Below are 57,671 nucleotides of genomic sequence, written 5' to 3'. Positions count from 1 at the left end.
AAAGGGCTCACAAGGACCTCTCGATAGCACGCCTTGACTATTGCTTCCTTCTTGCTAGATTCCTGATTATTCCCTAGTCTGCCCTAGGCATGGCCGACAGCGCGCCGCGGCACCCCGGCCTTTCGCGCCGCCTCCGCGCGACCGACTGCAGGAAGGATCCAGGTGATGACCGAGCCGAACCTGTTCGGTAGCTGCGGCATCGACCCTCACGCGAACGCCGGGATCATCTACTACGCGCAGACCGACCAGCCGCTGCGGTGGGTACGCCTGGATGACGTCGTCTGGTTCCACTTCGGCGACCTGTGCAAAGGGGCCGGGTATTCCAACCCGTCAGCGGCCATCAAGCTGGTCGAGGCCGAGGACAAAAGGAAGATCGACATCTGGAGCGTTTCCGCAGGGCCTGCCACCCTGAGCTTTCTCAGGGCGGGCGCGGCCGGCGGAAACGCGGAGACCTGGTTCGTCACCGAGAACGGGTTCCTCACCCTCGACCTCACCGCTCCTCGACGCGACGGTCCACCCATGTTCCGCCGTTGGGTCATCAACGCCGTCTTCCCCCGGTTCCGCTGCGCCCGTACGCGATGAAACCGCGGTAGGCGGAGGCGACCACGAGGCCGAACTCAGGGTCGGCCCATGTCTCCGGGGTGCTGGATCCGGCTCAGGCGAAGTCGAACAAGGGCGGGAAGGCGAGGACGACCGTCCAGGCCCAGACGGCGTACACGATCATGTAGCGGGTCTGCCAGCGTTCCAGCCGGGCGAAGGGCATGCGGCCACGTACGAAGCCGAGGAACAGCCAGGCCGACCACGCCAGGTTGGTGAGCAGGATGACGTTCTCGCCCAAGGCCGCGGACTTGTTGGGGCTGAAGCCCCATCCAGTGATCCGACCGGTGATCGCCAGCAGCACCATGACGTCGATGATCAAAGCGCTGACGACGAGCGCGAGCTGCAGGCGGTCGAAGAGACCGGGCCGGGCCGTGAGGTCACGGGCGGACATGGCGTACAACAGCAGGCCCAGCACGACGACGAGCAGCAGGTCGAAGAGGATGAGCGCATCGCGCTCGACATCGATGCCGCTGGTGGTCCAGGCGACGGCGACCAGGAAGGCCAGCAGGGTGGCCGTGAAGAGCGGGGTGAAGACGCGGGTCAGCACCGGCGCCATGTTCTCGATGACGCTCTGCTTGCCCTCCACCAGCCATGCCGACACGATGACCGCGGCCACGGCGCCACAGGGCAGCAGCCACGATCCGATGAATCCCTCGGCGTCGAGGCCGATGGCGTTGAAGATGCCGGCCGTGAAGGCCGTGAGCACGCCACCGCCCATTCCAAGGAGGCTGAAGTAGATCAGCCACTCCCCGGTGAACCGGATGAAGTCCATCCGCCGCCGGTCTGAACGCCAGTCACCGCCCATGTAGGCGACGCCGACGACCAGCCACAGCGCGAGCGGCAGGTGGATCGCCGTGAGCGCCAGGGACTGCGAGTCATCGCCCAGCGGATACGCGTTCGCGATGACCGCGCCGAGAATGAACGGCAACGCGAGCGCCCCGATGACGCGAAGACCGACCCGGCGTTGCCAGACGAAGTAGGCGGTCAGCGCCGGCAGCGCGAAAAGGCTGAAGTTTCGCACATAGAAGCCGCCATCGTCGTCGTCTGTCAGGTCAAGCCCGAACAGGCTCGGCACCTTGATCGCGAGCGCCGCGACGGCCGCACAGAGCACCATGACAGGCAGCTCACGACGGGAACGGGCGGCGGTGGACGCGTCCGGCTCCCCGGGCAGCACGAGCTGCTTCCACAGCCGTTCGGAATGCTCGCGAGCGAACTCCCGTGACAGCTCATCGAGGCTGCCCATGCGTTTGACGGCGATGAGGAAGGCTTCGTCGGCTCGCAGGCCGGCGTCGGTCAGCTCGGTGATCCGGCTGCGAAGATGGTCTTCCAGCTCCTCGGCGTCGGTGCCGTGCAGCTCCGGGCGGCGGTCCATGTAGGCCCGCCACTCGGCGATCTGGCCCTCCAGATCGTTGTCGCGGGCGACGGTCATCGTCCCGCCTCCCATGCCGGTGCCGTGATCGGCTTGATGGACTGTGTCGTGTTCCAGACGCCCCGCAGGGCGTCGACGACCGCGGCCCACTGGCGGCGCTGCTCCGCGAGCTCGGCCCGGCCCTGGTCGGTGATGCGGTAGTACTTGCGGCGGCGTCCTCCGGGCGGGGTCTCCCAGGCCGACTCGACGTGGCCAAGCCGCTCCAGGCGGTGCAGCAGCGGGTAGAGCAGGCCGTCGGTCCACTCCAGCTGCCCGCCCGACAGCTCGTTGACCTGCTTGAGGATCGCGTAGCCGTAGCTCTCGCCTTCCACGAGGATCCCCAGCACGAGCGGGGTCGCCGAGGCCGCGACAAGGTCTTTGGTGATGTGCATCCGACCGCCTAACCCTAGAACTGCAATGCATAGTAGTTCTAGGTATAAGAACGCGCAATCCCAGCCGCCACGCGCGGACAGAGCGGCCCTCGCAGACCTCACCGCACACGGTCGCAGCGCCGCCTAAGAAGCCATCTCATTTGGTGAGTCGGCGAGGAAGATTTTGGCCGGGTCAGGCCCCGTTCGTCCCGGATCGCACGCTTCACGCAATGACCGCAGAAGGGGACGGATCTCAGATATCGTGCACGGCCATGGGGGAGCTGATCTTGATCAGGCATGGCCAGACCGAATGGAGCCTGTCGGGGCGGCACGCCGGCCGCACGGACGTTCCGCTCACTGAGGCGGGTGAGACCACGGCCAAAGCGCTCGGCCCAACGCCGTCTGGTCGCTGTGCTCAGCAGCCCTCTGAGCCGCGCCATGCGGACGGCCGAGCCGGCGGGCCTGACCGGTGTCAAGCCTGATCCCGACCTGATGGAATGGCGGCATCGCCCCTTGCTGGCGGGAGCTTGGTTGTTCTTGGGTCTCGTGGCGCGCGAACAATTGCATGATCACGGATGGAGTGGGGGTTACCGGGCATCCGGCCCGGTCCGGCGGCATGCGCAGCGGCAAAACGGGGTGTAGAGCGCCGTTCGGTGTCGGCGAACGCACCACCGGGAGCCGACCCTGTGGTTCGTTCGCCGACACTGAACATCATTCGATCCGGTTGGGCCGGGCCTGCATCCGGCCGTCGGCTGGAGTGGGTTACAGGTGGAAGTGGACTGCCGGCGAGGTGGTCGAGAGAGGCGCCCGTACCAGATGAGGGCTGCGGCGCTGCCGGCGAACGCGGCGAAGTGGTCGGCCTTGTACTCGTAGCGGCGGTGGAGTCATCAGAATCCGTTGAGCCAGCCCATGGTCTTCTCGATCGCCCGCGCATGTTCACCGGTCCACCGCGCACCTGGACCAGTCCAGCTCGTCGCGGCTGCCGAGCTCGTCCAGCAGTACCCGGTGGAGCTTGGCCCACACCCTGGCCGACTCGCTGTGTGGTCGCGTCCGTCGACCTATGCGCGCCCGCGATGCCGTCCGCTACGGACGGCAAGAGGAGCGCAAGCGAGGTCGTCCAGCGCATCATCGGAATCAGAGACAGCAAAGCCCCAGACGCCGGTCACCTCACTGTATCGCCCGAGCACTTCGCCGGCCTCGTGGCGAGCGTGAAGTGCAGCGAACACGACTTGACCCGAGCCGCCTACGTCCTGCCGTAGGCCGAGGGCCTGTCCTATCTTCACAGGCGGCGAACGCATCGACAGGAAGTCCCCAGACGTACCCAGAGTCACGGTTTGCCTGCGAGTTTGGGCGGGACACGTTGTTTAGGCCCATCAAATCAACCCTATCAATTCCTTACGAATGAAGCAGGTACCATTGTCGGCATCTCGGAACCCCGCGTGCGAGGCCGGCAACGACGCTCGGCGTTTCCCTAATTTCACACCGTAGGCGGCCGTTAAGGACTAGACCCACCTACGAAGAATTTTCCACAGGCTCCCTCAGGTAGTAGACGGGCTGATCGGCGAACTGCACCTCATTGGCCATGAGCGCATTGATCACATCACCGCCCCAAACGAGAAGTGGCGGGCGCCGATACCTCTCCTCTCGATACTGATATTCAGTCGCCCATGCTATTCCATACGTGACGATCGCTTGCCCGTTTTGACTAGTAAAGAATTCACGCCCATCGTGCGAGAGAGCCCATTCATTACCCGCCCTAGGCCATCTTTTGAAAAGCGTTCTTATCTTAATCGGCTCCGGCAGAGTCGGCGCATATGAAAGAAACCAAAAGTCAGGTCGACTGCTGGGAATCCATTGAGCGTCGCGAGCCAACGGCGCCACCACCGCAATCAGGTCCTGGTTTGCAAGGAGATACCCATCATCCGAATAGACCAACTGAGGACCGGGAGCCAAGTCATCGATATCCCCCTCAGACAGCAGGCACAGGTAGGCGGCATTTTCCGTTGAGACATTCTCGCCAATCCGTGGAGATGCGTACGCTACACGGAATTCATAGCCCCGATCGGCAAGAACGTCCACCGCTGACTCGAGAATGTCGCCCGAGAACTGCCATATATTGGAATTATGCTCGACCGCCACTCCTCCATAACCCAGCAATATCACCTGGGTCGCGCGGTCAACATCCTGGAATATTGAGATAGTACACATCGTCACCACTTCACAACTCGTTAGCGTTACGGAAGATGCTGGAATCGGCCACGGCCCCTATCGAGCACCTGAAGCACCAGGTTCGGCATCCTCAACACCTCCTGCATGCACCTTATCCCCCAATCCATTTTCTCCTCATAACCGGCCCCCTGAAGATACACATGGACCGGCTTACCGTCACTACTCGGAAGAGCGCGAGAAGTTCTCCGCGGATCGCTATGAGGCTGACTTTTATTCATCCAATCCTTGAATCGATTATTATCCACAGCCGCAACCAAGGCGAGATTATGTACACTATTTGGCCCAGCCTGACGTTGTTCAACGACATGATGCCATTGAGGCTTTAGTTCTTTTCCGGTTTTGGCCACGCTAGACGGTTCGTCAGGATTACTAAACTGTCCATCGAAGCGATAATTCAGCGTCTGCCTAGCTTCCGGATACTTAACCCATTTAGCGTCGTGCCGAATTCTTTCAAATTCTGGTCCGAGCACATAGAATCTATGGAGCCCATTCCTTTTTCGCCAGCGCGACTTTGCCTCGCCGATGGGAATATCGAATATCCCTTTTCCATCCTTATTGTGGCCATAGAACGTAAAGCTACGCTGCTGCCCATTCCTTCGCCGAACGCGAGTAATCCGCCCTACATAAGACTCGCCCTGCTGTTTACTGGCATAGCCAGCCCATCCTACTTCAACTTCATCCTTATGCCTCGGTATCCCAGGCGGGATACTGTAAGCATTGGGCTCAGAATTAGGTTCCGAGTATTCACCGCTCAGTACAGGTAGCGACGGGTTCAACGTCGCAGCGATTGTGAACGGATCAGCACCGACGGGGCGGAGGCTGGAGAGACGATAGTAGCGCTGTAGCGCCGTGAGCAGATCAGAGAGAAGCGAACGCCGAATTCCGCGGCTCATACTCTTATAGAGCCTTGGGCGGATACGGGCAACTATCTTTCGGAGGCGGTCGTCCTTGGATTCCCTCGAGTCCTCATCCTTTTTTCGCTGATCCCTCTTATCTTGCTTCTCCTCAGTCAGATCCCTAGCCTTAGGTTTTCCGTCTCTGCCCGTGCTGCCTTTCGGCTTCCTCGTGTCCCTGTCTCCGTCCTTGGGTTTCCTGGGGTCGTCGGCTTTGCCCTTCGGCTTTCCGGAGGAATCCTTGTCGCCGTCCTTGTCCTTGGGCGTCCTCGCGTCTTGATCTTTGGGCGTGTCCAGACGCCGGGGATCCCTACCGTCGTCCTTCGGGCTCGTGGGCTCCTTGTCGTCTCTGGGCCGGTTCGGGGTGGCGTCCTGCGGTCTGCGGTTTGGCTCCGGCTTCGGCGGGGGCTCCGGTTTCGGCTTGGGCTTCGGCGTCGGGTGGGCGGCCGGCCTGTCGTCGCCCTTGGGTTTCGGCCTGCGGTCCATGTCGGCGCCCGTGGGCTCCCTGCCATCAGCAGGTCTCCTGGGCCGCCCTGGACCTGCGTCTCTGGCCGGGCCGCGCGCGCCGTCCCGCTCCGGGCCGCGCGTACTGGGCCTGGTCGGGCCGGGCTGCGTGCCAGGTCTCGGCCTGGTGGCCGTCGGGCGGGCGCCGGGGGCGCCTGGCATCCTCGGAGCGCGCTCGGAGTCCTGCTCCGGGCGTCTTCCGTCGCCACGCGTGGGGGCCCTGCCGTCCGCCGTGCCCGGTCTGGCCGGGGCTTTGGGGCCGCCCTTGTCCTTGCCGAGGTTGGCGGCGATGCCTTTGAGTCGCTTTCCCACCTTCGAGACGTACTTGCCGATGCCGCTCAGCAGCGCCTCGTAGGCCAGTTCGAGGAGCGCCACGATGCCTGCCGCGACCGCCTTCGCGAAGAGGATGCCGGCGCCGCCGCGGCGGACGGCCTTCAGCCAGTCGAGGACCGCGCCCAGCGCGCGCAGGATCTCGCCTAGCGCGCCGATGGCCGTACGGATGGCGTCGATGACGGCCATCACCCAGCCCGGGCCCGGGATCAGCTTGGCGACGACCTTGGTGATGACGATTTCGCCGATGATCAATGGGAGTTGGGGGAGGATGGCGTCCCACGCCATCTTGACGATCTCTTCGAGCTTGATACCACCCTTGATCAGCTTGTCCAGGATGGCCTTCGGGACGCCGATGATCTCCTGGATCTTGTCCTGGAACCACTGCTTGACGGCCGCCTTCACCTCCCGGAAGAGGTGGTTCTTCGCGCCGTCCACGGCCGAGTTCTTGGCGCCGCTCAGCCAGCCGCCCGGGTCGGTGAGGAAGTCGACCGCGATGAGCATGAAATCGCCGTACGCGCTGAGCAGCTTGACGGCGAAGTCCAGCACCGCCTTCACAGCGTCCACGACCGCCTTCACCACGGCCTTGAGCGCCTGCATGAGGACGTTCAAGATGTCGTTCAGCAGCTTGCCGATGGCGTTGAGCAGGTCGGTGATGAGCTGCTTCAGTTCGGCCGCGAGCCGGTTGACGAAGGCGATCGCGGCCTCGATCAGTGAAGTGATCAGCCTTCGGATGCGCTTGGCCAGGTCGATGATGGCCCGCACCAGCGCCTTGGCGAACTCGATCAGATCGTTGATGAGGTTCTTGATCGTGTCGACGATGAAGGCGCGGGCCTCGTTGATCCAGCGCTCGACCGTCTCCTTGAAGTTCCTGATGAAGCCGATGACCGCGTCGCGCGCCGCCCTGATGACGCGGACGATCGCGTTCTTGATCTCGATGACCTTCTGTTTGATCCAGTCGAAGGCCTTGCTGACCCAGTTGCCCGACTCGTTGACGCTGTCGTCGCGCTTCTTCTCGGCGTCTCTTTCGGCCTCGGCGTTCTTGTCCCGGATCTTCTTGTCGCCGGTCTCCTTCTCCTCGGCGACGTCGTCGTCGGTCTCCTTCTCTTTGTCCTTGACGTCCCTTCGGACCTGCTCGCGCCTCTCGGTCTTCTTGGTGCCGAGAGTCTCCAGTTCCCGGTCCTGCTCCTCGCGCCAGTCGGAACGCTGGGTCGTGACCTCGTCCAGGGCCTTCTCTCGCTCGTTCGCCTGGCTCTCGGTGTTGGTCGCGATCTCGGTGTCGACCTGTTCCTTGTGCTTCTGCTGTGAGTCGCGAAAGTCCCGGTCCTTGGTCTGCCGCCCCTCGGACATGCCCTTCTGGCCGTTGCTGAACGCGGCCTGGAACTCCTTACCGCGCTCGTGCTCCGCCACTTCGGAGGCGGCCTCGGGAGGTACGGCGCCGGTGGCCGCGCCGCCCTCGGAGACACCGCCGCTCCCGCCCTCCGAGCCGGGCACGTTCGCCGTCATCTGCTCACCGGGAACGTCGGGGTAGACCTGGTTCTCCCCCATCGAGCGGCCGGCGTCGTCACGGCCCGTCTCGATGGTCTCCTGGCCTTTGGCGTCGACCGCAGAGCCCTGATCACCCGCCGTCTGCTCGGCGGCGCCCTCCATCTGCACGCCCGGCGCGTTGCCCGCCTGGGCCTGCTTGAGCGCTTCGTCCTTGGTCGGCAGCCCGGCGAACTTGGCGGCCAGCTCCTGCGGGTCGACCTCGAAACCGAGCTTGTTCGCGACCCAGCCGAGGCCGAAACCCAGGGCCATCTTGAAGGTGTCCCAGCCGCCCGGCTCCTCCGCCTGCTCGGCCTCGATCTCGCCCTCGGGTTCCTTGGCGCCCGTGACCTCAGCCGTCTCCTGGTCGGGGGCGTCGGATCTAGCTGCCGGGTCCTGCGAGTACTCCGCCGACGCATCGGCCTTCGGCTTGCCCGCGAGGGTCTGCGGCGCCCCCGCCGGGCGCTGCATCGAGGGCGGCGCCGAAGCGAGGGCCGTGTGCTCCTCACCGACGGCCCGGTCGACCGAGCCGCTCACACCGGTCATGGCCGCGAGGGCCATGTGCGGCTTGAGCGTCGAAGCGGTCGTCAGGCCCGCTTCCGGAGACGCCTCCGACAGGTCCGGGACCGGCCCTGAATCCTTCTTGCTCTTGGCCGGTGCGGGCGCCCCGCCGCCACCTCCTCCGCCGCCACCTCCTCCGCCGCCGGACGATCCCTGGGTGGGGAGAGCCTCGGGCGCCGCAGCCTCGGCCGCCGGTGCGGCAGTCGGCGCGGGCGCGGGCGCGGCTGCAGGGAGCGCCGCGGGTTGTGGGGCGGCGGGCATGGGATTCTCCGCCGGGGCCGTACGGGAACTCTGCTCTCTCGTCGCAGGACTCAGGTCGCCCCCGGCGGGAGCGCGCTTCTCCTCCTTGGCGGCGGCTTCCTTGACGTCGCTGCCGCCTTCGGATTTGCCCGGTGCCTCCAGCACCGCCACCTGCGCGGCGACGGGGCCGGCCTTCGGGTCGGCTCCGCTCTTCGGATCGCTCGACATCGCCGGGGCGGCCGGCGCTCCAGTGGCCTGCTCGAGAGTGAGACCGCTCGGCTGCCCGTCCGCCGGCCCGCTTTCGCCGACCTCGGCCGCCGGTTCCAAGGCCGCCGATTCCGTATCGGAGAGCGCCTCGGCGCCGCCCTCCTCGGGCTCAGGCTCGGGCTCGATCTCCGCCGCCGCCTCCTGGGCGTCCTCGGCGTCCCGTTCGGCCTGTACCTTGTCGGCCTTGGTCGCCGGGGGCGCGGGGAAGGACGGCATCGCCGGCTCGGAGGACGAGGACAGGTCCAGCTGGTCGGCAGTGGGCACGGCGGACACATCGAGGTCCTGCGCGGGCAGGAAGTCCTCCGGCTGGAGCTTGATGTCCCAGGCGCTCTTCTCCTCGCTCCCGGCCTCGACCTCCGACTCGCTCCCGGAGCCGAACGGATCCTCCTCGGCCTTCTCCTCCGGGCCGTCGACATCCTGATTGCGTACGCCCTCGATCGTGCTGACCGGACTGGACGGTTGGGGATCCCGGCCGCCCACCATCGGCGAACCCGTGGGCGTTCTCACCCCGGCCTTGGTCTCCGGCTTCTGTTTCCCGGCCACGCGCGAATTGACCGCGCCCGGACGGTTCTTGGCCGCCGACTCCTCCTCGCTGGCGACCGGCACGCTCTGCTCGGCCTGTTCCTCCTTGGCCTCTTCGGAGTCCTTTTTCTCCTTCTCGCCCTCCTGCTGCCCGTCCTCGTCCTTCTTCTCTCCCAAGGACCGCGATACCGGAGTCGGAAGCGTCTGCCGTGGGGGTGCGGTGGCCGGTGCCGCCTCCTGTCCGCTCGACGAGAAACTCCCGCCGCTCCCCGCGCTGGAGCCCAGCAGCCGCTCCTGCCCGTCGTCCTGGGATGCTCCCCAGTCCTGCGGGGCATTCTCGTTCTCCTGGGCGCCGTCGCCGGGGGCACCGCCGGTGTCGGGCCGGTCCTGCTCCGGCCCGGGCGCCGTCTCGGGCCGTTGCTCCTGCTCCTGTTCCTGCCGCTCTTCGACCGCCTGCCGCTCGCGTTCGAGCCGCAGCTCCTCGATCGGATCCATCACCTCGGCCGGGGCGTCGAGCGCGTTCTGCCCCAGGCTGCTCTCGTCATCGAGTTCCTCGACGAGATCGAGCACCCGCTCGTACTCCGGGCTGAGGAGCCTGGTCTCCAGGCGTTCGAGGACGGCGTCTCCCAAGTCCTCCGGCAGCCGCGCCAGTTGGATGCGGGTGCGTCGCGACCGGTCCTCAGGGTCGCCGCGCAGCGAGCGCAGCACCGAGTTCGCCAGCCGGTCGGCCAGCGTGGCGGGATCCAGTTGCTCGGCGCGCATCCGCTCGGCGTCGACGGTGGCGTAGCGCAGCCAGCCGGGCGTGGCCCAGCCGCCCTGGACCGCGCCCGCCTGGTCGCCGGTGGCCCTCTCACCCGTGGTCGACGCCTGGGCCGCCGACTCGGCCTCCTGCTCGATGGCCTGCTGCGGCAGGGACACCGCGCCCGCGTCCCGGCCCACGCGCAGGGCACCGAGACCGTACGGGTTCTGTACGGTGTGCAGCAGTTCGTGGGCGAGCAGCCGGCGCCCGTTCACGCTGCCGGGCTCGTACGCGCCCTCGCTGAAAAAGATCTCCTGGCCGAACGCGACCGCGTCCGCGCCGAGTATCTCGGTGAGCGCCGCGGCATCGCGGTCGGCGTGCACCCGTACGCGGCCGAGGTCGTAGCCGAGCCGCCGTTCCATCTCGCGCCGCACACCGGGATCCAGTGGCTGCCCGGCGCTGCTGACGATGTTCTTCGGTTCGGGCGCGCGTGCCCTGTCGGCCCGTTCCTTGCGCCGACGGCGCCGTCCGTCGGTCTGCGCCTGCCGATCCTGCCTGGCGGGGGTCGAGGTGCGCATCATGCCCGTCCGCGGTTCACTGACGCGGTGCCCGAGGCGGGTACCGGTGTCATGGCCATCACCGGGCCGGTGATTCTTGGATGTGAAGGCCCGGATTCGCGGATGTGACGGGCATGGCACCTCCATTCCTCGTGACATCAGGCGCACAGGAACGAAAAAAACGAAAAGGCGCATGCGTCAGTGAGGAAGTCGGCAGCGCCTCGTCTTCAACCCCGTTATCCGCAGATTCGGATATCCAGCTCCTCATGCAACTGGTGTCCGCAGTACCCGCAAGAATCATTTGCCGACTTGTCGGAGTCAACAGGAGTCAGCCAGTTATGTCGGGCTATGACCACATGAGGTCATGCGTGTCGACACACCCCGGGATCGGTCGATCGCATGCCGTCGTACACCGAATCGGTGGCAGGAGGACGACCCGGGCCTGATGACACGATCGGCCGCAGTGCTGGAAAATCCAGACACGTGCGGTGGGGCCGGTCGCGCCTCACGTGCGTCATAGTACGCAGCGGCCCTGTCCCCTCAGGAGGGTGAGCGATGGCTGAGGAGAGCGTCGAGATCGTCATCGGACCGGACGGCACTGTGGAGATGCGGGTCCAGGGTGTGGCCGGCACACGCTGCCTGGACGACACCGATCCCCTCGTACGGTCGCTCGGCGGAGCGGTCGAGCATCATGAGCTCACCGAGGAGGCCTACCAGGAGGTCGAGACCGAGGAGCAGGACCGCCTGTGGCAGGGCTGAGCGGCCTGGACATTCCCTGGCGTCTGCACGCCGTGATCGCTCGCAGCACCGCCAACGGGCCCGGCACCCGCCGCGTCATCTGGAGTCAGGGCTGCTCCCTGGGCTGCCCCGGCTGTTTCAACCCCGAGACTCACGCGCCGTTGGGCGATGGAGGCGATGGCGATGGCGGCAAGGGATTCGTCCGCCCGGTCGGTGAGGTGGCGGCGGACGTGCTGGCCGATGCCGCGCACCTGGAAGGGGTGACGCTGACCGGCGGCGAGCCACTGGAGCAGCCGGCCGCGGTCGCGGCCTTCTGCACCGAGGTGAAGGCGCACAGCGGCCTGGGGGTGATCGTGCTGACCGGCTTCACCCGCCGGGAGATCGAGGCGGACCCGGCCCGGGCGGCGGCCGTCGCCGACGCCGACCTGGTGATCGCGGGACGCTACAACGAGCGGCTGCACCTGGGCCGGGGGCTGCGCGGCTCGTCGAACAAGGAGCACTGGACGCGCACCGACCGCTACGGAGCGGGCGAGCTGCCGGACGTACCCGAACTGGAGATCATGATCGCTGACGACGCGACGATGACGTTCACCGGCATGGTGGCACCGGGAGGGGAATTCTGAGTGGGCACGATCAGCATTCATGACGAGATCCGGCAGTATCTGCGCGCCCGGGTGGCGCTGATCGTGCTCGTCACGGTCGAGGAGCAGCGGGCGCTCGAGGTACTGAACCGGGTGCGCCGCGACCGCGACCCCTCGTCCGACCTGGTCACCTGGGACATCGCCGATGGCATGGAGTCCGTGGCGGGGCGGCAGTTGCCCAAGGCGACGACGCCTCCTGAGGCCCTTGCCAAGATCCAGGAGCTGGCGCTGAAGGATCCGTCGCGCCGCGACCTGTACGTGCTCAAGGACTTCCACTCGTTCTGGGAGCGCGACCCGGCGGTCCGCCGCCGGGTCCGCAACCTCGCCCACAAGCTCGTGTTCACCGGCTCCTCGCTGATCGTCACCACGCCGGTGCGCACCATCCCGGTGGAGCTGGGCGATGACGCGGTGGTGGTGGAGATGCCGCTGCCCGACGGTGAGTCGCTGCGCCGCGAACTCGACCACCTCATCGACAGCACCAAGGGCGTGAAGTCCGCCCTCACCCCGGCGGGGCGCAGCAGGCTGGCCCAGGCGGCGCTCGGGCTCACGGCGGCGCAGGCCCGCCGGGCCTTCGCCAAGGCCATCGTGCGCGACGACGTGCTGGACGACCGTGACATCGACACGGTCGTGGCGGAGAAGAAGGCCGTCATCCGGGAGAGCGAGGCACTGGAGTTCTACGGCGCCGAGGAGACCCCCGATGACCTGGGCGGTCTCGACGTGCTCAAGGAGTGGCTGCGGCTGCGTGAGCGCGCCTTCAGTGACGAGGCCCGGCAGTTCCGCCTCCCCGCCCCCAAGGGGATCGCGCTCATCGGCATCCCCGGCACCGGTAAGAGCCTCACCGCGAAGATGATCGGAGGGCTTTGGCGGCTGCCGCTGCTGCGACTGGACGTCGGGGCGCTGTTCGGCCCGCTGGTGGGCGAGTCCGAAGAGCGGGTGCGCAGGGCGCTGCGGCTGGCCGAGACCATATCGCCGTGCGTGCTGTGGATCGACGAGGTGGAGAAGGCGCTGGCGGCGGGCGGTCATGACGGCGGCACCTCACAGCGGGTGTTCGGCACCGTGCTGACCTGGATGCAGGAGAAGACCGCGCCGGTGTTCGTCGTGGCCACGGCCAACGACGTCAGCGCGCTGCCGCCCGAGACGCTGCGCCGCGGCCGGTTCGACGAGGTGTTCTTCCTCGATCTGCCCACCGAGGAGGAACGGCGCGAGATCATCACGGTCCATCTGCGCAAGCGCGGGCGGATGCCGGAGGCCTTCGACGTGCACCGGCTGGCCGAGGACTGTGACGGGTTCGTCGGCGCCGAGCTGGAGCAGGTCATCATCGACGCGATGTACGAGGCGTTCGCCGAGGACCGCGACATCACCACCGCCGACATCGCACGCGCGACGGCCCGGACCGTACCGCTGAGCAGGTCGCAGCGTGAGGTCATCGAGGATCTGCGCGCCTGGCTGCGCGAGGGCCGCGCCCAGTCGGCGTCCTTCGCCGAGGCCGCCCAGGCCGCCGAACACCAGGTGCCGGTACTGGAGGTGTAGCGGCGTGGTACCGCTGACGGAGGACTTCGCGGCCCGGCTGGTGCGGTGGGCCACCCGCCGGCGTGCCGACGGCTCTCGAGGGCCGCGTGCGCGGTGGGCGTGGCGGTTGCTGGTACGGGGCTGCGCCGAGGGCGACGCCGCCGTTCAGGATGCCGTACGGGAGGGGGCCGCCGAGCTGCCGGAGGCCGATGCCCTGGAGCTGCTGACAGTGGCGCCGGAGGAGCCCGCCGACCGGGTCGTCTATCTGGCGTTGATCGGGCAGGGCGCTCAGCGGCGGGCGCTGGATCCAGGCGGTTCGCTACTGGCACTCGCCTATCGGGCGGCGACCGGGGAGCGGCGAGGGCGACTGCGTGCGGCGCTGGCGGCCGAGGGCGATGCCGACGTGATCCGGGTCGTGGTCGCAGGCGAGCAGCGCGATCGGGTCGCCGAGCTGTCAGGTGCCGAGCTCGACTACCTGAGCCGGCAACTGGCCGAGCACCAGCGCTGGGACGAGCTGCGCCGGCTGGTCCTGGATCTGCCCCTGGCCGGCGCGATCCCGACCGCCCGGCTGATTCCGGCCGACCGGCGCACCGGTGCGACCGGCGACCTGCTCACCGCGCTCGCCGCATACTCGCCCGAACGGCTGCGTGCGACCCTCGCGAGGCTGCCACGGCAGACCATGATCACGCAGAACTGGGGACGTGCGCCGGTGTCCCTCACCCCGGCTCAGGCCGTCTTCTCCCCGGATGGGGCCGAACTCGCCATCGATATCACCGATACGCGCTCACCCATGCTGCACATGCTGACGATCCCGATGGCGACCGGAGAGAGCTCCCTGAGCGCCAGTGAGCGGCGCGAACGCTTCGGAGTGAGCCGTTGCGTCGTGCACATGGGCGACGAGATCTTCTGGCTGAAGGACAGGGGGCATGGAACTCCGGGCGATTCCCTCAGCCGTGTCCACCCCGTACAGAAGGTCATTCCCCCCGAAGGCCCGAAGCTCATCTCGTGCATGGCACGGGCGAGTACGGGAGTCGTCGCGGTCACCGCGTCCGGGCTCGTCTTCGTCGACCGGGGGTCCGTCCGCCGACGGCACCTGCCTGTCCCTCGCCTCGCCGAGGTGGTCGAGGCGTCCGTCGATCCGAGAAGGCACTTCGGGTGCCGGATCGTCACGCTGCCGGACGCCCGACTGATCGCGGTCAGTACCGGTGACCGGGTACTCGTGCTGGACGAGCAGGGGACCGTGCTGGTCGAGGAGCGTCTCGGACATGCCGCGCCGCCGAGGATGACCTTCCTCACCCCGGATTCGCTGGCGGTCGGGGCAGATGACCGATGCTGGGAGATCTGGACGCTCTCGGCATCCGGCGGCCTGCGCCGCGGCGCCGAGAAGGGCAGCGGCCGGGCCGGATTCGAGGCGTCGCTACGGGGGTTTCCCCTCGATGCCGAATTCGCCACGTGGCTCGGCAGGGATGACCGCCACCTCTACTTCGGCGGTGACCTCCCGGATTCGCCGCAGCTGGACAAGGGCAGGAGCCGGTGGGTGATCACGGTGTCCACGTACGCGGACATGATCGTCACCGTGGACGGGTGGCACGACCGCGACACAGGCTGGTTCCAGGTGCGCAGCCCCTACCTTCCCTCCGTACGCGAGATCCTGAAGCCGCCGCTGCTGCAAGCGACCCCCCGGCAGTGGCAGCGCGTGCGGGAGCTGCACGCCCGGATCGGTGACCCCGAGGTCCGCGAGGTTCTCGCGCTCTCCGAGGCATGTCTCGCACACCGCTTCGAAGCCGAGATCGAACTGGGCTCCGGTCCGGTGCTCGCAGGTGGCCCTACCGACATCGCACTCGGTGCGGACCGGGCGGAGTGAGGCCCCATGCGCCTGCGGACCGCCGCACTGCTGTTGCGACTGCCTCTCGGCCGAGGGTCACAGCGGCGTCGCCAGGCCCTGGAGACCGTGTTGCGCGCGGCCGACTCCGGCGAGCCCGTGGCCATGCACGCGGTCGCTCGCGAGCTTCGGTCCAAGGGCCACGAGGCGGTCTGGAATGTCTGGCTGAAGGCGTCGGTGTCCGGACCGTCTCCCCGGCGGTGGACCTCCCCCGTTCTGCCGGAGCTGCTCCAGGGTTCCGCGACGGTTCCCGACAAGGTGGTGAACGCCGCCTGGCGTGACTGGCTGGCCGAGCACGATGCCGCGCTGTGGTCGTTGCTGGAGCGTTGGGCCCGTCCCGCGACGGCCTCCGATCCCCGCAGGCGCTCGCTCAGCCTGCTCGCGCTAGGTGACGGCGCGACCGTGGACGCACCGGTGCTGATCGAGGCCGCCACCGACTTCGACCACCCGATCGGTGAGCGAGCACGTGCCCGGCTGCTGGCAAGCGGCGACCCCGACGCCAACGACCTGTACTGTGCGGCCGCGCTCGACTCCCCCGACGCGACCGCGTTCTGCGCCGCCCATCACCTGGCCCCCGCCGACGAGGTGCGGCGCGCCGTCTTCTTCGTACGCACCGGCCGGCGCGAGCAGTACCACGCGCTTGATCCCGACGGCGGCCTGCTCGCCCTCGGCTACCGGAGCGCGTCGGCCGAAGAACGCTCGGCGTTGCGGGCCGCGATGACCGCACTCGGCGGCATCGACACGCTGCGGGTACTGGCCGGACAGGGCACCCGGCCGGGCGACCTCACCGCGCTCACCTACCAGGAACACACCTACCTGGTACGGCGGCTCACCGACCAGCGCGACTGGAGCCGCCTGTGGTCGCTCACCGCCTTGATGCCGCTCCCCGACGCCGTGGAAACGGTACGCACGTTCGGCGACTGGCGGCCGGCCGGTGAGGACGACCCCAGGATGTTCGAGGCTCTGCGAGCCGCGGATCCGTCGCTCGTGCGCAATCGCGTGAACTCCCTTTCCAACATGTCGGGGAGCCCGGCGAACCCGCGCCTGCGGCCCACCAGTATCAGGCTCCGTGATCTCCACGAGCGCGTGCCATCCGTCCATGACCTTGATTTCGCTCCGGACGGCACGCAACTCGCGTTCGTTCAAAGAGGTCTGAACGGTTGTGCCGGGATCATCGACATCGAGCGCAGGACACTGACGCGACTGTATTCCGACTTCGCACACCCGCTGGAGCGGGTCGCACATCTGGGGTCGGACACCATGGTCGTGGTGGAGGCCGCTGGGAGAAGAGGTTCTCCTCGCCAGAAGATCCACTTCATCGGCCCCGACGGTGTGCGGGTACATGATTTCGGGGACGCCGACCTCCCAGGAAAAACCGGCATCCTTTGCCTGGACCGTGTCGCCGGTGATCGCGCCTTCAGCGTGACCGCGTGGGCTTACGACTGGGACGGGAATGCAGAGATCACAGTGTGGGCCGGGGGCCCTGATGGACATCTCGCGCGTGCCCGCGTACTTCCCGGTCTGTACGGCGGATACTCAACGGTCACCACGGTAGGTCCCGACGGCGGACTGATCGCCGTACTGGGTCATGAACAGCACGGGTACGCCGAGGTGGTCGACCTGGCCGGCTCCGCCGTCAACACCCTCGACCCGGGATCGGGCATTCCGCACCGCATGCCGTCGCATGCCGCGATGTCCCCTTCCACCCTCGTCCGCTGCACTTCCGACGGCGACCTGCAGGTGTGGCATGAACCGCGCACCTCCAAGGAACCACCGAGAACCGCCCGCGTCTGGTCACGCGAAACAGCCCCGCTCGACCTTGCCTGGTCGCCCGCCCTGGCCCGGTTCCTGGCGGTCGGCCGGTCGCATCTGGAACTCCTCGACGTGTCGTGGGTCCCGGACGGTGTCATGCCGGGCGACCTCGTATCGGAGCGGATCCCACTCGCATCACCCCTCGGTGAGTCGCGCTTCGCCCGGCTGTCACCGAGGGGGCACGTACTGGCCGTCTGCGGCCTGGGTGGCACGATCGACCTCTACGATCTCACCGGCCTGATCGTTTCCCTGCCATCGGTCGTCACCGGCCCCGTCGGCCTGATGGGTCACAAGGCCCTGTCCGATGTGGTCGCGATGCTGGAGCATTCAATGCTCGATGACCAGTCCCGGCAGGTGCTGACCCTGCTGCGGCTCTGTCTGGAGCACCGGTTCGGCCACGACGTCGCGATCGGCGACGCGGCCGGGCCGACGGCCGTGGCGGACGGCTACGAGATCGAGTTGGGCGGGTGAGGGCGGTGACGAAGACGCTCACCACCGATGACGCCGTCCGGCTGGCGCGGCGGGCCGCGAGGAGACGCGCGGACGGCTCCCGGGGGCCGCGGGCGCGGCGGGCATGGCGGCGGCTGGTGCGGGCTTGCGCCGACGGTGATGCGGCCGCGCAGGACGCGGTACGGGACATGACCTCGGGCCTGCCCAAGACCGATGTGCACGAGACCGATGTGCTCGACCTGCTGGCCGCGGGTCCGGACGAGCCCGCCGGCCAGGCCGCGTACCTCACCCTGATCGGGCAGAGCGCCCAGCGCCGGGCACTGGATCCGGACGGTGCACTGCTCGCCCTGGCCTACCGGGCCGCCACCCACGAGGTGCGCGAGCGGCTGCGCACGGTCATGGCCGCCGAGGGGGACGGAGATGCGGTGCGGATCGCGGTCATCGGCGACAGCCGGGACCGCGTCGCCGAGCTGTCGCCCGCGGAGCTGGACTATCTCGGACACCGGTTCGCCGAGCACCGACGCTGGGACGAACTGCGCCGCCTCGCCCTCGACCTGCCGGTGGCCGAGGCGGTCGCGATGGCCCGGCTGCTGCCGGAACGGGAGCTCACCACGGACTCTGCCGCGGCGCTCGCGGCACTGGCCGGGCGGTCCCCCGGAGACCTGCGGGCCACGGTCGGCCGGCTGCCGCGGGACACGCTGATCGAGTACGCGACGGGCGACGACTGCTCCGACATCGACGCGTCGTTCTCGCCGGACTCCTCCGAACTGGCCGTGACGTACATGGCCGACCGGAGGATGAACGTCGAAGAGGAGCGGGTCGAGACGCTCCGGATCGGTACGGGCGAGAGCTCTCGCCGCTTCGGCAAGAACGTACTGGGGATCAGCGATGACCACTTCACGGTGCTGCACCTCGGCGAGGAGATCCTCGTCCGGCGCGACAAGGGCAAACGGGGCCAGATCTACCGCGTGATGGCCGACGGCCAGGTCATCCGTTATCCCCCGTCCAGGATCTCGTGCGTGAGGAGATCGAGCCGGGGCGCGGTGCTGGCCCAGCCCGACGTGCTGGTCTTCGCCGATCGGGGCGTGAAGAGACTTCGGTTCCAGCGGGTCCCCCGGCTCCAGGAGAAGAACGCGGGCCGGGGGCCGGGGCTCAATCATCTCCACTTCGCCCTGACGACATTGCCGGCCGCGGGGCTCATCGCTTTGTACGACCACGGTGAGCTGCTGCTGCTGACCGAGGAGGGAGAAGTCCTCCACGAGATCGATCTGATCGACGCGGGCGAGTACGCGGGGCGATGCGACCCCGCGCTCTCCTTCCTGTCCGCGGACTCTCTGGTGCTGCACCGCTACGCGAACTCGTTCCTCGCCTCAGGCGCCGAGCCGTCCGGGCAGCGCACCGAGATCTGGGAGCTCCCGGTGAAGGGCGCACCGCGACGCACCGCCCAGCACGAGGGGGCGATCCGGGAGAGATGGCCGCTCGAGGAGTGGCGCGGGCGGTGCCTCGACGACGCGTTCGCCGCGCGGATCCTCATCTCCGACGCGGCGGCCGGGCGGTTCGGGGGAATCGACGAGGACATCCTCCCCTGGCGGTATGCCCCATCCGTGCCGGGCTCGCGGCTCGGGCTGCTCCGCGGCCCCATCGCGGTGGCGCCGTGGGGAGACATGTTCGTCACCATGAACAGGATGTCCCCCGAACGGGACCTCAGGCTGCACAGTCCCCGGCTGCCCTACGCCCGCGCGGCACTGGAACGGCCGCTGGTGCGCGGCACCCCGCGGGACCTGCGCGACGTACGGGAACTGCGTGCGGGGATCGGCGATCCCGCGGTGCGGGACGCGCTGGACCTGCTGGCCACCTGTCTGTCCGAGCGCTTCGGTGGCGACATCGAGCTGGGCACCGACCCGGTGGCGGCCGGCCCGCACGACATCGCCCTCGGCGAGGATCGGACGGGGTGACGGCGATGCGTCCGTGGACCGCCGCGCTGCTGCTGCGGCTACCTCTCGCGCAGGGGTCCCGACTGCGCCGCCAGGCCCTGGAGACCGTACTGCGCGCGGCGAACGCCGATGTGCCGGCGGCCACGCCCACTGTCGCACGTGCCCTCGGCCGGCTCGGTCCCGAGGCGGTGTGGCGGGCATGGCTGGATCCGTCGGTGTCCGGCGGGCCTCCGGGGCGATGGACCTCGCCGGATCTGTTGGAGCTGCTGGAACGCACGGCGCCGGTTCCCGACCTGGCCGTGGACGCCGCCTGGCGCGACTGGCTGGCCGAGCACGATGCCTCGCTGTGGTCACTGTTGGAGCGCTGGGGCCGGGCCGCTTCGGACTCCGATCCCGAGGCGCGAGTGCTCAGCCGACTGGCGCTCGGGAACGACCGCGTGCCCGTGGAGCCGCACCTGCTCGCCGGTGCCGCCGCCCGTTTCGACCACCCACTCGGTGAGCGGGCACGTGCGAGGCTGTCGGCATGCCGCGACGCCGAGGCCGTCGACCGGTTCTGCGCGGCGGCGGTGGACTCCCCCGACGCGATCGCGTTCTGCGCCGCGCACCATCTCGCCCCCTCCGACGAGGTGCGGCGCGCTGTGTTCTTCGTACGAACCGGGCAGCTCGAGCAGCACGGGGCACTGGATCCCGATGGGGAGCTGCTCGCCCTCGGCTACCGGAGCGTGTCCGCCGATGAGCGCTCACTCCTGCGAGAGGCGATGACCGCACTCGGTGGGATCGACACATTGCGGGTGCTGGCGGGACAGCGCCCCGAACACGACGATTTCACCTCCCTCACCGAGCCGGAACGCGCCTACCTGGTACGGCGGTTGACGGATCGGCGCGACTGGGACCGTCTGTGGCCTCTGACCGTGCTGATGCCGCTGGCCGAGGCCGTCGACGCGGTCCGCGCGTTCGGCGACTGGCGGCCCTCCGACGACCGCCTGGTGTTCGAGGCGCTGCGAGCCGCGGACCCGCGTGCCGTACGCGCCTGTGTGACTGCTCTCTGCGCCGCGCCCGCGTCCTGGCGTACCCCGCACACCCGCATCAGGCTCGGGGAACTGGACGCGCGAGCGCCCAGTGCCTTCGACCTCGACTTCTCGCCCGATGGCATGCAGATCGCCTTCTCCGGGCCGAGCGTCCACGGTTTCGCCGGAATCATCGAGCTCGGCGACACGACGCTCACGCGGCTGTATTCCGGGGGGCGGATGGGGATGGTGCTCGGAATCACGCATCTGGGGTCGGAGAGCGTCCTCGTGAAGAACGAGAAATTCGGCAGCTCCTTCGTGCGGTGGGGTATCCACTACGCCGACCCCACCGGAGTGCGGGCACTGGACCTCGAGACGGCCACGATCCGTGGGCTGCACCGCATCGCCGGTGACCGGGCCTTCGCGGTCGTGTCCGCCCGAGACCACGGGAACGAGGGGTTCACGGTGCTCCTCGGTGCGGGCGACGGCCCCCTGCTCGACACCGGTCTGCTGGGCGACCTGCGGCGGGAATTCCTCCGGACCACGGTGGATCCCGCCGGCCGGGTGATCGGCCTCTGCGGCAAGGACACCACCGTGGTCGCCGATCTCACCCGCTCCGTGGTGAACGTGCTCGACAACGGCCCGCGCCCGGCCGTGGGCAGCCTGCATGCCGCCCTGTCGCCGTCCGTTCTCCTCCGCGGCGACTCGGCGGGCAACGCCCACGTGTGGCACGAACCGCTCACCACCACGAGGCCACCGCTATCGCGGCTGGTCTGGTCACGGCCGAGTTTCCCGGTCCATCTCACCTGGTCGGCCGCGCTGAACCGGTTCCTGGCGATCAGCATGGACGCGGACGACGGATCGGAGTTGTGGCTCCTCGACGTGCCGGCCACCCGCGACATCCCCCTGCCCGACGACCTCGTGTCCGAGCGCATCGCCCTCGCGCACAGCGACTACCGGAGGGCACAGGTGTCGCCGAAGGGCGACGTGCTCGCCATCGGGGGCCCGGACCACACGATCGACCTTTACGCCCTGACGGCCCTCACCCTGCGCCCGGTCATCGCCGGGTCCATTGGCCTGATGGGCCGCAAGGAACTCGCAAACGTGGTCGCGGTTCTGGAGAATCCGGCCCTCGATGCCGGGTGGCGGCCGACGCTGGAGCTGCTGCGTGCCTGCCTGGAGCACCGGTTCCGCCATGACATCGGCATTGGGCCACCGGCGGACGCGATGGTGACGGCGGATGACGACATCGAGCTGGGCGGGTGAGGAGTAGTGGCGAAGACGCTCACAGCGGATTCCGCCGCCCGGTTGACGCGGCGCGCGACGCTCCGGCGTGCCGACGGTTCCCGGGGGCCGGGGGCGCGGTGGGCGTGGCGGCGCCTGGTGCGGGCCTGCGCCGACGGCGACCCGGCCGCGCAGGACGAGGTACGGGCCAAGGCCGCTGAGCTGCCCGAGACCGATGTGCTCGACCTGCTGGCGATGGCACCGGACGAGCCCGCCGACCGCGCCGCGTACCTGGCCCTGATCGGGCAGGACGCCCAACGGCAGGCCTTGGATCCGGACGGAACATTGTTGGCCCTGGCCTACCGCGCCGTGGCGCAGGACGTGCGCGAGCGATTGCGCACGACCCTGGCCACCACGGCCGACACCGACGTCATCCGGGTCGTCGTCACCGGCGACCAACGCGACCGCATCGCCGAAATGACCCATGACGAACTCGACTACCTCGCACGCCACCTCGCAGACCATCACCGCTGGGACGAACTGCGGCATCTCACCCTGGACCTGCCGGTGGCCGAGGCGGCCGCGACGGCCCGGCTGCTGCCAGAGCGGGAGCGCCTCGGAGACTCCGCGGCGCCCCTCGCCGCTTTCGCCGAACGGTCCCCCGCAGAACTGCGGTCCACGGTCGACCGGCTGCCGCACGACCGCCTGACCATGAGCTGGCCGCAGAGTGCCTGGATCAGAGGGTCCTTCTCCCCCGACTCCTCCGAACTCGCCGTGATCTGTGCCATCTGGGCGAAGAGGAGATCGTGCGATGTGGCGACGGCCCGGATCGGCACCGGCACCTGGACGCACCACTACAGCGGGGAGTACAGCCCACTGGGGCTCAATGATTCGATCCTGCACCTCGGCACCGAGGTCATCATCAGGCTGTACAGGGCCATCGGCCGTTATGACGTCATCCGGATCCGGCCTGACCACCAGACCCTCTGCTCTCAGTCCGATCTCTCTTATATGCGGAGGGCCGGCCGTGGTGCGGTGCTGCTCTACCCCGACGGGCTGGCCTACGCGGACCCGGGGGCGACCGGTCTGCGGTACGAACCGTTCGCCCGGTTCGGACACGAGCACGCGTGCGAGGCGGTGCGCACGGGCGATTCCGCGCTGACGACCCTTCCGGGCTCCGGGCTGGTCGCGTTCGTCTGCCCTAACGCACTCCATGTGGTGAACGAGAACCAGAAGGGGACCATCCGGACCGCCACGTGGGGAGAGCGGTATGCCAGTGACGACCGGCACGGACCCGCGCTCTCCTTTCGCTCCCCCGATTCACTGGCACTGACCTATTTGGCGCACTCTCAGGGCTGGACGAGCTACACCGAAATGTGGACGTTCCCGCCACAGTGCGGGCCGTACCGCGCAGCCGAGCATGAGGGCGCGATCACGGACAGGTGGCCGCTCGGTGGATGGATGAGCCCGCACACCGACCACTCCTTCGCCGCGGTGCTCATCTCCGATCTGTCAGGCAAGCTCGACAAGGACCTCCCGTGGCTACGAGGCGCCGCCGCGCCGGACCTCCCCGGCGGGCCCGCGCACAGGAGGTTCCTGGCGCTCTCTCCGTGGGGAGACATGCTCGCCACCAGTACGAGCACGGCCATGGGCACCGTCTGCGAAGTGCACAGCCCTCACCTGCCCTCTGCGCGAGGGCTGCTGGAACGGCCCTTGCTCCACAGCGGCCCACAGGATCTGCGACGCGTACTGGAACTGCGCCCCAAGATCGGCGATCCCGCGGCCCGGGACGCACTCGACCTGCTCGCGACCTGTCTGGCCGAGCGCTTCGGCGGAGAAATCGCGCTGGCCGGCGGCACCGGCCCCATCCCGGCGGGCGGCACCACGGACATCGCCCTGGGCGAGGATCGGACGGAGTGAGGCCGATGCGTCCGCGTACCGCCGCACTGGTGCTGCGACTGCCCCTCGGAGACAGATCACGGCTGCGTCGCCGGGCCCTGGCGTCCGTGCTCCGCGCGGCCGGCTCAGGTGTGCCCGCGGCCATGGACGCCGTCGCCCGCGCACTGCGGTCGCAGGGCCGTGAGGCGGTCTGGCGAGCGTGGTTGAACCTGCCCGAACCGTCCGCGCGGCGGTGGGCCTCGCCCGTTCTCACGCAATTGCTGGAGGGGTCGCCGTCGATCCCCGACGAGGTGGTGAACGCGGCCTGGCGCGACTGGTTCGATGAGCACGATGCCACGCTGTGGTCGCTACTCGAGCGTTGGAGGCGTCCCTGCTCCGATGCCCAGAGGCGTTCGCTCAGCCTGCTGACGCTGGGCGATGACGCACCCGTGGACACGCCCGTGCTGATCGAGGCCGCGGTGCGCTTCGACCACCCGATCGGTGAACGGGCACGTGCCCGGCTGCCGGCGCCGGGCGAGGCCGCCGCCGTCGACCTGTTCTGCGCGGCGGCGGTGGACTCCCCCGACGCGATCGCGTTCTGCGCCGCACACCACCTTGCGCCCTCCGACGAGGTGCGGCGCGCCGTGTTCTTCGTACGCACCGGGCAGCACGAGCAGTACCGGGCACTGGACCCGGACGGCGAACTCCTCGCGCTCGGCTACCGGAGCGCGTCCGCGCAGGAGCGTGCGTCACTGCGCGCCGCCATGACCACGCTCGGCGACATCGACGCGCTACGGGTGCTGGCCGGGCGGTCCGCCCATCGAGGCGACATCTCCTCGCTCACCGAGCAGGAACGCTCCTACCTGGTGCGACGGCTCGCAGGCGACGGCGAGTGGGAGCGTCTGTGGCGGCTCACCGTGCTGCTGCCGCTGACCGAGGCCGTCGACGCGGTCCGCGCGTTCGGCGACCGGCCCTCCGACGCCGGCGATCGCCACGTGTTCGAAGCGCTGCGAGCCGCCGATCCGCGCACCGTGCGCACCTGCGTGGAAGCCCTGTCCGCCCCGACTCTTCCGCACGCCCGGTTCAGGCTCGGCGACCTCGACGGGCGGCTCGGCCCGCCGGTCGCGGTCGATGACCTCGATTTCGCACCGGACGGTACGGAACTGGCCTTCGTCGGACAGTTCCACACGCCGGCGACGGGCCCGTCGGAGGCCGGCGAATCCCCGGCCCGGACCATCTTCTGCGCCGGAATCGTGGACCTCGAAAGCCGGGCGATGACGCGGCTCTACTCCGACTTCGCCCATCCGCTCGAATTGGTGGCTCATCTGGGTTCCGGCACGCTCGTTCTCGCGGAGGTCGAGCTGCACGCCAGGGACCCCGACCGCATGGCGACGCTCCTGGAGGTCCACTACGCCGATCGAGGCGATGTGCGGGCGCTCGGCTTCGGAGCCGGCGAGATCGTGGCATTGGAGCGCGTCGCGGGCGACCGGGCCTTCATCGTGGCGACACTGGATAATCGGACCGGCCAAGGGACGACGGGCATGGTGTTCATGGGGGACGCTCATCGGTCCCTGGTGCCAACGGAGATCACCGAAGGTCCGGAGGACTTCTTTCCAGAGGCCGTCGCCGTGGGGCCGGGCGGGCGGACGGTCGCCGTCATCGACGTGGCAGAGGACTACGTCGTGGTCGCCGACCTCGCCGGCTCCGTCGTGAATCCGCTCGACAGTGGCCCGGGTGAGGTGTGGCCGCTGTTCGCCGCCCTGTCGCCGTCCGCACTCCTGCGTTGCGACGACGAGGGCGAGTTGCGGGTGTGGCACGCGCCGTTCACGTCCGCGCGACCGCCGGTGACGCTCGCGAGCCGGTCGAGCGACGCACCTCCGATCGGTCTGGCCTGGTCGTCCACGCTGAACCGCTTCCTCGTGGTCTACCCGTCGCACGCCGAACTCCTCGATGTGTCACCGGTTCGCGACCACGCCATGCCGGACGGCCCACAGGGCGACCTCGTGTCCGAGCGGATCCCGCTCGCCGCACCCGATGGGTCGCGCTCCAGTGCGCCGCACCCGCTGGCCGACGAGTCGCGATTCGTACGGCTGTCACCGGCGGGCGACGTCCTGGCGGTGGTGGGTGTCAACGACGACACCATCGACCTCTACGCGCTCACGGCGCACACCCTGCGCCCGGTCATCGGCCGGCCCATGGGCCTGATGGATCCCGCGGTGCTGGCCGACGTTGTCGCGGCGCTGCGGAACCCGGTGCTCGACAAGAAGACCCGGGCGACGCTGGCCCTGCTGCGGGCCTGTCTGGAGCACCGGTTCCGCCATGACGTCGGGATCGGTGACGCGGCCGGAGCGGTTGCCGTGGCGGATGACGACATCGAGCTGGGCGGGTGAGGTTCGGTGACGGGAAGGATCTCCGCGGGTGGGGCCGCCCGGCTGGCGCGATGGTCGGCGACAAGGCGCGTCGGCGGCGGCCGGGGACTTCGGGCGCGGTTGGCGTGGCGGCGGCTGGTACGGGCCTGCGCCGGCGGCGACCCGGCCGCGCAGGACACGGTACGGGCGGTGGCCTCGAGCCTGCCCGAGACCGATGTGCTCGACCTGCTGGCGGCGGCGCCGGAGCAGCCCGCCGACCGCGCCGCGTATCTCACCCTGATCGGGCAGGCCGAACAGCGGCGGGCCCTCGACCCCGACGGGTCGCTGCTGGCCCTGGCCTACCGCGCCGCCGCTCCGGACCTGCGCGAGCGACTGCGTACGACCCTGGCCACCACCGCCGACACCGACGTCATCCGGGTCGTCGTCACCGGCGACCAACGCGACCGCATCGCCGAGATGTCCCACGACGAACTCGACCACCTCGCACGCCGGCTCGCCGAACACCGCCGCTGGGACGACCTGCGACGCCTCACGAGCGACCTGCCCCTGGCCCAAGCGGCCGCAGCCGCCCGGCTCGTCCCCGAGCAGGAGCGCACCGGAGATGCGGCCGACCTGCTCTCGAGACTGGCGGCGCAGCCGAGCGAGCGACTGCGGGCCACGGTCGACCGGCTGCCCCGCGACCGCTGCCTGATCACATATCGGCCTCGCGGCATCTGCGCAAGAGCCTCGTTCGCGCCTGACGGCTCAGAACTGGTCGTGATGTGCGGCACATATCCGTTCGCGCGAAGCTCACAGTTCGACGTGGAGACACTCCGCATCGGCACCGGCGAGACCACGCGCCGCTTCAGCGGGAAGCTCAGCGGGTCAGTGAGTGATTGTTCGATATTGCATCTCGGCACCGAGATCATCGTCAGGCTGCACACGGGTATCGACCGCTATCGCGTCGTCCGGATCCTGCCGGACCACCAGGTTCTCTGCCGTTCGTCCGATCTCTCGGACATGCAGAGGTCGAGCAGTGGCGCGGTGATGCTCTACCGCGAGGGGCTGGCCTACGCGGATCCCGGTGCGAACCGCCTGCGATACGAGCCGTACCCCGGGCTCGGCGACAAGCCAGGGGGCATGAGGCCCCGTGAGCTCTCAAGGGAATGGTGCGCACTGACGACCCTTCCCGGCTCCGGTCTCGTCGCGTTCATCAGCCTCGACGATCTCTATGTGATTCATGAAGCTCGAAAGGAGATCCTCCACACCGCGACGGTAAGGGATCCCGCCTACGCCGATCAGAGCACATTCATTCCCGCGCTCTTCTTTCTCTCCCCCCACTCACTGGCGCTGCACCATTACAAGAGAAGTACGGGCGACGAGCAGCTCAAGCCGCATACCGAGATATGGGAGTTCTCACCGCAGGAAAAGCTTCACCGCACCGCCGAGCACAAGGGCGCCATCCTGGACCGGTGGCCGCTCGCCACGTGGACGCAGCGGCCCATCGACGACGCCTTCGCGGAGCGGATGCTGCTGAACGGCGATCAGGTGCTCATGGGCAACGATTTTCACGGACGACCCGACAAGGACCTCCCGTGGCTGCGGGGCGCCGCCGAGCCGTACGTGCCCGGGGCCGACCCGCCCAGAGAGCGGGACTTCCTGGCGCTCTCTCCGTGGGGGGGTATGCTCGCCACCGCCGTCATCGGGGGCCTGGCGAGTGTCTACGAAGTGCACAGCCCCCATCTGCCCTCCGCGCGGGAACTGCTGGAACGGCCCTTGCTCCACAGCGGCCCGCAGGATCTGCGACGCGTACTGGAACTACGCCCGCAGATCGGCGATCCCGCGGTGCGGGACGCGCTCGACCTGCTCGCGAGCCGCCTCTCGGAACGCTTCGGCGGCGAGATCATCATCAGCGACACCGGCGCCGTCCCGGCCGGCGGCCGGCACGACATCGCCCTTGCCCGGGATCAGGACACCCACCAGGGAGACGTATGACCACGCGGATCGGCATCGACTTCGGCACCGCCAACACCGTGGTGGCGGGCTGGGACGCCGAGCACGGCCGGGGCGTCCCCATCCCGTTGCCCGGCGTCGACGTGCTGCGTGAGGCCGGGCCCGGGCCCACCCAGCGGGTCGTGCCCTCGCTCATCGCCTATGCCGACGGCGGCGCGACCCGCAGGCTGGGCTCCCAGGTCACCCCCGAACTGGCCGAGACCCCCGGGGTCACCGTCTTCGCCTCCACCAAGAGCAACGTCTCGGGGCATACCTACGACCCGGCCCGCGCGGTCGGCGACCGCAAGATCACCGGCAGGCAGGCCGCCACCCAGTTCCTCAGCGACATCATGGCCCTCGCCCTGCTCACCGTCGAGGACGACGACCTCGAGATCGTCGCCACCGCACCCGTCGAGTCCTTCGACGGCTACCGGGACTGGCTGGTACGCGAGGTGCGCGACGGGCTGCCCACGGCCCGGCTACGGGTCGTCGACGAGGCCACCGCGGCCGCCGTCGGCTACCGCGCCCGCCTCAACCCCGGTGACGTGTTCGGCGTGATCGATTTCGGTGCGGGCACCCTCGATGTCTCCGTCGTACGGGTGCAGGAGCCCGATGCCGCCGGGGCCGGTGCCGGGGTGCGCACCATCGCCAAGAAAGGCCTGGACCTCGGCGGCAACACGATCGACGCCCTCCTCGCCGACCACGTCATCTCCCGGCTCTCCCTGCCGGCCGGCGACCAGATCGGCCGCAACCAGGTCTTCCGGCGCCTGCTGGCCTCGGCCGAACAGGCCAAACGGGCCCTCGCCACCGCCGAGCGGGCCGTCATCGGCGCCCGCGACGCCCGTACCGACGCCCTGCACGAAGTCGTCGTCACCCGCGGCGAGTTCGACGCCCTGCTCCGCGACAAGGGCGTGCTGCGCCGTGTCAACCAGGCGCTGCGCGCCTGCCTCGACACCGCCTCGGCACGCGGGTTCGGCGTCGACGACATCCGGCAGATGTTCCTCGTCGGCGGAAGCTGCCTCATCCCCGCCGTACGGGAACTGGTGCACCTGCACTTCGATCCCGAGGTCGTACGCCTCGACCGGCCACTGGAGGCGGTGGCCGCCGGTGCGGCAGGCATCGCGGGCGGCAGCGAACTGTTCGACCACATCCAGCACGACTACGCCATCCGGCACGTCGACCGCGACACCGGAGCGTACGAGTTCGAGACGCTGGTCGAGGCGGGCACCGCCTACCCCACCGACGAGCCGGTCAAGACGCTGACCGTCAAGGCGGTGCACGACCGGCAACGCAAGCTCGGCCTGGCCATCTACGAACTCGCCCACGCCACCTACCGTGACGCCGGCGCCGAACTGGAGATCGCGTTCGATGCCGGAGGCGGCGCCCGCGCCGTGGCCGTCACCCCGCAACAGCGCCAGCAGCGCTCCATGCTGTGGCTGAACGAGGACAGCCCGACCTTCCTGGAGGCCGACCCCCCGGCCGTCGCGGGGCAGGATCGCTTCCGGCTGGAGTTCCGTATCGACGCGCACAAGCGGCTCACCGTCACCGCCTACGACCTGCACCGACATCTACTGGTCCTCGACAGGCAGCCGGTCATCCGGCTGGCGTGATGGACCACCGTCCCAGCACCGACGACCCGAGGAGCGTCATGTCGCACTTCACCCGAGTTCGCACCAAACTGCGCGACCCCGAACTGCTCGTCAAGGCGCTCACCGCGCTCGGATTCACCACCGTGGAGGCCCACGACTCCCCGCAGACGCTCTACGGATACCAGGGCGACGCCCGGCCGGATCGGGCGGAGGTGATCGTCCGCCGTCGCCACATCGGCCGGATGAGCAATGACATCGGGTTCCGCCGGCGCGAGGACGGCGACTTCGAGGCCATCATCAGCGACTACGACAGGAGCCGCTACGACCAGGCGTGGCTGACCAAGGTCGCCCGGGCCTATGGACACGCCGCGGCGCTGCGCTACGCCGAGGAACACGGCTACGAGGTGGACTCCGACGTGGTCGACGAGAACGGTGAGCGCCGACTGCTCCTGCGCCGCTATACCTGAAGCGGGCTCTCGACGCCCCGATAGGCGGGTCCCAAGCAGGAGGCCGGTTCGCCGTCGGTCATGCGGAGCGTTGTGCGACCTCGTACGCGGCGGGCCGGCGGGAGAACCGCATGGTGCCGTCGTCGATGCGGCCGTACCGCAGCGAGAGCACGTCATGCGCGTAGCTCATGCCGAGCCGCCACATCGCAGCCCGCCCTCATGCTGAGCTGGATCCGCGACGTGCCCTCACTCGGCGACGCCGCACGCCTACTGGAACGCCAGACGATGGAGGCCTTCATCGCCATGGTCCAGACGCTCTGCGACACCGACGGACTGCGCGCCGTCGGTATCGGCCCGCTGCCACGGCAGGTCGCCATCATGCTGCTCGGCGGCCTGCGCGAACTGACGGCGACCACGGTGGAGGACGGCGGACGGATCAGCGACATCACCGAGATCGCGGTACAGGCCTCGATCGCCCTCCTAGGCCCGCGCGCCTAGCGTCCCGCCCCCTCGGCACCGAAAAGATCATCACACGCTGTAGGCGGTGTTGCGGGTCAGATGGAATGGGCCGCCACGCTCGACCGAGACCGTGTTCCAGCCTGCGCCGGCCATCTCCAGGATGTTGCCGATCTCATCGATGGTCAGGCCGGGGCCCCCACCCGGTAGGCCGTTCTGGATGGCTTGGACCATCGATTGAGCGAGGGAGGTACCTCCTGGTTCGCGGACTCCGATCAGCTCATATGTGTTGGCCTCGGCGTCGTCGGGACCGAAGGACATCGAGCTGCCCACCGAGGGGCGGGCACCAGCGCTGGCGTCGTGGACGCCGTCAATGACGAGCACGCGGTTACGGGCGGCGCTGTTGCGTACCTGGCGGCGTAGGTCCGAGAGGCGGAGCGCCTGCTCCCTGATCTGCGCGACGGGACCCGGACTCGCGAGTACGGTGCCGAGTCCACGCAAAGTCAGCAGGCGACCGGTCACGTAGACGATGAGGGTGTCCGTGGTGGTCCGGGCAATCGTGCGGACCTGGGCGTGCAGCTTCTGCGCGTCCAGGCCGATTCGTACCGGACACCGTTTCGGGCGCATCCCGATCAGGTGTGGCGAAATGACGGTTTCTCTGAGTTCCCTGACGTCGACGTCGATGAAGGGTCTTGCCGGATTGCGGTTGACGTCGAAGATGAAGAAAAGCGCGCTCGAGTTGTCCGGGTCGGGCAGATGGAGCTCCTGGACCGCTTGCCGGCCCTCGTCCGAGGATGGCCTGACGGCCGAGGATTCGGACGTCCCGTCATCCGGTACGGGCGACTCCGTTGCCGTGAGTGGGGCATCGGCCAGTGCCGTGACGGCGGTGCGGTCGAGTAGTCGGATCGCTTCGGAGCTGACCAGGGCGAAGGGGCGGTCCTCCGGGCCGAGGGCCTGATCTCCGGTGCCGTGTTCGGTGGGCAGGCAGGCGCGGAAGGTCTCGGTGAGCGTGTCGGCTCTGCGCTCGATCTCCGCGGAGATGCGGGTGAGGACATCGGCGGTGTGCCAGGACTCGGACCGGGGGAGCGTGGTGAGCAGGGCCTCGCGTGCCCCGGGTACGAAGTCGTACAGGCCGCGGTCGGTGTCGCGCGTTCGGAGCAGCCCACTGAGAAGCACCTCGGCCAGGTGTCCGGGCTGGGAGCTGGGCAGGATCTGGTGCTGGATCAGCCGCATGACCGGCAGGGCCGGGAAGGACACGGCGACATGCGCGGCGAGCCGGGCGGCTTCGGGCGAGGCGGCGGTCTGGAAGCGCTGTACGCGTTCGTCTATCGGGAGTCGGTGCTCCTGCCGTATCGGCTCGGTGCCGCGACGGTGCCGGTCGCGCACGAAGATCATGGCCGCTGGTCGGGGACCGCCGCTTCCGGCCACCAACCCCGCCCAGTCCGCGAGCCAGTCGGGGGCGCATTCCAGGATGGGCACCGGGACGGCGCCGGTCCGCTTGCCGAAGTCTCCGTCGTACGGTGCGAAGTGCAGGGCGGTGTTGGGTGCGCAGGGCCGGGCGGCGAAGACCGTGCCCGGGACGGGCGACGCGGCGGTCCGGCGCCAGAGCCGTTCGGCGAGGGGCTGCAGGACGGCGGTCGGCCCGGCGTGGGCCCACAGACGCAGCGCCCGGTCGGCACGGCCGTCCCACCAGTGCCCACCGGAGCAGTCGCTGAGGAGGAGGATCACCTGGCGGCCGGACGGGTCGATCAGCGTCGCCGGATCGGTGGGCGGGGCTCCGGGCGAGGGCCGGACGCCGATGTCCGGGCCGGTGCCGGTGAGGTAACAGATCCGCAGGTCGCGGAAGGCGCCCAGGCGGGTCAGCGTCTCGTGCAGCTCCTGGGCGAGGGGGCGCCAGAGCCGCATGGACGGGCTCGCGTCCACCACGAACACCAGGCTGAGCCAGCGTTCCGGCGCCGCGGTCATGACGGGGACCCACGGGCGTGCACCTCGCTGCTGGTCGGCGATGCGCGCCGCCGTGGCGTCCTCGTCGAGGAGCTGTACCCATCGGGAGGGCACCCGGCGTTTGAGCGGCCGCAGGGCCCGCTGGACACCGAGCGGGTGATCGAGCATCGGCGCGGTGGGCACCAGCACGCCGGTGCCGCCGGTGCCCTCGCCTTCTGCGGTCGACGGGACGTGCAGTTCGCGATGTCGGGTCGTCCGTACCGGGGTGGTGGCCGAGCCGGGCGGCGCGGCCCGCTGGACCGGGGCGTCGGGGGCCGACACGGGCTGCTCGGCCGCGTCCTGGAGGTCTTCGGCCGCTCCTGGCCGACCGGAGGCGGAGGCGCCGTGCTGTCCCTCGGAGGCGGAGGTATGTACGGCCAGCCAGAGGATCTCGGCCATCTCTCGGGGCGTTATGGGTTGATCGTCTCCGGGTGGGCCGATGCTGCTCAGTACCGCGCGGAGGCGCTCAAGGGTCATCGTGGCCCGCTTGGGCGGTGAGGTACGGCATGACCTTGGCAGCGAGGTCGGAGAGGTCGTCGGTGCCGGTCCGGGCGGCGTGGTGGCAGAGGTAGACGGCGTTCAGCAGCTGGTCGGTGGCCAGTTCCCCCTTGGTCTGGCGTTCGAAGAACTGCCGTACCAGGTCGTCGACGAGCGCGGCCTGCTCCCGGGTCAGGTCGCGCAGGTGCGCGTTGACGATCGCGGCCAGTTCCCGCTGGTCGGCCGGTTGCTTGAGTTTGACGGTGACGCACCGGCGCAGGAAGGCGGGTGGAAACTCTCGCTCACCGTTGCTCGTCATGATCACCAGGGGGAAGGCGCGGCACCGCACGGTCCCCTCGGTGATGGTCACCCGGTCCTTGGCGTCGGCGGTGAGCACCCTCGCGGTCGGCTCGTCGCGGCGCTTGAGCTCCAGGATCTCGTACTCGCCCTTTTCGAAGATGGTGAGCAGGTCGTTGGGCAGGTCGATGTCGCTCTTGTCGATCTCGTCGATCAACAGCACCCGCGGCCGCTCGTACGGCAGCAGCGCGGTGCCGAGCGGGCCCAGCCGGATGTAGCGCCCGATGTCGTCATCGTGGGGCGCTGCTGACGGGGCCCGTTCGTCCTGGCGGCCGGCCGCGTACAACCGAGTCAGCGGGTCGTACTGGTACAGGCCGTCGCGTAGCGTCACCCGGCTGGTGATCGGCCAGTGCAGCACCGGACCGAGACCGAGTTCGTACGCGACCGCGTCGGCGAGCGTGGACTTGCCGGTGCCCGGCGGCCCGGTCACCAGCAGCGGGCGCCGGAGGTACAGCGCCGCGTTGACCTGCTCCACCGCTTCCGGGGTGGGCCGGTAGGTGGTCGCCTGGTGCGGGTTGGACGGCGGACGGTCCGGCCCCGGTACCGGCGGACCGCCGTCGAAGACCCGCCACGGGGGCGGCTCGGGCAGTTCCTTGATCCGGTCATGCCGGACCCGGGTGCCGGTGAAGATCTTCCAGTCCGCCACGTCAGGCTCCCATCGACAGCGGTGGGTCGGGCAGCCGCGCCGGGTCGTCCCACACCAGGGTCAGCTCCCGGCCGCAGTGGTCCGCGCCCGCCCTCCGGGTACGGGCCTGCTTGCGCAGCTTCATCACCGTCTTAGGTACGTCGTCGGGGTGGACGTGCGCGATGGCCTCGGTAAGCCTGCGCAGTCGCTGGTCCCCCGCGCAGCCGTCGTGCGACTGCTCGGCGCATTTGGTACGCGGCCACAACATGACCGGTATGCCGGCGTTCAGCGCTGCGTTGAGACGCCCCTTGGCGGGTACGGCCGCGTATGCGAGCACGGAGCACTCCTCGTCCGCGTCCAGCCAGTCCTGGAATCCCTCGTCAGAATAGGGCTCTTGGCAGTCGACCGGCTGGGCTTGGCAGTCGATCGGCTCGGGTAGTGCGGTGCCGCGCTCGCGCAGTCGCCGCCACCGCTTGGCCGTCAGGTCCCGCCGGACCGAGCCGGGATTCATGCGCTGTACGTCCCTTACCACCACCGGGTAGGCGCGCATCCGGATTCCGTTTTCCTTCTCCACGTACCAGGTCTCGAAGGGCTCGTTGAACAGCGACACCGGCAGTGCGAACTCGATGAGCCAGTCGCGGCCCAGCACTGCGCTGCGCACGCTGGGCAGCGCCTCCTCCACGCGTTCCTGGATCTGTGCCTCGCGTACCTCGATGGGACCGGCATACGGGCCGGTGACACCGTCCACCAGCGTGAGCAGGGTGAGCTCGTAAACGTCACCACGCGTCATCCGATCGAGCCGAATGATGAGCGAGGTAGGTGCGGTCCCGGGAGTCAGGTCCGCAGTGGGCATGTGCTGTCGCATCCAGGTCGCCAGCCGCTGTGCGACGTCGTCGTCCAGGTGCCGCAGCAGTACGATCAGGAAGCGTTTCAAGGAGTCCGGCCGCACGCTCTCCTCGGCCACCGACCTGATCGCATCCCACACCGACCGCAGTCGCCGCACCTCTGGAACACCGGGGAAGGCCTCCCGGTACACGTCGTTCAACGGCGTCGCCGACGTGGCGCCTCGTACGATCTCGTGCAGCTGATGCCGCTGTTCCCGGGTGAGCCAGCCGAGGTCGAGCAGGTCGTCGATGTCTTCCCAATACCAGCGGATGCTGCGCAACGGGAGCATCCGCCCGCTGTTGCCGTCCACCGTGGCGTCCCGGTCGGTGGCCATGCCCACCACCTCGCCACTGTCGGGCAGATAGACGGCGGCCCCGCTGAACCCGTGCTCAAGGGACTCCAGATGCTCCGCCGGCACATTGAGCTGCCACCATTCCTGCCGGAGGTCCATGTCCGGGCGGGTCCTGAGCTCCACGACAGAACCGGGATCCTCCTTTTTCCGGGGAAATCCGTACGCTCCAAGCTCGGTCGCCGACGCGCGCAACGCATCCAACGGCGCGAACCGGGCAGGCGCGATGGCGACCGGCGTGGCCAGCTCGAGCACGGCGACATCGCCCTCGTCCCCGACCTTCGCCCACCCCGTGCACTGGACGACCTTGGCGGGCAGGCCGGCGGTCACGCCGGGAAAGCTGACATGGGCGAAATCCAGGCCCACCACGACATGAGCGCAGGTCAGCACATGCGTCGAATCCACCAGGAAGCCGGCGCCGAGCACTCTCCCGGACTCGGTCTCGATCCGGGCCCGCCACCGCCACTCGCCCATCACTCGCTCGTTTCGCGCGCCCATCTGAGTTTGACGACCAGATGACCCTCCATCGAGGTCTTGGCGATCACCGCCCCGGCCGCGGCGTTGAGTTTGACCCCGAACTCGATCTCCACCTCGTCGGGGTCGAGCAGGTCGTCCCGGAACGTCCGCAGCGCCGACTCGGCCGCCCCGCGCACGTTGGTCAGCGCGTCCTCGAAACGCCCCTTGACATCGTGTACGACCTCGCCGGGCGACCGAGAGATCGACTCGAATCCGGCATCCTGATCATCGACCTCGACGACGACCGGCCCCTGATCGCTCTCCCACCGCAGCAGTTCCTTCACAAGACCCCCGAGTCCACCGGCTCCCTGATGCGCCCAGACGCCGCGCCTGGCAGTCGTTCATCCGTTAATCGTCGAGGCTGCGCACAACGTAACAAGAACGACGTCTCCTGAGCTACGGACGTCAGCAGGCCTGCTGCATAGGTGCCGGCGCGATCCGATCAGCGAGCGAGTGCAGCGCGGCGGCCGCCTTGCGCCGAGCGCCGGCAGTGCGCTGGCGCGGTTCGACGTACGGGATGACGGGGGCGTCCGGAAGCGCGCTGGTCACTAGTGACTGCTGCGCGCTGAGCGCCGGACCCTGGGACAGGTACATGCTCATCTGAGCCACCTTCTGGATCGATTCAGATCAATCTCTACTCTAGGCGGCGTTTGGAGCTGAATCAATTCAGAACTACGATCGGGGACATGCCACGCGTCACACTCAAGACGATCGCCGAGGCCGTCGGGGTGTCGCGCACGACGGTGTCCAACGCGTTCTCACGCCCCGACCAGCTCAACCCCGAGTTGCGCCGCCGCATCCTCGAGGTCGCCGAGGAGTTGGACTACGCCGGCCCCGACCCCACCGCCCGAACGCTCCGTCGCGGCAAGGCGGGCGTCATCGGCGTCCTGCTGACCGAAGAGCTGTCTTACGCCTTCACCGACCCGTACGCGGTCGCGTTCCTGCGCGGCCTCGCAGAGATCGCCGAGACCTCGTCCACCAGCCTCCTGCTCATGGCCTGGCGCGACGAGGCCTCCGCCGAGCGCGCCGTACGGGAAGCCATCGTCGACGGCTTCGTCGCCTTCTGCATGGACGAGGACCACCCCGCCCTTGAAGCCCTCCGGCAGCGCCGCCTGCCCTTCGTCATCGCCGGCGAGCCCTACCTGAAGGGCGTCCCCTTCGTCGGTGTGGATGACCGTGCCGCGGCCAAGACGCTGTGTGCCCACCTACTGAAACTCGGCCACCGGCGCCTCGGTGTCCTCCCGGCCACCCACGCACGGATGAATGTGGACGCCACGGGCACGTCAGGCGCCATCACGGCGCGCCTCGCGGGCTACCGGGACGCCGTCCTGGAGGCCGGACTCTCCTGGGACGACGTAGCCGTGCGCCCCACGCCCCACTCTCGTGAAGGCGGCCGCTCCGGCGCCGCCCGGCTCCTCGATCTTTATCCTCGCCCCACCGCGATCATCGCCACCACGGACCTGATCGCCCTGGGCGCTCTGCAGGCAGTGGCCGAGCGAGGCCTGACCGTCCCCGACAACGTTTCGGTAGCCGGCTTCGACGACATCCCGCAAGCCGGAGAGGCGGGCCTGACCACCATCCGCCAACCCAAATCAGAAAAGGGCCGCACCGTAGGCCGCCTCCTCCTGGAGGAGACTATCGGCGATGCTCCGCACATCCTCATGCCCTACGAGCTGATCGCCCGTTCATCCACCTCATCACCGCCTGACGCCTGACAGATCTACCGGGGCCGGGAGCGCATGCGGCAGCTGAGTGCGGCTGAGCGCGCGTCGGCGACCGAGGTCGACCGGCCGGCCTCACTCACCCGTCTTGATCGTTTCAAGCAGCTGCCGCTTCGATGGGTTCACCATCGCCTTTCCGGCCACGGTCACGGTCGGTACGGTCTCGTTCCCGTCCGCTACCGAGCGGACGAACTCGGCCGCCTCGGGGTCTCTCCAGATGTTGATCTCGCTGTAGCGCAGGCGTGTGAAGCGCAGGCGCGTACGCAACTTCATGCAGTATGTGCAACCGGGTCGCCAGTAGAGGACCACCCCCTTGTGGTCCGCGTTCTCGTACGACGCCGTTCGGCCTCGGCGTGGCAGGTTCGTCAGGATGAACAGGACGGACACGACGGTGAGGAGGACGATGACCCCGGGAGACATGGGTCGAGTATCTCAAGCCACTCATGACCGGACGGCGCCAGGGATCAGCGGCGCCGGCGACCTGGGCGGTGGCCACATTCAGCCATGGCGACATCCGGCTCCGGCGAGAAGGCGTCCCTTTACGCTGACCCCGCCTCGTTCACGTTCAGGTAAGGAACGCCATGGCCCGAATGAGGAACCTGACGGTCGTCGCCGCGGCGCTGCTGGCGATGGCCGGCGCGGCCGTACCCACGAACACCGTGGCGGCGCAACCGGAGCAACCGGAGCAACCGGAGCAACCGGAGCAACCACGCATGTTGACCCAGATCACGGCGCTCGAGCGAGAAGCCTGGGCGTCGGTCTCCAAGGCGAGACCGAACCGGCCGTCATGGGGGTCCGCCGATGACGCTCCGGTCGGGCGCGATGTGAGGGCACGCACGACCTACCGCTCGTTCTTCCAGATCGATCTGCGCCCCATCGCGGGCGCGACGGTCCTCCAGGCGATGCTCGAGCAGCCGATCACCTCTGCCGTGTCGTGCGATGTCGATTCACTGGAGGTCTGGATCACCGGTGACATTCACCGGCGGACGACATGGAACGATCAGCCCGCCTGGCTGACGAACGTCGGCCCCACGGCCGGATCCTGCCGCGGCCACTGGCTCGAGGCCGATCTGACCGACGTGGTGGGCGAAGCGGTCGCCGCCGGGCGCACCCACATCACGCTCGGGGTACGTACCACCAAGGAATCCGACCCGCGAGGGTTCAAGACCCTCAGCAACGCGCCGGTCATCTCGGTGACCCACAACACGGCGCCCGACAAGCCGGCAGATCTGAGCATGCTGTCGCACTTCAAGCCCTGCGGTCCCGATGGGCTCTGGATCCCGACGGACGCACCACAGCTCAACGCGGTGATCACCGACCCCGACCGGAACGAGACGGGCGGCGGCGACAACATCACCGGGCAGTTCGAATGGTGGCGGCGTTCGGACGATCGGAAGATCGGCGAGGCCGTCTCGTGGTCGGGGGGCTCCGGGTACACCTTCAGCGTCACCGTTCCCGAGGGCGCACTGAGCGACGGCGGCACCTATGCCTGGCGGGTCCGCGGATACGACGATCAGGCCTATGGGCCATGGTCGGACTGGTGCGAGATCACCGTGGACACCGTTCGTCCCGACCGGCCCCCGACGGTCACCTCGGAGGACTACCCGCCGACCGGCGGGCACGGCGGAGTGGGAGTTCCCGGCACCTTCACGTTCACATCGAACGCCGTGGACGACATCGTCTCGTTCCGGTACGGGGAATCGCGAGATGTGGTGACCGTGGTCGCCGCAGACCGGGTCGGCGGCGAGGCCACCATCACCTACACACCGACCTCCTCCGGTTCGGACGTCCTGTGGGTCCAGAGCCTCGACCGCGCCGGGAACCCCGGCCCATGGGCCGAGTATCGCTTCGACGTCAACTGAGAGACCCGAGGGTGCCCGTCTCGCCGGCGGGCACCCTCGATCGCCTTACGAAGTAACGTGCTACGCCGGTGGCATGAGCGTGTCGCGCCAGCCGGGGTCGGTGGTGAGGACGGTCAACCGCTGGGTCGCGCGCGAGAGGGCCACGTACAGCGTCCGCAGGCCGCTCGGCGACTGCGCGGCGACCTCCTCGGGCAGCGCGATTACCGCCGCGTCGAACTCCAGGCCCTTGGCCTCGAGTACGTCGAGGACCTGAACGCGCTCGGGGAAACCGGTCGCGAGGTCGCGCAGGTCCCGCCCCTTGCCGGGCATCGGCACGATGACGCCGATCGTGCCCTCGACCTGGTCGAGCAGCGTCGTGACCGCCTCGTGCACCGCGCCGGCGAGGTCGCCGGGGACGGTGACGGCCGGCTCGTACCCCGAACTGCGCACCGCGCGGGCGGGGCGGGCGCCCGGGACGGCCAGCGCCAGCACCCGGGCCGCCACGTCCGCGATCTCCACGGAGTTCCGGTAGTTCGTGGTCAGCGCGAAGTCGCGGCGCTGACGCTTGCCGAGTGCCGCGTCCATGGCCCGCCTCGAGGCGTCGAAGTCCTCCCACGCGCTCTGCGCGGGGTCCTCCACCACCGTCCAGGTGGCCTGCCGGCCGCGCCGGCCGAGCATCCGCCACTGCATCGGAGAGAGGTCCTGGGCCTCGTCCACGACGATGTGGGCGTACTCCCGTGACTCCTCGACGCCGTCGTCCACCCGGCGCGATCGCTCCATGCGCTCGATCGTCGTGGAGAGCTCGCGCATCTGCGGCTCTCCGGAGCCGGTCCGCTCGCCGGTGAAGATGTTGATGCCGTCCGAGGCGTAGGGGTCCTCGTCCTCGTCGTCGCTCACGGCGGCGCGGCGGCGCGGCGGAGCCCCCAGCAGCTGGTCGATCTCGTCCAGCAGCGCGATGTCCTGGTAGGTCGGGCCGGCGTCGCCGGCCCAGCTCGCGGCGAGGAGCGCGACCTCGTGACCGGACAGGTCCCGCCCGGCGGCGCGCGACAGCCGGCCGGTCTCGCCGAGCGCACGGAGCACCTGGAGCGGTATGCGGACCGGCCACCACGCCGCGAGGAACTCCGCGAAGGTCCGCTGGTCCCTGACGTTGGCGGCGAACTCCTTGCGCTTGGTGTCGGGCGCGTCGGACAGGCCGCCGACCTCCACGAACCGGTCCCACAGCGCGTCGACGAGCAGTTCCCCGGCGCGTCCACGGGCCGTGTTGACGGTGCCGCGGCTGCGCCGGTGCACCTCCTGCCGGATCCGGTCCAGCCGGGGCCGGTCGAGCCTCAGAACCACACCGGCGTGTACGACGGTCACCGAGTCGGGAGCGCCCGGCGCGTGGTCGGTGACCGCCCGCCGCAGCACCCGCGCCATCGACTCGGCGCCCTTGAGCGCGGCGAGTTCGGGCGTGTCGTGCGCCGTGGCGGTCACGCCCTCGACCAGGTCGCCGAGGGAGCGCAGCGCGGCCGAGCCCTCGCCGAGCGAGGGCAGGACCCGCTGGATGTACGAGGTGAACCGTGGGTTCGGGCCCACGATGAGCACTCCCCGGGAGCCGAACCTGCGCCGGTGGCGGAACAGCAGGTAGGCCACCCGGTGCAGGGCCACCGCGGTCTTGCCGGTGCCGGGCCCGCCGCGCACGATCACGGTGCCGTCGGCCGGCGCGCGGATGACCTTGTCCTGCTCCCGCTGGATGGTGGCCACGATGTCGCGCATGGGACCTTCGCGGGTGCGGGCCAGGGAGGCCAGGAACGCGCCGTCGCCCACGATGGTGAGCCCGTCGGCGGCGGCGGGGTCGAGCAGGTCGTCCTCGATGTCGATCACTTTGTCGCCGCGCGAGTGCAGCACCCGCCGCCGGATCACCTCACGCGGGTCCTCGGGAGTGGCCTGGTAGAACGCCTCGGCGGCGGGCGCCCGCCAGTCGATGACCAGGGAGTCGTGGTCGCGGGTCCGCACCCCCACCCGCCCCACGTAGCGCGCCTCACCGCCGGTCAGGTCGAGCCGGCCGAACACCAGGCCGTCGTCGGCCACGTTGAGGGCCTGCACCCGGAGCGCCGCCTGATGGACCATGGCGTCCCGGTCGACCAGCGAGCTCTTGGTGCCCGCCTGGGCCTGCCGGTAGCCCTCTTTGATCATGTTCTTGGCGTCTTCGCGCATCTCCTCCAGCCGGGCGTACGCGACATCGACCCGCTTCTGCTCGGCGGCGATCTCCTGATCCTTGACCGCGGACGACATCCAGGCGACTCCCTGCGAACCGGCGAAAGCACACAGCTTATGCGTTGCGCGTGACGAGGGTGGGGGTGATCATCACCGGATCTCCTCGGCGTCCTCGAAGCTCATCACGACGCGGCCGACGACACCGGTGCCGAGGGCCCGCGCCCCGTCCAGCCCGAGCCGCCGCAGCTGGTCGGCCACCGGATGGTCGCCGAGCCGCACGGTCGCACCGCCCGGTCTGATCCGTACGCCGGTGGGGGTCAGCGTCCACGGCGTCCGGCGGGTCACCCCGTCCAGGCAGGAGTAGGCGTCGACCTCGGCGGCGCGAAGGGCGGCCGGCACCGGCGGGCCCGGCCGTACCGCCAGCTCGATCACGGTGCGGCCGCCAACCCGGACGGCGCCGCGTTTGATGCGGCTCTCCAGGTGGATGGGGATGTCGGCGAGCTCCTTGGGGAAGCCCCAGATCGATCGCCCGGCCTCGAGCGTGAACGTCTGGTCGACCGGCAGCCAGTGGATGAAGGCGCCGACGCGGCGCCGGCCCGCGCGCTCGCCCGGCGGTCCCGGGGGACGGACCAGGAAGGCCACCGCGAACTCGTGGTAGGCCCCGAGGTCCCCGTCCACGTACCCGATGAAGGCGAGCGAGCAGATCGCCCGGCCGGGCAGCAGCCGCGGCCGCGCCGCCTCGAGCCCGGAGTAACCGATGACCGCCTGCGCCGCGGCGGCGGGCACGGCGAACATCGCCGACGCCACCGTGGCATCCCTGATCCGCACCGGCATCGTGACCTTGCGGTCCTGAATCACATGAGCGTCCGCCACACCGTAAGTAGAACAGGTTCCCGTTTCGCTGTCACGGCGCAGGGCTCGTACGCAGGGCGCGTACGAGCGGAAGCGGTCAGATGATGGGCGGCCGGCCGGTGCGGGTCATGCGCCAGGCCGTCCGCCACCTGATCGGGCGGCGCCGGCCGGCCGGCTTGCGCCAGCCCTCGACGAAGCCGCGGCACCAGGGCTTCAGCACGGCGGGCTTGCGTTCCCTCAGCACGGTGAGGGCCACCCACACGGCGAGGTAGACGAGGGCGATCGGCCAGGGCAGGTTGCGCCGGGCCAGCCAGACCCGGTTGCGCGCGTTGTAGCGGTAGAACATGTCGTGCCGGGTCGGCAGCACCGCCGGGTGGAACATCACCGCGGAGGCGTCGTACTCGATCCGGTACCCGGCGTTGAGCGCCTGCCAGGCGAGGTCGGTCTCCTCGTGCGCGTAGAAGAACCGCTCGGGCAGTCCGCCGGCCGCGTCGAAGGCGGCCCGCCGCATCGCGCAGGCGCCGCCGAGAAAGGTCGTCACCGGCGAGGACCGCTCCGGGTCGCCGGCCCGCAACCGGGGCACGTGGCGGCGCTCGCCCAGCCCGCCCTCGGGGTCTCTCACCCGGAAGGAGACGATGCCCAGCGCAGGGTCGGCGCTGAAACGTTCACGCAGGTAGACACCAAGTCGGGTGGAGCGGTACCACCCGTCGTCGTCGAGGAACAGGACGATCCCGCCGCTCGACGCCTCGACGCCCCGGTTGCGCCCGGCCGGGATGCCGACGTTCTTCGGCAGCCGTACGATCGTCACCCGCTTGTCGTCGAAGACCTCGGCGTCGCCGGGCGTCCAGTCGCCCACGACCCCGTTGCCGACCAGCACCACCTCGACGTCGACGTGCTCCTGCTCGAGGGCGCTGCGCACCGCACGCTCGAGCTCGACGGGCCGGTTCCCCATGGTCAGGACGACCACTGAAAGCAGACCGTCCGTGCCGGCGCTCGTGGGAGCGGCATGCTCCTGCCGGCTCGCGACGCTCTCGTCCGTGGCGGGATTGGGATTCACCGCAACCTCCGCGACGCCACGATGCTGATGAAGTGCAGCACGGTCTGCAGGACGGCGACGGCAGCGACGGCCACGGTCAGCACCCGGGTGGCGGTCCATTCGTCGGCGCCGTCGGCGTGCAGGACGAGGACGTCGACCAGGGCGGCGGCCAGGATCAGCAGCGACAGCTCCACCGCGCCGATGATCCGGTGGAACCGCAGCATGGACGCGATCTGACGGGCCAGCGCGAGCCCGGTCGAGCGGGGCCGCAGCGCCCGGTCACCGGTGCCGGGCTCGGCGGGCAGCCCCGACTTGGCCCGGGCCACCACGACGTTGTCGGTCTCGGCCTTGATGAGCACCGCGCCGAGTGCTGCGATCAGACCGAGTTCGAACCATCCGCCGGACTCGAAGGCTCCCTGGGCCCGGACGCCCAGGCCGACCAGCAGGGCCACCTCGGAGAGATAGTGGCCGATCCGGTCCAGGTAGACCCCGGTGATCGAGGTCCTCTCGCTGTATCTCGCGACCTCTCCGTCGGAGCAGTCGAGCAGCAGGTACACCTGGATGAGCAGCGCGCCGACGGCGGCGGCCACCAGCCCGGCCGGACCCGAGGGGACCAGTGCGACGGCAACGCCCCCGAGCACGCCGCACACGATCATCAGGTAGGTCAGCTGGTTCGGGGAGAGCCCGACCCGTAGGAACAGCCAGGAGAAGTACGGCGACGCGGTGCGCATGTAGAGGCGACCCGCCCAGTGCTCTTCGTTGCGGCGGTCTTTCAGGCCCGGCGGCTGGCCGCCTGCGCGGACCTCTGCGACGGTGGGGGCTTTGCGCGCAGGCATCTTATTGTCCGTGCTCCCGTACATAGTCGCCGACCGTCTTGGTGACGGCACTCTCGTCGAGGTCAAGGTGCTCAAGGACCGTGTAGCGGCCCGGCCGCGTCCCAGGGGCGTGCAGCACGGCCTGGATGAACTGCTCCTCGGTCAGCCCCACGTCGCCGGGCGTGACCGGTAGCCCGTGCCGCCGCAGGCAGCCGGTGATCTCCTCCAGCCGGCCGGTGTCCTCGCCGAGGAACGCGACCCGCAGGTGGTAGCAGAACGCGGCGCCGATGCCGGCGAGCTCGCCGTGGTTGGCGGTGCCGGGATAGAGCTGGTCGATCGCGTGCAGGATCTCGTGGTCGCCGCCGCTGGACGGCCGCGAAGACCCGGCGAACGACATCGCCATGCCGGACAGCACGAGGCCCTCGGCCAGCACGGTCAGGAACCGGTCGGACTCGATCGACTCGGGCTGGAAGATCAGCGCGTTGGCGGCGTTGCGGGCCAGCGTCAGCGCCATCCGGTCGAGCGGCTCGCCTCGTTCGCGGCCGGCGAGCTCCCAGTCGTCGACCGCGGAGAAGTTGCTGAGCACATCGCCGATGCCGGCCCGGACCAGCCGCTCCGGCGCGGCTCGGACGTAGTCGAGGTCCACGATCATCGCGAGCGGCATCGCGACGCCGAACGAGCCTTTGCCCTTGTCGTGGGACAGCGAGGCGACCGGCGAGCAGATGCCGTCGTGGGACAGGTTGGTCGCCACCGACACCATCGGGATGCCGGCGAGCGTCGCGGCGTACTTGGTGGCGTCGATGGTGCGGCCGCCGCCGATGCCGACGACCGCCTCGTACGATCCGCCGCGCAGCTTGGAGCCGAGCTCCACGGCCGCGTCGACCGTCGCGCCGTCGACCTGGAACATCTCGCAGTCCCGCAGGCTCGGCCGCACGTGCTCGGCGATCTGGTCGCCCTGGCCGGGCCCGACGGCGACGGCGACGCGGCCCTCGGTGGCGATGCGCCGGTCGGCCAGCAGGTCGCCGAGCGCCGCGATCGCACCGCGCCGCACGTCGATCGACAGCGGCGCGGTGAGCATCCTGGCGAGGAGCGGCATCAGTGTCCCTTGCTCGCGTCACCCGGGCTATGGGCGGCGTCTGCCGAGGGCTCCTCACGGAGCGTCATGTACGAACGGAGCGGGTCGCTCAGTGCGCTGCCCACGATCCGGCGGGCGATCTCGAGGTCGGCGTGGTTGTCCACCTCGACCCAGTCGACGGCGCCGATGGGGGCCAGCGAGATCGGGCCGCCCCGGTCGACCAGCTCCTGGTAACCGTCCTCGTAGTACAGGCCCGGATCGCGCTTCCAGGTGGACTCGAGCGCGCTCGCGAGGGGACCGGCCGCCGCGGGCTCGATCAGTGTGGCGCCGATGTACTCGCCGTAGGCCTTCGCGGGATCCATCAGCTTGGTGATCTGCTCCAGCCGCCCGGACTCGGAGATGGTCACCTTCATCTCCTCGTCGGCCAGTGTTTTGATGTTGTCCACCGCCAGGATGATGTCAGGTCCCCGAGCCGACAATAGAGTCTTCTCGACACTTACCGGATGGACCGTGTCACCGTTCACCATGAGGACACCCTGCGCGAAATGGTCGCGGGCGAGCCACATGGAGTAGGCGTTGTTCCACTCCTCGGCCTTGTCGTTGTGCACGAGGGTGAGGGAGACCCCGTGCCGCTCCTCCAAAGCGGCCTGACGCTTCTCCACCTCGACCGCGCGGTAGCCGACGACGATGACGACGTCGGTCAACCCGACCGCGCTGAGATTGTTCAGCGCGATGTCGAGGATCGTGGTGTCGTCGCCCGGGTCGGGGCTGACGGGGACCAGCGCCTTGGGCAGCGTGTCGGTGTACGGGCGCAGCCTTCGTCCCGCACCGGCTGCGAGCACCATGCCGATCATGATCCGGTTTCCTCCTCTTTCTCGAGGTCGACCATCACGCCAGTGCCGCGCCCGGTCTTGGTCCAAGTGCGAACGCTCTCGACCCCGAACAGCACGCCGAGATAGACGGCCAGCGCGGCGTACGCGAACGGAAGAATCCCCGCGAGACCGGCGGCCGCCACGATCAGCATGCGGCCCTCCCAGCCGAGACCGGCCGTGAAGACCCATTCCTGGGGCCAGAGCTTCTGGCGCGTGCGATAAACGGTGTCGTAGTGGTGGTAGGCCAGCACCGCGATCAACAGGTAGATCAGCGGCGCCGAGAGATCATGGGCGAACCCCAATACGGCGAGGTAACCATACTCGATCGCTCTGATCATGGGCGGAACGAGCCAGTCGAGCCGTCCGCCGTGCGAGTGCGACGAGGCCGGCCCGGTCAGCAGCAGGGCGACCACCGGGGCGAACAGTGCCACCCCGGCCTGTTCGCCGCCGCCCGCGAGGAGCAGTACGGACGTCACGACGGCGGCCACGAGCACGCCAGGGAGCGGCGGCAGCTGCCCCTGGACCAGCCGTCCGAGCAGCACGCAGATGGGGCCGTCGTCCCGGTAGATCTGGAGTCGGCCGGTGCGGTCGTCGGCGGGAGCCCGCCGCGGCAGGGTGAAGGTCATCGCGCGAGGGACCTCAGCACTCGTCCGGTGAGGGTGTACGCCGTGGCAAGCGAACCCCAGATGAGCAGTGACAGGAACGTCACCTTGGCGTTGAACAGCGCGGCCGTGATCGCGATCAGGGCGAACCGCTCACCGATCGGCAGGATCACGATCTTCTTGGCCCATCGCAGGCCGCCGATCCGCTCGGTGCGCGCGGACAGCCACATCGCCAGGTGGCCGAGGCCGCCGGGCCGGCGGGCCGTTCCGGGCGCGCTGGGAGGCGGATCGAGCATGCTGTCGTCGCGGTCGGTGAGCGGGACCTCGGGCAGCGGGGCCGCCGGGCCGCGCACCCTGGCCGCCTCGAAGGAAAAATCGATCATGTGGCGTACGGTCTGCAGGATCAACGCGGCGACCGCGAGGCCCCACACGTCCCCGCCATGGGCCAGCGTGCCCGCCGCGGCCGCGGTGGAGCCCATCGCCAGGCCGACGTAGACGACGTACTCCTTGGCCCGGTCGAACGTCGCGTCGAGCCACGCGCCGAGCGTGCTGAACTGCCGGGTGTAGCGGGCCAGCTGCCCGTCGACGCAGTCGAGGACGAAGGCGAAGTAGAGCAGCAGCCCGCCGAGGACCAGGCCGAGGCGGGTGCCCGCGCTGAACCACACGGCGGCCACCACCGCGACGGCCATGGACATGGACGTCACCATGTTGGGCGTGAGCTGCCGGCGGGCGGCCCACTTGGCGATGTACCGCGAGTACGTGCTGACGGCGTAGGTGGTGAAGAACCCGTCGTTGCCCTTCACCGCGTCGTTCAGGCGCACGCGGTCCTCGTCGACCGCGTCGACGGCCGCGCGCGCGGCCGGCACCTGGCCGGCCGTGAGCACCCGGTCGCAGACCAGGTCGCGTACCGGCCGCGCCGCCACCCGTACGCCGGAGCGCACGAGCCCTACCAGCAGCAGCGCCGGTGCGTCGTCTCCCCGCGGCGGCGTGCCGCCGAGACCGGCGGCGGCCGAGCCGGCCACCGCTCGGGTGCGGAGCGCCCGCTCGACCGCGACGGCCTCGTTGTCGACGAACCGGTCGACCTCCTGCGGGGCCTGCCCCAGCGCGCGCACCGGCTCGCTGTCGGGCAGCGTGCCGACGAGGTCGGCGAGATTCTTGGCGGCCGCGGCGAGCTCCCCCGCCAGCTTGGAGCCGACCCGCAGCACGCCGCGGAACTCGGCGTCGGGGTCGGTCACCTGGTGGTGGCGCGACCCGGCGGAGACGACGAGCCCGCCCTTGGTGCGCACGACCGGCCGGAACGGCTCCTGTTCCGGGCGGCGCCCCGCGACGAGCGCGAGGGCGCCCGGTTTGGTGTCGTGCACCACACGGGCGAGCTGCTCGTTGCTCATGACCAGGTCGCCGTGCAGGACGAGCACGGGCTCCCGGGCCGCGCCGGCCAGCCGCGCGATCTCCCGCAGGTCCATGGCGACGTCGGCCGACTCGATGACGTCGTAGCCGGGGGCGTCGTAGCCGGGTTCGCCCGATTCGCCGGGATGACGAAGCGCGGCGACGGTCGCAGGCCTGGCTATGACGTGGGCGTCGTGTACGTTGAGCGAGGCCAGCTGGTCGAGCAGCCGCCGCAGCAATACCTGGTCCGTGTCGCCGTAGCGCAGCTCCGCCGTCGAGGCCGGGCCCCCCGCGGCCGCCCCCTCGACCGGTTCGGTCGCGACAACAACAGCCAAAGCCATCGACGCTCTCCGATCATCAGGACATGGGGTAATGCACCGCACTGGACATGATCAACACCGCGGGCGTCTCCACAGCGTAGCGGCTCGAACCTGTGGTGACGCGAGGGCGACACTTATGTGCATAGTGCGCATCCGGGCGGATACACACCGATGAGAACCCTCGCTGTGGTCCTGGCGGGCGGCACCGGGCAGCGCATCGGATCGGCCCTCCCGAAGCAGCTCATCGAGGTGGGCGGGCGCCCGATCCTCGCGCTCGCGATCGAGGCTTTCGACCGCTGCGAGGCCATCGACGAGATCATCGTCGTGATGGCCGCAGGGCATGTTCCGGCGGCGTCCCGGATCGCCGCGCCCTTCCCGAAGGTGCGTGCGGTGGTCGAGGGTGGCGCGAGCCGCTCGGAGTCGACCCTCGCCGCGCTCGCCGCGCTCGTGGAAGAGGCCGACGACGCCCGGGTGCTGCTGCACGATGCCGCCCGCCCGTTCGTCGACCAGGCCGTCATCGGCCGCTGCCTGGACGCGCTGGGCCGCTACGACGCCGTCGCGGTCGGCCTCCCCGCGTCCGACACGATCGTCGCTGTGGAGGGGGACGTCGTCACCGCCATGCCGGCCCGCCAGAGCCTGCGGCGGTTCCAGACCCCCCAGGGCTTCCGGCTCGGTACCGTCCGCAGGGCCTACGAGCTCGCGCTGGCCGACCCCGCGTTCACGGCCACCGACGACTGCGGAGTGGTCCACCGCTACCTGCCGGACGTGCCGATCAGAGTCGTCGAGGGCAGCGAGCGCAACCTGAAGGTCACGCATCCGCTCGACATCGCCCTCGCCGAGCACATCGCCAAGGACAACGCCGACCCCCTCCCTGGTAAGGAACACGCATGATCTTTGACTCGAAACCGGCGATCATCGGGCACCGCGGGTTCGGGACCGGGAACATCACCGTGTCGCCGGCGGCCCAGCACGCCGCGGAAGCGGCGACCCACGACATCCTGGCCGAGAACACCATCGCCTCACTGCTGGCGGCCGCCGAGGCCGGGCTGACCTGGGTCGAGATCGACGTGCAGCGCACGGCCGACGACGATCTCGTGCTCCGCCACGATCCGACCACCTCCGACGGCGTCTTCCTCATCGACGGCACCGCGGCCGACTCGGGGCTGCCCCGGCTCGTGGAGATCTTCGATGCGCTGCCGCCCGAGGTGGCCGTGGACGTCGACGTGAAGACGATCCTCGAGGACGCCGTGGACTCGCCCGCGAGGCGCACGGGGTCGCTGCTGCTGCCCGTGCTGGCCCGTGAGGCGCGGCGCAGGCCACTGCTCGTCACCTCGTTCGACCCGGCCCTGCTCCTGCATCTGCAGGAGAACCTGCCCGGCGTGCCCCTCGGCCTGCTCACCTGGCTGTCGTTCCCGCTCTGGCACGGCGTCTCGGCCGCGGCCAACCTGGGCCTGCAGGCCGTCGGCATGCACACGGGCTCGTTCGGCCTCGACCGCGAGGACGCCCGCATCCGGCCGTTGGAGCACTCCGTCGACATCGCCCACAAGGCGGGCCTCGAGGTGATGGCCTGGTGCCCGGCCCCCAAGGACGCCGCGCGCTACGCCGACGGCGGTGTCGACGCCCTCGTGGTCAACGACATTCCAGGCGTCCTGTCCGCCCTCTCCTGAGGGCGGACAGGACGGCGTCAGGAGTTCTGGTCGTCCTTGCCGGAGCCGCCGGTGCCGTACATCTGCGTCCAGCTTCCGGCGTCGCCGCCGCCCTCGTCCTCGCTCTTGCGCGCGGGCGGCCGCTGCTCCGAGTGCGGGGGCGGAGGCGGAGAGTACGCCGGTGGGGAGTAGGCCGGCGGCGGAGCGCCGGGGCCGGGTGGGTAGGGCGCGGGCGACTGGCCGGCGGACCGCTCAGGCGGGCCGGAAGGCCCGCTCGTGCCGGGCTGCCCCATGCCGGGAGGCGGCTGGTTCATGCCCGAAGGCTGACCGGGGTGAGGAGACTGACCGGGACCTGAGGGCCGACCGGCGCCGGGGACCTGGCCGTACGGCGGGGCCATGCCGCCGAACTCGTAGGGTGGGCCTCCCCCGGGCCGGGGAGCCGGTCGCGGAGTCCGAGCCGCCCACCGCGACGGGGGCAGCGAGGCGGCCACCAGAAGGCCGCCCAGCAGCAGGATCATCCCGTAGGAGCCGAACACGGAGTAGCCCCGGTCGAGCGTGTCGGGAAGCTTTCGGGAGGTGTGCTCCAGCGTGAAGCGGGGAGCGAGCACCCACAGCGCTCCCACGGTGAAGTAGACCGCCCCGGGGATGAGGGAGGCGAGAGGGGACACCCTCGACCCGGCGACCAGGCCCAGGACCACGGCGGCGAACAGGATCGCCGCGCCGCCGGTCCACCGGCTCGCGTCGTCGAGCGCGTAGTACCTGAAGAAGCGAAGCGACCGCTCGGCGCCGAAGAACAGCGCCACCGCGAGCAGCGGGGTGGCGATGAGCCCGACGACGGCGCCGATCGTGTGTCGAGCTCCGTTGGACATGCGTACTACCTCCTCGGTCGGCAGACAGGGCCGACACGCATTAAAAATAGCCCGTAATCCCCCGTTCGGGGCGGAGCGCACGCGGCTACTTGCAGAGGTTCTGCGTCGCGGTCCTGGCCTGCAGGGCCGGTGCGCCCGTTCCCGGTTCGCCGGCCGGCCCGGCCACCTTGACCTTCTTGGCGCCGTCCCAGGAGGAGCCCACGATCACCTGGATGCGGTCGCCGAGTGACGGCAGCCGCTTCACCCGTGCACCCGGAATGGCGGCGGCCAGCGTCTTCGCCGAGTCGGCCCGCCCGCCGCCGTACTGGATGACGGTCTGCTTCTGCCCGATCTGCTTGGCGACGCCGGGGACGACGATCGGGTTGAAGCCCGCCCTGCGCAGGTCGTCGGCGGCTCCTCGCGCCACCCCACGGGTACCGACGCCGTTCAGCACCCTGACCTGGATGTCGGCCGGCCGCACGGTCAGCTCGTCGGCGGCCTTGGTCGGCGTGGGCGAGGCCGACGGCGCCGGGGCGATGAGCGGCTGGTCGCGCCTGAGCTTCTGGAACAGGTCACGGGCGCCCTGCTGGTCCCACCGCACGGTCGACTGCGGCTGCGACCCGTTGATGGGCGTCATGAAGTTGGTGTCGGCGAGCGGCACGCTGGTGAACGCCACGCTGTCGGTGGACAGCCCCTTCATCTGCCGGAGCAGCGCCTGCGCGTCGTCGGCCAGCCCCTTGTCCACCCGGATCGACTTCAGCATGGCCTTGACGAACCTGGTGGCCTTGACCGGGTCGGTGAGCGTGGAGGTGCTCAGCGCCTGGCTCATGAGGGCGGACATGAACTGCTGCTGCCGGTCGATGCGGCCGAGGTCGCTGCCGCCGGTGAGCGTGTAGCGGGCACGCGCGTACGCCAGCGCCTTCTCCCCGTCCACGTGGCTCGGGCCGGCCGGCAGCCGCAGGCCGCTCTTCGGGTCGTCGATGGGCTGTTCCGTGCAGATCTTGACGCCGCCGAGAGCGTCGACGACCTTGATGAAGCCGAGGAAGTTCACCTCGACGTAGTGGTCGATCCGGACGCCGGTCGTCTGCTCGACCGTCTCGATGGTCAGCGTCGACCCACCGTAGGTGTAGGCCCAGTTGAGCTTGCCCTGCCGGGACGGGATCGAGGCGCCCTTGGCGCCCTCACTGCCGTTGGACCGGTGCGCCGGGATCGTCACCAGCGAGTCGCGGGGCAGGCTGACGACCGAGACCTTGTCGTGGTCGGCCGACAGGTGCACGAGCATCATCGTGTCGGAGCGCTCGCCCTCGAATTTCCCCAGCCTCAGCCGCCTGATCTGGTCGGGCTTCATGCCCTCACGCCGGTCGACGCCGGCGACCAGGATGTTCATCGCACCCTTGGGGCCGGCGTCCGGGCGGTTGCCGAGGCCGTCGAACGGGTCGATCTTCTCGATCTGGCCGAGCATGAAGCCCTGGAAGGCCCACGCGCCGCCCGACGTGAGCAGCACGAACGCCGACATGGTGGCCGTGACCATCAGGAACCGGCGCTGCCTGCGGGCGTTCATCGCCGACCGGGCCGCCCCGCGCCGCCGCCGACGCGGCGACCCCACCTCGACACGTGGAGCGCGGGCGCCGTCGACGATGACACCGTCCGGCTCGCCCTCGCCGGGCTCCGGGTCGGCCGAGCTCTGCCGTCCGTTCGGGCGCGGGCGGAAATAGCGCTCGAACGGATCGGAGTCGTTGTCGTTGGCCATCCTGGTGCCGCCTCCGCGCGAAACCCTTTGTTCGTTGCCTTGACCCTGGTTCCGTACAGTAGCGTGGCGCCGTCATGAATCCCTCTCCCAACGCGCGTGGTCCCGTCGAACCCCGCCAGCGCACACAGAGCAGCCGAGTGAGCATCGAAAGCCCCACAACCTGGCCCGCAGTGTCCGTCATCATGCCGGTACTGAACGAGGAACGGCACTTGGCCGACGCCGTCTCGCGCATCCTGGCCCAGGACTATCCCGGCGAACTCGAGCTGGTGCTCGCCGTCGGACCGTCCCGGGACCGTACCCAGGAGATAGCCGAACGGATCGCCGCCGAGGATCCGCGGATCATCATGGTGGCCAACCCCACCGGCCGTACGCCGCAGGGGCTGAACATCGCGATCAGAGCGTCGCAGTACTCCATCCTGGTCCGGGTGGACGGCCACTCACTGCTGCCCGCCGACTATGTGCGCGCGGCGGTCGAGACCATGGAGGAGACCAAGGCCGACAACGTCGGCGGGATCATGGCGGCTGAGGGCGTCACTCCCTTCGAGAAGGCCGTCGCCCGGGCGATGACCTCTCCCATCGGGGTGGGCAACGCCCGCTTCCACACCGGCGGAGCGCCCGGCGAGGTCGAGACCGTCTATCTCGGAACGTTCCGGCGCAGCGCGCTCGAGCGCGTCGGGGGCTATGACGAGACGTTCGTACGCGCCCAGGACTGGGAGATGAACCACCGGATCCGGCGGACCGGCGGCACGGTCTACTTCACGCCGCGGATGCGGGTCACCTACCGGCCGCGCCCCAATCTGCGGGCGCTGGCCAAGCAGTACTTCCACACCGGACGCTGGCGCCGCGTCGTCGGCCGCGAGCACCAGGGCACGCTGAACCTGCGCTACCTGGCACCGCCCATCGCCGTGGTCGCGATGGCCGTGGGCGTCGTCGCGGGCGCCGTCGGCTTCTGGCCGGGCTGGATACTGCCGGGCGGCTACGCCGTGGCCATCGTGCTCGGCGCGGTGGCGACCGGCCGTGGCCTGCCGCCGTCCGCGTGGGCACGACTGCCGCTCGTGTACGCCACCATGCACGTCTCCTGGGGTCTGGGCTTCCTGACCAGCCCGCCGCGCCTCGGCCAGCCCAAGACCTGAGCGGGCGGCCGGGCGACCGGCAGGGGCGCCCGGTCAGGGCGCCCCGGTAGCGGCGTGTCGGTGGCGGTGTGTCGGTGGCGGGCAGCGGCGGCCGGTCAGGGGCGGCCCAGCGCGCGGTAGTTCCAGCCGGCGTCACGCCAGCGTTCGGGATCGAGCGCGTTGCGCCCGTCCACGATGTTGCGCTCGGCCACGACCTCGCCGAGCGCCTCGGGATCCATGTCGCGGAACTCCGCCCACTCGGTGAGCAGCAGCACGACATGCGCGCCGCGTGCTGCGTCGAGCGCCGACTCGCCATAGCTGAGGGCCGGCTGGGCCCGGCGGGCGTTGCCGAGCGCCTGCGGGTCGTACACCGTCACCTTGGCGTCCTGCGAGCGGATCGTGACCGCCACGTCCAGCGCCGGCGAATCGCGGATGTCGTCGGAGTTCGGCTTGAACGCGGCGCCGAGCACCCCGACGGTGCGGCCGATGAACGATCCGCCGAGCAGCTCACGGGCCAGATCGACCATGCGGCTCCGGCGGCGCATGTTGATCGCGTCGACCTCGCGCAGGAACGACAGCGCCTGGTCGACGCCGAGCTCACCGGCCCGCGCCATGAACGCGCGGATGTCCTTGGGCAGGCATCCTCCGCCGAAGCCCAGCCCCGGCCCGAGGAACTTTCCGCCGATCCGGTCGTCGTGCGACAGCGCCTCCGACAGCGTGGTGACGTCCGCGTGCGCCGCCTCGCAGACCTCCGCCATCGCGTTGATGAAAGAGATCTTGGTGGCGAGGAACGCGTTGGCGGCGACCTTGACCAGCTCGGCGGTCGGGTAGTCGGACACGATGAACGGCGTCCCCCGCGCGATCATCGAGGCGTACACCTCGCGCATGATCTTCTCGGACCGATCAGAGCGCACACCCGCGACGATCCGGTCCGGGTTCAGGGTGTCCTGGACGGCGAAGCCCTCCCTGAGGAACTCGGGATTCCAGGCCAGCTCGGCGTCGGCACCGACGGGGGCGAGCGCGGCCAGCAGCTTGGCCAGGCGCGCGGCGGTGCCCACCGGGACCGTGGACTTGCCGACCACCAGGCAGGCGCGGTCGAGCAGCGGCGCCAGCTGCGAGAGGGCGGCGTCCACGTAGGTGAGGTCGGCCGCGTACTCGTCCGCCTTCTGCGGTGTGCCCACGCACAGGAAATGCACGTCGCCGAAGTCGGCTATCTCCTTGTACGACGTGGTGAAGCGCAGCCGGCCGTTGGCCAGGTTGCGACGCAGAACCGGTTCCAGCCCCGGCTCGAAGAACGGGAGGTCGCCGGCCGACAGCCGGTCGACCTTCTGTTCGTCGACATCGAGCCCTAGCACCTCGAAGCCGAGATCGGCCATACAGGCGGCATGGGTGGCGCCGAGATAGCCGGTGCCGATCACGGTGAGCCGGTGAGCCAAGGGAACTCCTTTCAGAAGACGTCCCCGCACGCCACTGATTATTCGTACTGGCCGGTAGCATTCGGGGCATGACCCCCGATTTTCCCTCGTACAGCCCCGCGGAGGAGCACGAGCTCCTGCGGCAGACGGTCCGCGAGCTCGCCGACGCCAAGATCGCGCCGCGGGCCGCGGAGATCGACGAGACCGGCGAGTTCCCTCACGACGTCCTCGCCGCACTCGTGCAGGCGGACCTGCATGCCGTCCACGTTCCGGAGGCATATGGCGGCGCCGGTGCCGATGCGCTCGCCACCGTGATCGTCATCGAGGAGGTCGCTCGTGCGTGCGCCTCGTCGTCGCTGATCCCGGCGGTGAACAAGCTCGGTACGGTGCCGATTCTGCTTTCCGGATCCGAAGAACTGAAGAAACGGTATCTGACCCCGGTGGCCCGAGGCGAAGCGATGTTCTCCTACGCGCTGTCGGAGGCCGAGGCGGGGAGCGACGCGGCGTCGATGAAGACCCGCGCGGTTCGTGACGGGGACCACTGGGTGCTCAATGGCACCAAGATGTGGATCACCAACGCCGGGGTGTCGGACTACTACACGGTCATGGCTGTGACCGATCCCACACTCGGGGCCCGCGGAATCTCCGCCTTCGTGATGGAGAAGAGCGATGAGGGCGTCAGTTTCGGCGCCCCGGAGAAGAAGCTCGGGATCAAGGGCTCGCCGACCCGCCAGGTCATCATGGACGACGTCCGGATCCCCGCCGAGCGGATCATCGGCGAGGCCGGCTCCGGCTTCAAGACCGCGCTGGCCACGCTCGACCACACCCGGATCACCATCGCCGCGCAGGCGCTGGGCATCGCCCAGGGCGCCCTCGACCACGCCGTGGGCTATGTCAAGGAGCGCAAGCAGTTCGGCAAGCCCGTCGCCGACTTCCAGGGCGTGCAGTTCATGATCGCCGACATGGCAATGAAGATCGAGGCCGCCCGGCAGCTCACCTACCACGCGGCGGCGAAGTCCGAGCGCGCCATGCACGGCGAGACGATCAAGGACCTCACCTTCTTGTCGTCGGCGTGCAAGTGCCTGGCCTCGGACGTCGCGATGGAGGTCACCACCGACGCGGTCCAGCTCCTCGGCGGGTACGGCTACGTCAAGGACTATCCGGTCGAGCGCATGATGCGCGATGCCAAGATCACCCAGATCTACGAGGGCACCAACCAGATCCAGCGCGTCGTCATGGCCCGCCAGATCCTCAAGTAGAGCTTTGAGCAAGTACCTTGATCATCTTCGGCGGCTTAACTCGCGGGTCCGGGACGTTCGGCCCTAGCCCGTCACCCTCGACTTCGGCAACGTAGGGGACATCTGCGAAGAGATGGCGATTGCCTCCGCGCCTTACGAGGCGCCCGTAGCTCCAGTACTCACATGAATCGGCCGACCTCTCTGCCCGTGACCGTTGGCGGGGCCGACGCGGGTCTCGCACGGACCGGCGACAGAGGGTCACGGCCGGAGAAGATGACGCCATATGAGCAAGATCACCTACATCCGGGGCCCGGCGGTAGCCGCGGTGGCAGCCGCCGTTGCCACTGGAGGCGTACAACTGCCGGCGGGCACCGCATCCCATGCCGGGATCCCGCAAGCAGCCGCGACGATCGTCACCGACGACCCGAATCCACCACCGCACACCGGCTCCAGCGACACCCACGGGCAACATACCGGTGAGCCGAGACCCGACCCTTACACCGACTACAGGGACACCACCGTAATCTGGCCCGGCAACCCGAACCTCGAAACGCGCCCACGCTATGACCGGTACAAGCTTGATCGTCCCAAGCGTTTCCTGGACCGCTTCCAGAAGGGGGGCTACAAGCCTCGCAAGCGCGTCTACCCCAACGATCCCTATACTCGTTCAAGCGGCATTCACGGATGATGCGCCGCTCCACCGCCGCTAGACATGACAGGATCATGGACGCGCTGGCGGGTGGCCGGCACCTTCAAGGGGGCCGGCCACCGAGCGTGCCCCGCTGCGGCCTGGTCCGAACCAGATGAGCAGCATCAGGCTTTACCGCCATCGCCACCTCCCGTACTCAAGGTCCCTGATTCGTCTTTTCATTTCCTCTTCCGCGGACCTCCGTTCGTGCCACCTTTCCATTTTCCATCGGTGCTTCTCCCGCATTGCCGCTCTCCAGTCTTTTGGATCGACTGGAGAGCGCCGCCGCACATAGTCGGGCTCCGCTGGACTGGTCCTGGGCTGGACATGGGGCTGGCCGGGGTGGGGGCTGGTGCTGGGGGGGGGGGGGGGGGGGGGCGGCACCGGTGGTCCGTCCGGCGTCAGACGAGGTGCG

Annotated in this window: 43 protein-coding genes and 3 pseudogenes; 23 read left to right on the top strand and 23 right to left on the bottom strand. The window is 69.5% G+C overall.

The genetic code is table 11. From position 1 onward, the window contains the following. Positions 1-165: 165 nt before the first annotated feature. Positions 166-582 carry a Bro-N domain-containing protein gene (locus tag HKK72_RS09745; protein WP_187233956.1) on the top strand — a complete coding sequence of 139 codons (417 nt, stop codon included), beginning with the start codon at positions 166-168 and terminating at the stop codon, positions 580-582. A 73-nt stretch (positions 583-655) separates the two neighbouring features. Here HKK72_RS09745 and HKK72_RS09740 read toward each other — a convergent pair whose 3' ends face one another. Together HKK72_RS09740 and HKK72_RS09735 are read right to left on the bottom strand one after the other, a co-directional pair. Then, positions 656-2,029 carry a permease prefix domain 1-containing protein gene (locus HKK72_RS09740; RefSeq protein WP_187233955.1) on the bottom strand — a complete coding sequence of 458 codons (1,374 nt, stop codon included), beginning with the start codon at positions 2,027-2,029 and terminating at the stop codon, positions 656-658. Beyond that, positions 2,026-2,400: a PadR family transcriptional regulator gene (locus HKK72_RS09735; RefSeq protein WP_187233954.1), complete on the bottom strand. Its 375-nt coding sequence runs from the start codon at positions 2,398-2,400 to the stop codon at positions 2,026-2,028. Before HKK72_RS09735 ends, HKK72_RS09740 begins: the two co-directional genes overlap by 4 nt. Positions 2,401-2,651: 251 nt before the next feature. Here HKK72_RS09735 and HKK72_RS40790 point away from each other — a divergent pair. Further along, a pseudogene (locus tag HKK72_RS40790) lies at positions 2,652-2,880 on the top strand (histidine phosphatase family protein); the annotation flags it as partial. Positions 2,881-3,173: 293 nt separating this feature from the next. Here HKK72_RS40790 and HKK72_RS40785 read toward each other — a convergent pair. Continuing rightward, positions 3,174-3,263, bottom strand: a pseudogene (locus HKK72_RS40785) (IS5/IS1182 family transposase); the annotation flags it as partial. 58 nt (positions 3,264-3,321) lie between these two features. After that, positions 3,322-3,408, bottom strand: a pseudogene (locus tag HKK72_RS42705) (IS5/IS1182 family transposase); the annotation flags it as partial. 44 nt (positions 3,409-3,452) lie between these two features. Between HKK72_RS42705 and HKK72_RS42700 the strand changes: the two are divergent. Then, positions 3,453-3,638: a DUF397 domain-containing protein gene (locus tag HKK72_RS42700; protein WP_187233953.1), complete on the top strand. Its 186-nt coding sequence runs from the start codon at positions 3,453-3,455 to the stop codon at positions 3,636-3,638. Positions 3,639-3,891: 253 nt separating this feature from the next. On the opposite strand, the gene HKK72_RS09720 is transcribed toward HKK72_RS42700, so the two are convergent. Together HKK72_RS09720 and HKK72_RS09715 are read right to left on the bottom strand one after the other, a co-directional pair. Further along, positions 3,892-4,518, bottom strand: coding sequence for a hypothetical protein (locus HKK72_RS09720; protein WP_187233952.1), 627 nt, complete (start codon positions 4,516-4,518; stop codon positions 3,892-3,894). A 95-nt stretch (positions 4,519-4,613) separates the two neighbouring features. Further along, the gene (locus HKK72_RS09715; RefSeq protein ID WP_187233951.1) at positions 4,614-10,769 is read right to left on the bottom strand and encodes a DUF4157 domain-containing protein; all 6,156 of its coding nucleotides are present in this window, start codon (positions 10,767-10,769) and stop codon (positions 4,614-4,616) included. Positions 10,770-11,300: 531 nt separating this feature from the next. On the opposite strand from HKK72_RS09715, the gene HKK72_RS09710 reads away from it, so the two are divergent. From HKK72_RS09710 to HKK72_RS09650, 13 genes are all read left to right on the top strand, one after another. Continuing rightward, complete coding sequence (locus tag HKK72_RS09710) at positions 11,301-11,504, top strand: DUF2997 domain-containing protein (protein ID WP_187233950.1); 204 nt, start codon at positions 11,301-11,303, stop codon at positions 11,502-11,504. Further along, the gene (locus HKK72_RS09705; RefSeq protein ID WP_187233949.1) at positions 11,492-12,106 is read left to right on the top strand and encodes a 4Fe-4S cluster-binding domain-containing protein; all 615 of its coding nucleotides are present in this window, start codon (positions 11,492-11,494) and stop codon (positions 12,104-12,106) included. The genes HKK72_RS09710 and HKK72_RS09705 overlap by 13 nt, the downstream gene beginning before the upstream one ends. Continuing rightward, on the top strand, positions 12,107-13,654 hold the full coding sequence (locus HKK72_RS09700) for an AAA family ATPase (protein ID WP_222720534.1): 1,548 nt from the start codon (positions 12,107-12,109) through the stop codon (positions 13,652-13,654). It begins immediately after the preceding gene. Between the two features lie 4 nt (positions 13,655-13,658). Beyond that, complete coding sequence (locus tag HKK72_RS09695; RefSeq protein WP_187233948.1) at positions 13,659-15,497, top strand: hypothetical protein; 1,839 nt, start codon at positions 13,659-13,661, stop codon at positions 15,495-15,497. Positions 15,498-15,503: 6 nt separating this feature from the next. Continuing rightward, complete coding sequence (locus HKK72_RS09690; protein WP_187233947.1) at positions 15,504-17,798, top strand: hypothetical protein; 2,295 nt, start codon at positions 15,504-15,506, stop codon at positions 17,796-17,798. 5 nt (positions 17,799-17,803) lie between these two features. Then, positions 17,804-19,732, top strand: coding sequence for a hypothetical protein (locus HKK72_RS09685; RefSeq protein ID WP_187233946.1), 1,929 nt, complete (start codon positions 17,804-17,806; stop codon positions 19,730-19,732). Then, complete coding sequence (locus HKK72_RS09680) at positions 19,729-21,984, top strand: hypothetical protein (RefSeq protein ID WP_187233945.1); 2,256 nt, start codon at positions 19,729-19,731, stop codon at positions 21,982-21,984. The genes HKK72_RS09685 and HKK72_RS09680 overlap by 4 nt, the downstream gene beginning before the upstream one ends. Before the next feature lie 6 nt (positions 21,985-21,990). Continuing rightward, complete coding sequence (locus HKK72_RS09675; RefSeq protein WP_187233944.1) at positions 21,991-23,862, top strand: hypothetical protein; 1,872 nt, start codon at positions 21,991-21,993, stop codon at positions 23,860-23,862. Between the two features lie 5 nt (positions 23,863-23,867). After that, entirely contained in the window at positions 23,868-26,210 is a 2,343-nt protein-coding gene (locus HKK72_RS09670) for a hypothetical protein (protein WP_187233943.1), read from the top strand. Positions 26,211-26,216: 6 nt separating this feature from the next. Then, the gene (locus HKK72_RS09665) at positions 26,217-28,163 is read left to right on the top strand and encodes a hypothetical protein (RefSeq protein ID WP_187233942.1); all 1,947 of its coding nucleotides are present in this window, start codon (positions 26,217-26,219) and stop codon (positions 28,161-28,163) included. Then, positions 28,160-29,770, top strand: a complete 1,611-nt coding sequence (locus HKK72_RS09660; RefSeq protein WP_187233941.1) for an Hsp70 family protein — start codon at positions 28,160-28,162, stop codon at positions 29,768-29,770. The genes HKK72_RS09665 and HKK72_RS09660 overlap by 4 nt, the downstream gene beginning before the upstream one ends. A 38-nt stretch (positions 29,771-29,808) precedes the next feature. Continuing rightward, on the top strand, positions 29,809-30,216 hold the full coding sequence (locus HKK72_RS09655) for a DUF1257 domain-containing protein (protein WP_187233940.1): 408 nt from the start codon (positions 29,809-29,811) through the stop codon (positions 30,214-30,216). Positions 30,217-30,414: 198 nt separating this feature from the next. Beyond that, positions 30,415-30,693, top strand: coding sequence for a hypothetical protein (locus HKK72_RS09650; protein ID WP_187233939.1), 279 nt, complete (start codon positions 30,415-30,417; stop codon positions 30,691-30,693). 30 nt (positions 30,694-30,723) lie between these two features. On the opposite strand, the gene HKK72_RS09645 is transcribed toward HKK72_RS09650, so the two are convergent. The 5 genes from HKK72_RS09645 to HKK72_RS09625 form a co-directional block, all read right to left on the bottom strand. Beyond that, positions 30,724-33,033 (bottom strand): SAV_2336 N-terminal domain-related protein, encoded by a 2,310-nt coding sequence (locus HKK72_RS09645; protein ID WP_187233938.1) that lies wholly within the window; start codon positions 33,031-33,033, stop codon positions 30,724-30,726. A gap of 67 nt (positions 33,034-33,100) precedes the next feature. Next, complete coding sequence (locus HKK72_RS09640; protein ID WP_187233937.1) at positions 33,101-34,114, bottom strand: AAA family ATPase; 1,014 nt, start codon at positions 34,112-34,114, stop codon at positions 33,101-33,103. A gap of 1 nt (position 34,115) precedes the next feature. Further along, positions 34,116-35,801: a trypsin-like peptidase domain-containing protein gene (locus HKK72_RS09635; protein ID WP_187233936.1), complete on the bottom strand. Its 1,686-nt coding sequence runs from the start codon at positions 35,799-35,801 to the stop codon at positions 34,116-34,118. Next, the gene (locus tag HKK72_RS09630) at positions 35,801-36,127 is read right to left on the bottom strand and encodes a CU044_2847 family protein (protein ID WP_187233935.1); all 327 of its coding nucleotides are present in this window, start codon (positions 36,125-36,127) and stop codon (positions 35,801-35,803) included. Before HKK72_RS09630 ends, HKK72_RS09635 begins: the two co-directional genes overlap by 1 nt. A gap of 121 nt (positions 36,128-36,248) precedes the next feature. After that, positions 36,249-36,443 (bottom strand): hypothetical protein, encoded by a 195-nt coding sequence (locus tag HKK72_RS09625; protein WP_187233934.1) that lies wholly within the window; start codon positions 36,441-36,443, stop codon positions 36,249-36,251. 86 nt (positions 36,444-36,529) lie between these two features. Between HKK72_RS09625 and HKK72_RS09620 the strand changes: the two genes are divergently transcribed. Then, positions 36,530-37,558, top strand: coding sequence for a LacI family DNA-binding transcriptional regulator (locus HKK72_RS09620; protein ID WP_187233933.1), 1,029 nt, complete (start codon positions 36,530-36,532; stop codon positions 37,556-37,558). A gap of 81 nt (positions 37,559-37,639) precedes the next feature. Here the strand turns inward: HKK72_RS09620 and HKK72_RS09615 are convergent, their stop codons facing one another. Further along, a complete protein-coding gene (locus HKK72_RS09615) occupies positions 37,640-37,984 on the bottom strand; it encodes a glutaredoxin domain-containing protein (RefSeq protein ID WP_187233932.1) in 345 nt (114 codons plus the stop codon). 170 nt (positions 37,985-38,154) lie between these two features. On the opposite strand from HKK72_RS09615, the gene HKK72_RS09610 reads away from it, so the two are divergent. Then, on the top strand, positions 38,155-39,426 hold the full coding sequence (locus tag HKK72_RS09610; RefSeq protein ID WP_187233931.1) for a hypothetical protein: 1,272 nt from the start codon (positions 38,155-38,157) through the stop codon (positions 39,424-39,426). A 60-nt stretch (positions 39,427-39,486) separates the two neighbouring features. Here the strand turns inward: HKK72_RS09610 and HKK72_RS09605 are convergent, their stop codons facing one another. From HKK72_RS09605 to HKK72_RS09570, 8 genes are all read right to left on the bottom strand, one after another. Further along, the gene (locus HKK72_RS09605; protein WP_187233930.1) at positions 39,487-41,679 is read right to left on the bottom strand and encodes a HelD family protein; all 2,193 of its coding nucleotides are present in this window, start codon (positions 41,677-41,679) and stop codon (positions 39,487-39,489) included. A 72-nt stretch (positions 41,680-41,751) separates the two neighbouring features. Beyond that, a complete protein-coding gene (locus HKK72_RS09600) occupies positions 41,752-42,474 on the bottom strand; it encodes an acetoacetate decarboxylase family protein (RefSeq protein ID WP_315987163.1) in 723 nt (240 codons plus the stop codon). A 76-nt stretch (positions 42,475-42,550) separates the two neighbouring features. Next, positions 42,551-43,405 (bottom strand): glycosyltransferase, encoded by an 855-nt coding sequence (locus tag HKK72_RS09595; protein ID WP_187233967.1) that lies wholly within the window; start codon positions 43,403-43,405, stop codon positions 42,551-42,553. A 101-nt stretch (positions 43,406-43,506) separates the two neighbouring features. Continuing rightward, positions 43,507-44,325, bottom strand: a complete 819-nt coding sequence (locus HKK72_RS09590) for a CDP-alcohol phosphatidyltransferase family protein (protein WP_261986686.1) — start codon at positions 44,323-44,325, stop codon at positions 43,507-43,509. Position 44,326: 1 nt separating this feature from the next. Then, positions 44,327-45,382 carry an iron-containing alcohol dehydrogenase family protein gene (locus tag HKK72_RS09585; protein WP_187233966.1) on the bottom strand — a complete coding sequence of 352 codons (1,056 nt, stop codon included), beginning with the start codon at positions 45,380-45,382 and terminating at the stop codon, positions 44,327-44,329. 17 nt (positions 45,383-45,399) lie between these two features. Next, complete coding sequence (locus tag HKK72_RS09580; RefSeq protein WP_187233928.1) at positions 45,400-46,233, bottom strand: sugar phosphate nucleotidyltransferase; 834 nt, start codon at positions 46,231-46,233, stop codon at positions 45,400-45,402. After that, positions 46,230-46,877, bottom strand: a complete 648-nt coding sequence (locus HKK72_RS09575; protein ID WP_187233927.1) for a DUF5941 domain-containing protein — start codon at positions 46,875-46,877, stop codon at positions 46,230-46,232. Before HKK72_RS09575 ends, HKK72_RS09580 begins: the two co-directional genes overlap by 4 nt. Further along, positions 46,874-48,580 (bottom strand): CDP-alcohol phosphatidyltransferase family protein, encoded by a 1,707-nt coding sequence (locus HKK72_RS09570; protein WP_187233926.1) that lies wholly within the window; start codon positions 48,578-48,580, stop codon positions 46,874-46,876. The genes HKK72_RS09575 and HKK72_RS09570 overlap by 4 nt, the downstream gene beginning before the upstream one ends. 150 nt (positions 48,581-48,730) lie before the next feature. Between HKK72_RS09570 and ispD the strand changes: the two genes are divergently transcribed. After that, positions 48,731-49,450, top strand: coding sequence for a 2-C-methyl-D-erythritol 4-phosphate cytidylyltransferase (ispD, locus tag HKK72_RS09565; protein ID WP_187233925.1), 720 nt, complete (start codon positions 48,731-48,733; stop codon positions 49,448-49,450). Then, positions 49,447-50,226, top strand: coding sequence for a glycerophosphodiester phosphodiesterase (locus tag HKK72_RS09560; RefSeq protein ID WP_187233924.1), 780 nt, complete (start codon positions 49,447-49,449; stop codon positions 50,224-50,226). Before ispD ends, HKK72_RS09560 begins: the two co-directional genes overlap by 4 nt. A 17-nt stretch (positions 50,227-50,243) precedes the next feature. Here the strand turns inward: HKK72_RS09560 and HKK72_RS09555 are convergent, their stop codons facing one another. Further along, a complete protein-coding gene (locus HKK72_RS09555) occupies positions 50,244-51,074 on the bottom strand; it encodes a hypothetical protein (RefSeq protein ID WP_187233923.1) in 831 nt (276 codons plus the stop codon). 85 nt (positions 51,075-51,159) lie between these two features. Beyond that, complete coding sequence (locus tag HKK72_RS09550) at positions 51,160-52,803, bottom strand: LCP family protein (RefSeq protein ID WP_187233922.1); 1,644 nt, start codon at positions 52,801-52,803, stop codon at positions 51,160-51,162. A gap of 74 nt (positions 52,804-52,877) precedes the next feature. Between HKK72_RS09550 and HKK72_RS09545 the strand changes: the two genes are divergently transcribed. Then, the gene (locus HKK72_RS09545; RefSeq protein ID WP_187233921.1) at positions 52,878-53,936 is read left to right on the top strand and encodes a glycosyltransferase family 2 protein; all 1,059 of its coding nucleotides are present in this window, start codon (positions 52,878-52,880) and stop codon (positions 53,934-53,936) included. A 95-nt stretch (positions 53,937-54,031) separates the two neighbouring features. Here the strand turns inward: HKK72_RS09545 and HKK72_RS09540 are convergent, their stop codons facing one another. Beyond that, positions 54,032-55,351 (bottom strand): UDP-glucose dehydrogenase family protein, encoded by a 1,320-nt coding sequence (locus tag HKK72_RS09540; RefSeq protein ID WP_187233920.1) that lies wholly within the window; start codon positions 55,349-55,351, stop codon positions 54,032-54,034. Positions 55,352-55,419: 68 nt separating this feature from the next. Between HKK72_RS09540 and HKK72_RS09535 the strand changes: the two genes are divergently transcribed. Both HKK72_RS09535 and HKK72_RS09530 read left to right on the top strand, forming a co-directional pair. After that, positions 55,420-56,589 carry an acyl-CoA dehydrogenase gene (locus HKK72_RS09535; protein WP_187233919.1) on the top strand — a complete coding sequence of 390 codons (1,170 nt, stop codon included), beginning with the start codon at positions 55,420-55,422 and terminating at the stop codon, positions 56,587-56,589. 262 nt (positions 56,590-56,851) lie between these two features. Next, positions 56,852-57,256 (top strand): hypothetical protein, encoded by a 405-nt coding sequence (locus HKK72_RS09530; RefSeq protein WP_187233918.1) that lies wholly within the window; start codon positions 56,852-56,854, stop codon positions 57,254-57,256. Positions 57,257-57,671 lie beyond the last annotated feature (415 nt).

The sequence above is a fragment of the Actinomadura sp. HBU206391 genome (assembly GCF_014323665.1).
GTDB lineage: Bacteria > Actinomycetota > Actinomycetes > Streptosporangiales > Streptosporangiaceae > Actinomadura_C.
Note: the sequence above shows the minus strand (reverse complement) of the source record. Positions and strands in the feature narration are given on the sequence as shown.

Bases quoted from the DNA above. Each gene is read 5' to 3' on its own strand.
- HKK72_RS09745 (WP_187233956.1), top strand. From the start codon at position 166: ATGACCGAGCCGAACCTGTTCGGTAGCTGCGGCATCGACCCTCACGCG.
- HKK72_RS09740 (WP_187233955.1), bottom strand. From the start codon at position 2,029: ATGACCGTCGCCCGCGACAACGATCTGGAGGGCCAGATCGCCGAGTGG.
- HKK72_RS09735 (WP_187233954.1), bottom strand. From the start codon at position 2,400: ATGCACATCACCAAAGACCTTGTCGCGGCCTCGGCGACCCCGCTCGTG.
- HKK72_RS42700 (WP_187233953.1), top strand. From the start codon at position 3,453: ATGCCGTCCGCTACGGACGGCAAGAGGAGCGCAAGCGAGGTCGTCCAG.
- HKK72_RS09715 (WP_187233951.1), bottom strand. From the start codon at position 10,769: ATGATGCGCACCTCGACCCCCGCCAGGCAGGATCGGCAGGCGCAGACC.
- HKK72_RS09710 (WP_187233950.1), top strand. From the start codon at position 11,301: ATGGCTGAGGAGAGCGTCGAGATCGTCATCGGACCGGACGGCACTGTG.
- HKK72_RS09690 (WP_187233947.1), top strand. From the start codon at position 15,504: ATGCGCCTGCGGACCGCCGCACTGCTGTTGCGACTGCCTCTCGGCCGA.
- HKK72_RS09670 (WP_187233943.1), top strand. From the start codon at position 23,868: ATGCGTCCGCGTACCGCCGCACTGGTGCTGCGACTGCCCCTCGGAGAC.
- HKK72_RS09660 (WP_187233941.1), top strand. From the start codon at position 28,160: ATGACCACGCGGATCGGCATCGACTTCGGCACCGCCAACACCGTGGTG.
- HKK72_RS09655 (WP_187233940.1), top strand. From the start codon at position 29,809: ATGTCGCACTTCACCCGAGTTCGCACCAAACTGCGCGACCCCGAACTG.
- HKK72_RS09650 (WP_187233939.1), top strand. From the start codon at position 30,415: ATGCTGAGCTGGATCCGCGACGTGCCCTCACTCGGCGACGCCGCACGC.
- HKK72_RS09645 (WP_187233938.1), bottom strand. From the start codon at position 33,033: ATGGCCGAGATCCTCTGGCTGGCCGTACATACCTCCGCCTCCGAGGGA.
- HKK72_RS09635 (WP_187233936.1), bottom strand. From the start codon at position 35,801: ATGGGCGAGTGGCGGTGGCGGGCCCGGATCGAGACCGAGTCCGGGAGA.
- HKK72_RS09625 (WP_187233934.1), bottom strand. From the start codon at position 36,443: ATGAGCATGTACCTGTCCCAGGGTCCGGCGCTCAGCGCGCAGCAGTCA.
- HKK72_RS09620 (WP_187233933.1), top strand. From the start codon at position 36,530: ATGCCACGCGTCACACTCAAGACGATCGCCGAGGCCGTCGGGGTGTCG.
- HKK72_RS09615 (WP_187233932.1), bottom strand. From the start codon at position 37,984: ATGTCTCCCGGGGTCATCGTCCTCCTCACCGTCGTGTCCGTCCTGTTC.
- HKK72_RS09610 (WP_187233931.1), top strand. From the start codon at position 38,155: ATGAGGAACCTGACGGTCGTCGCCGCGGCGCTGCTGGCGATGGCCGGC.
- HKK72_RS09605 (WP_187233930.1), bottom strand. From the start codon at position 41,679: ATGTCGTCCGCGGTCAAGGATCAGGAGATCGCCGCCGAGCAGAAGCGG.
- HKK72_RS09595 (WP_187233967.1), bottom strand. From the start codon at position 43,405: ATGGGGAACCGGCCCGTCGAGCTCGAGCGTGCGGTGCGCAGCGCCCTC.
- HKK72_RS09590 (WP_261986686.1), bottom strand. From the start codon at position 44,325: ATGCCTGCGCGCAAAGCCCCCACCGTCGCAGAGGTCCGCGCAGGCGGC.
- HKK72_RS09585 (WP_187233966.1), bottom strand. From the start codon at position 45,382: ATGCTCACCGCGCCGCTGTCGATCGACGTGCGGCGCGGTGCGATCGCG.
- HKK72_RS09580 (WP_187233928.1), bottom strand. From the start codon at position 46,233: ATGATCGGCATGGTGCTCGCAGCCGGTGCGGGACGAAGGCTGCGCCCG.
- HKK72_RS09575 (WP_187233927.1), bottom strand. From the start codon at position 46,877: ATGACCTTCACCCTGCCGCGGCGGGCTCCCGCCGACGACCGCACCGGC.
- HKK72_RS09570 (WP_187233926.1), bottom strand. From the start codon at position 48,580: ATGGCTTTGGCTGTTGTTGTCGCGACCGAACCGGTCGAGGGGGCGGCC.
- ispD (WP_187233925.1), top strand. From the start codon at position 48,731: ATGAGAACCCTCGCTGTGGTCCTGGCGGGCGGCACCGGGCAGCGCATC.
- HKK72_RS09560 (WP_187233924.1), top strand. From the start codon at position 49,447: ATGATCTTTGACTCGAAACCGGCGATCATCGGGCACCGCGGGTTCGGG.
- HKK72_RS09555 (WP_187233923.1), bottom strand. From the start codon at position 51,074: ATGTCCAACGGAGCTCGACACACGATCGGCGCCGTCGTCGGGCTCATC.
- HKK72_RS09550 (WP_187233922.1), bottom strand. From the start codon at position 52,803: ATGGCCAACGACAACGACTCCGATCCGTTCGAGCGCTATTTCCGCCCG.
- HKK72_RS09545 (WP_187233921.1), top strand. From the start codon at position 52,878: ATGAATCCCTCTCCCAACGCGCGTGGTCCCGTCGAACCCCGCCAGCGC.
- HKK72_RS09535 (WP_187233919.1), top strand. From the start codon at position 55,420: ATGACCCCCGATTTTCCCTCGTACAGCCCCGCGGAGGAGCACGAGCTC.
- HKK72_RS09530 (WP_187233918.1), top strand. From the start codon at position 56,852: ATGAGCAAGATCACCTACATCCGGGGCCCGGCGGTAGCCGCGGTGGCA.